Source organism: Methylobacterium ajmalii (assembly GCF_016613415.1).
Lineage (GTDB): Bacteria > Pseudomonadota > Alphaproteobacteria > Rhizobiales > Beijerinckiaceae > Methylobacterium > Methylobacterium ajmalii.
This window is the reverse complement of record NZ_JACWCT010000143.1, coordinates 1-43,873: the sequence shown is the minus strand read 5'-3', so window position 1 is coordinate 43,873 and position 43,873 is coordinate 1. Positions and strand designations below refer to the sequence as shown.

Annotated in this window: 35 protein-coding genes and 1 riboswitch; of the genes, 23 read left to right on the top strand and 12 right to left on the bottom strand. The window is 71.5% G+C overall.

Annotation, left to right across the window (positions count from 1 at the left end):
- Positions 1 to 512 (bottom strand): PepSY domain-containing protein (locus tag HPY23_RS26420; RefSeq protein WP_478219421.1); only part of this gene is annotated, 512 nt, incomplete at its 3' end.
- A 186-nt stretch (positions 513 to 698) separates the two neighbouring features.
- Between HPY23_RS26420 and HPY23_RS26415 the strand changes: the two genes are divergently transcribed.
- Positions 699 to 1,328, top strand: a complete 630-nt coding sequence (locus HPY23_RS26415; protein WP_091887286.1) for a carboxymuconolactone decarboxylase family protein — start codon at positions 699 to 701, stop codon at positions 1,326 to 1,328.
- A gap of 4 nt (positions 1,329 to 1,332) precedes the next feature.
- Here HPY23_RS26415 and HPY23_RS26410 read toward each other — a convergent pair whose 3' ends face one another.
- Positions 1,333 to 2,394, bottom strand: a complete 1,062-nt coding sequence (locus tag HPY23_RS26410; protein WP_091887095.1) for a threonine aldolase family protein — start codon at positions 2,392 to 2,394, stop codon at positions 1,333 to 1,335.
- Between the two features lie 718 nt (positions 2,395 to 3,112).
- On the opposite strand from HPY23_RS26410, the gene gltB reads away from it, so the two are divergent.
- From gltB to HPY23_RS26385, 5 genes are all read left to right on the top strand, one after another.
- Positions 3,113 to 7,822: a glutamate synthase large subunit gene (gene gltB, locus HPY23_RS26405; protein ID WP_091887097.1), complete on the top strand. Its 4,710-nt coding sequence runs from the start codon at positions 3,113 to 3,115 to the stop codon at positions 7,820 to 7,822.
- Between the two features lie 245 nt (positions 7,823 to 8,067).
- Positions 8,068 to 8,670, top strand: coding sequence for a glutathione S-transferase family protein (locus HPY23_RS26400; RefSeq protein WP_091887099.1), 603 nt, complete (start codon positions 8,068 to 8,070; stop codon positions 8,668 to 8,670).
- A 45-nt stretch (positions 8,671 to 8,715) separates the two neighbouring features.
- The gene (locus tag HPY23_RS26395; RefSeq protein WP_060848458.1) at positions 8,716 to 10,143 is read left to right on the top strand and encodes a glutamate synthase subunit beta; all 1,428 of its coding nucleotides are present in this window, start codon (positions 8,716 to 8,718) and stop codon (positions 10,141 to 10,143) included.
- Positions 10,144 to 10,529: 386 nt separating this feature from the next.
- Positions 10,530 to 12,689 (top strand): TonB-dependent siderophore receptor, encoded by a 2,160-nt coding sequence (locus HPY23_RS26390; protein WP_091887101.1) that lies wholly within the window; start codon positions 10,530 to 10,532, stop codon positions 12,687 to 12,689.
- A 291-nt stretch (positions 12,690 to 12,980) separates the two neighbouring features.
- On the top strand, positions 12,981 to 13,514 hold the full coding sequence (locus tag HPY23_RS26385; RefSeq protein WP_139234968.1) for a hypothetical protein: 534 nt from the start codon (positions 12,981 to 12,983) through the stop codon (positions 13,512 to 13,514).
- Positions 13,515 to 13,799: 285 nt separating this feature from the next.
- On the opposite strand, the gene HPY23_RS26380 is transcribed toward HPY23_RS26385, so the two are convergent.
- Entirely contained in the window at positions 13,800 to 15,182 is a 1,383-nt protein-coding gene (locus HPY23_RS26380) for a DUF459 domain-containing protein (protein ID WP_091887288.1), read from the bottom strand.
- Between the two features lie 290 nt (positions 15,183 to 15,472).
- Here HPY23_RS26380 and HPY23_RS26375 point away from each other — a divergent pair, with 290 nt between their 5' ends.
- A complete protein-coding gene (locus HPY23_RS26375; RefSeq protein WP_091887103.1) occupies positions 15,473 to 15,736 on the top strand; it encodes a hypothetical protein in 264 nt (87 codons plus the stop codon).
- Positions 15,737 to 15,738: 2 nt separating this feature from the next.
- Here HPY23_RS26375 and HPY23_RS26370 read toward each other — a convergent pair whose 3' ends face one another.
- Both HPY23_RS26370 and HPY23_RS26365 read right to left on the bottom strand, forming a co-directional pair.
- On the bottom strand, positions 15,739 to 16,377 hold the full coding sequence (locus HPY23_RS26370; protein WP_091753469.1) for a transglutaminase-like cysteine peptidase: 639 nt from the start codon (positions 16,375 to 16,377) through the stop codon (positions 15,739 to 15,741).
- Between the two features lie 122 nt (positions 16,378 to 16,499).
- Complete coding sequence (locus HPY23_RS26365) at positions 16,500 to 17,675, bottom strand: multidrug effflux MFS transporter (protein ID WP_091887105.1); 1,176 nt, start codon at positions 17,673 to 17,675, stop codon at positions 16,500 to 16,502.
- 254 nt (positions 17,676 to 17,929) lie between these two features.
- On the opposite strand from HPY23_RS26365, the gene HPY23_RS26360 reads away from it, so the two are divergent.
- Positions 17,930 to 18,277 (top strand): hypothetical protein, encoded by a 348-nt coding sequence (locus HPY23_RS26360; protein WP_091887107.1) that lies wholly within the window; start codon positions 17,930 to 17,932, stop codon positions 18,275 to 18,277.
- Positions 18,278 to 18,292: 15 nt separating this feature from the next.
- Here HPY23_RS26360 and HPY23_RS26355 read toward each other — a convergent pair whose 3' ends face one another.
- Both HPY23_RS26355 and HPY23_RS26350 read right to left on the bottom strand, forming a co-directional pair.
- Entirely contained in the window at positions 18,293 to 19,336 is a 1,044-nt protein-coding gene (locus HPY23_RS26355; protein ID WP_091887109.1) for a helix-turn-helix domain-containing protein, read from the bottom strand.
- A gap of 103 nt (positions 19,337 to 19,439) precedes the next feature.
- Positions 19,440 to 20,147 carry a spermidine synthase gene (locus HPY23_RS26350; RefSeq protein WP_413231142.1) on the bottom strand — a complete coding sequence of 236 codons (708 nt, stop codon included), beginning with the start codon at positions 20,145 to 20,147 and terminating at the stop codon, positions 19,440 to 19,442.
- A gap of 1,466 nt (positions 20,148 to 21,613) precedes the next feature.
- Between HPY23_RS26350 and HPY23_RS26345 the strand changes: the two genes are divergently transcribed.
- The 3 genes from HPY23_RS26345 to HPY23_RS26335 all read left to right on the top strand — a co-directional run bounded on the left by HPY23_RS26345 (position 21,614) and on the right by HPY23_RS26335 (position 22,786).
- Positions 21,614 to 21,856, top strand: coding sequence for a hypothetical protein (locus tag HPY23_RS26345; protein WP_060848466.1), 243 nt, complete (start codon positions 21,614 to 21,616; stop codon positions 21,854 to 21,856).
- A gap of 88 nt (positions 21,857 to 21,944) precedes the next feature.
- Positions 21,945 to 22,136 carry a hypothetical protein gene (locus HPY23_RS26340; RefSeq protein ID WP_060848467.1) on the top strand — a complete coding sequence of 64 codons (192 nt, stop codon included), beginning with the start codon at positions 21,945 to 21,947 and terminating at the stop codon, positions 22,134 to 22,136.
- Positions 22,137 to 22,411: 275 nt separating this feature from the next.
- Entirely contained in the window at positions 22,412 to 22,786 is a 375-nt protein-coding gene (locus tag HPY23_RS26335; RefSeq protein WP_407942763.1) for a hypothetical protein, read from the top strand.
- Between the two features lie 97 nt (positions 22,787 to 22,883).
- On the opposite strand, the gene HPY23_RS26330 is transcribed toward HPY23_RS26335, so the two are convergent.
- The 3 genes from HPY23_RS26330 to HPY23_RS26320 all read right to left on the bottom strand — a co-directional run bounded on the left by HPY23_RS26330 (position 22,884) and on the right by HPY23_RS26320 (position 26,487).
- Positions 22,884 to 24,227, bottom strand: coding sequence for a PLP-dependent transferase (locus tag HPY23_RS26330; protein ID WP_091887111.1), 1,344 nt, complete (start codon positions 24,225 to 24,227; stop codon positions 22,884 to 22,886).
- Positions 24,228 to 24,301: 74 nt separating this feature from the next.
- The gene (locus HPY23_RS26325) at positions 24,302 to 25,504 is read right to left on the bottom strand and encodes a YeeE/YedE thiosulfate transporter family protein (protein ID WP_091887113.1); all 1,203 of its coding nucleotides are present in this window, start codon (positions 25,502 to 25,504) and stop codon (positions 24,302 to 24,304) included.
- Positions 25,501 to 26,487, bottom strand: coding sequence for a sulfurtransferase (locus tag HPY23_RS26320; RefSeq protein WP_091887290.1), 987 nt, complete (start codon positions 26,485 to 26,487; stop codon positions 25,501 to 25,503). Before HPY23_RS26320 ends, HPY23_RS26325 begins: the two co-directional genes overlap by 4 nt.
- Before the next feature lie 303 nt (positions 26,488 to 26,790).
- Between HPY23_RS26320 and HPY23_RS26315 the strand changes: the two genes are divergently transcribed.
- The 3 genes from HPY23_RS26315 (at position 26,791) to HPY23_RS26305 (ending at position 31,467) form a co-directional block, all read left to right on the top strand.
- On the top strand, positions 26,791 to 26,985 hold the full coding sequence (locus HPY23_RS26315) for an Rmf/CrpP family protein (RefSeq protein ID WP_060848469.1): 195 nt from the start codon (positions 26,791 to 26,793) through the stop codon (positions 26,983 to 26,985).
- Between the two features lie 8 nt (positions 26,986 to 26,993).
- Entirely contained in the window at positions 26,994 to 28,298 is a 1,305-nt protein-coding gene (locus HPY23_RS26310) for an MFS transporter (protein ID WP_091887115.1), read from the top strand.
- 139 nt (positions 28,299 to 28,437) lie between these two features.
- The gene (locus HPY23_RS26305; RefSeq protein WP_418888669.1) at positions 28,438 to 31,467 is read left to right on the top strand and encodes a response regulator; all 3,030 of its coding nucleotides are present in this window, start codon (positions 28,438 to 28,440) and stop codon (positions 31,465 to 31,467) included.
- 451 nt (positions 31,468 to 31,918) lie between these two features.
- On the opposite strand, the gene HPY23_RS26300 is transcribed toward HPY23_RS26305, so the two are convergent.
- Positions 31,919 to 33,814 carry a sigma-54-dependent Fis family transcriptional regulator gene (locus tag HPY23_RS26300; RefSeq protein WP_091887117.1) on the bottom strand — a complete coding sequence of 632 codons (1,896 nt, stop codon included), beginning with the start codon at positions 33,812 to 33,814 and terminating at the stop codon, positions 31,919 to 31,921.
- Positions 33,815 to 34,084: 270 nt separating this feature from the next.
- Between HPY23_RS26300 and adh the strand changes: the two genes are divergently transcribed.
- From adh to HPY23_RS26280, 4 genes are all read left to right on the top strand, one after another.
- Positions 34,085 to 35,608 carry an aldehyde dehydrogenase gene (gene adh, locus HPY23_RS26295; RefSeq protein WP_060848473.1) on the top strand — a complete coding sequence of 508 codons (1,524 nt, stop codon included), beginning with the start codon at positions 34,085 to 34,087 and terminating at the stop codon, positions 35,606 to 35,608.
- Positions 35,609 to 35,731: 123 nt separating this feature from the next.
- The gene (locus HPY23_RS26290; RefSeq protein ID WP_175539969.1) at positions 35,732 to 36,109 is read left to right on the top strand and encodes a DUF779 domain-containing protein; all 378 of its coding nucleotides are present in this window, start codon (positions 35,732 to 35,734) and stop codon (positions 36,107 to 36,109) included.
- A gap of 76 nt (positions 36,110 to 36,185) precedes the next feature.
- A complete protein-coding gene (gene moaC / locus HPY23_RS26285; RefSeq protein ID WP_091887119.1) occupies positions 36,186 to 36,683 on the top strand; it encodes a cyclic pyranopterin monophosphate synthase MoaC in 498 nt (165 codons plus the stop codon).
- Positions 36,680 to 37,915 (top strand): molybdopterin molybdotransferase MoeA, encoded by a 1,236-nt coding sequence (locus HPY23_RS26280; RefSeq protein WP_091887121.1) that lies wholly within the window; start codon positions 36,680 to 36,682, stop codon positions 37,913 to 37,915. The genes moaC and HPY23_RS26280 overlap by 4 nt, the downstream gene beginning before the upstream one ends.
- A gap of 59 nt (positions 37,916 to 37,974) precedes the next feature.
- Here HPY23_RS26280 and HPY23_RS26275 read toward each other — a convergent pair whose 3' ends face one another.
- Positions 37,975 to 38,238 carry a hypothetical protein gene (locus tag HPY23_RS26275; RefSeq protein WP_407942761.1) on the bottom strand — a complete coding sequence of 88 codons (264 nt, stop codon included), beginning with the start codon at positions 38,236 to 38,238 and terminating at the stop codon, positions 37,975 to 37,977.
- 419 nt (positions 38,239 to 38,657) lie between these two features.
- On the opposite strand from HPY23_RS26275, the gene HPY23_RS26270 reads away from it, so the two are divergent.
- The 5 genes from HPY23_RS26270 (at position 38,658) to HPY23_RS26250 (ending at position 43,718) form a co-directional block, all read left to right on the top strand.
- Positions 38,658 to 38,924 carry a NepR family anti-sigma factor gene (locus HPY23_RS26270; protein ID WP_091887126.1) on the top strand — a complete coding sequence of 89 codons (267 nt, stop codon included), beginning with the start codon at positions 38,658 to 38,660 and terminating at the stop codon, positions 38,922 to 38,924.
- 8 nt (positions 38,925 to 38,932) lie between these two features.
- Positions 38,933 to 39,478, top strand: a complete 546-nt coding sequence (locus HPY23_RS26265; RefSeq protein ID WP_060849540.1) for a sigma-70 family RNA polymerase sigma factor — start codon at positions 38,933 to 38,935, stop codon at positions 39,476 to 39,478.
- Positions 39,479 to 39,614: 136 nt separating this feature from the next.
- Positions 39,615 to 39,851 carry a hypothetical protein gene (locus tag HPY23_RS26260; RefSeq protein ID WP_091887128.1) on the top strand — a complete coding sequence of 79 codons (237 nt, stop codon included), beginning with the start codon at positions 39,615 to 39,617 and terminating at the stop codon, positions 39,849 to 39,851.
- A 228-nt stretch (positions 39,852 to 40,079) separates the two neighbouring features.
- A complete protein-coding gene (locus HPY23_RS26255; RefSeq protein ID WP_236012875.1) occupies positions 40,080 to 41,075 on the top strand; it encodes a TAXI family TRAP transporter solute-binding subunit in 996 nt (331 codons plus the stop codon).
- A 99-nt stretch (positions 41,076 to 41,174) separates the two neighbouring features.
- Positions 41,175 to 41,394, top strand: a riboswitch (cobalamin riboswitch).
- A 188-nt stretch (positions 41,395 to 41,582) separates the two neighbouring features.
- Positions 41,583 to 43,718, top strand: coding sequence for a TonB-dependent siderophore receptor (locus tag HPY23_RS26250; protein WP_210344601.1), 2,136 nt, complete (start codon positions 41,583 to 41,585; stop codon positions 43,716 to 43,718).
- Positions 43,719 to 43,873 lie beyond the last annotated feature (155 nt).

Sequence of the window (43,873 nt, the reverse complement as noted above, 5' to 3'; positions counted from 1 at the left end):
GCGCGGGGCAGCGGCACGGGGGCGTAGCGGCCCTCCTCGCGCCAGCCGTCGCCGCCGCGCGGGGCGCGATCGCGGAAGGCCTCGTCGCGCGGCCAGGGCGGGCGGCTGTCGGCCTCGGTCCAGCCGTAGCCGGGGCGGCGGCCGCCGGGCACGGTGCCGGGGGGAATCAGCGGCGCCTCCAGGCGCTCGCGGTCGAGGATGCGGCCGGTGCGGGCATCGACGACGAGCTGCACCCGGTTGCCCCACGGGCTGTCGGCCTCGACCCGGTAGGTCTCGCCGTCAAAGCGCGGATGGGTCATGCCGGTGAAACCGGCCCGGCCGAGGCGGAAGATCACCGCGCGCGGCGGCAGGATCGCGTCGTCCTCGTCCTCGATGGCGACGGGGTAGCCCGGGCGATAGCCCTGGGCCTGAGCGGGCAGGATCGTGCCCGTCATCAGCGTGGCGGCGAGCGCAGCAAGAAGTGCCGCGCCCGTCACGGACCGCGAACCCGTCTTGGACGGCAGTGCAGTCATCGTCCCGCATTCCCTTGTTTCCGGGGTCGTGCCGGGCGGGTGAGGCCCCGCATTCCCCTCGTGCTCGGACAATAACCTGTTAACCGCGGGAATGAGGCGGGATTGCGGGAGCGCGGCCGGCATGGGACCGGCCTTTCGGCTAAGGGACGACAACCACGCCCCCAAATGTCCCGGGAGGACCACGCCATGCCGCGCCTGCTGCCCGCTCTTCTTCTCGCGCTCATGCCCGCTGCCACCTGGGCCGGTGCGGCCCTCGCCGAGAACCGGCTGCCGACGATCCCGCCCGCGCAGTACAGCCCGGAGCAGAAGCAGGCCGCCGAGGCGTTCGAGGCCGCCCGCAAGGTGCCGGTCTTCGGCCCGTTCGAGCCGCTGATTCATTCGCCCGAGGTGATGACGCTTGCCCGCTCGATGGGCGACTACCTGCGCTACAAGCCGAAGATCGGCACCACGCTGTCCGAGCTCGTGATCCTGGTGAATGCCCGCCACTGGACGCAGGACTACGAGTGGTACGTCCATGCGCCGATCGCCAGGAAGGTCGGCATCGCCCCCGAGGCGATCGCGGCGATCCGCGACGGCCGCCGCCCGACCGGCCTGCCCGAGGACCAGGAGACGGCGTACGACTTCACCGTCGAGCTCCTGCAGAACAAGCGCGTCTCCGACGCGACCTTCGCGCGGGCCGAAAAGCTCTTCGGCAAGCCGGGCGTCGTCGATCTCACGGCGGTCAGCGGCTACTACACCTTCCTGGCGATGGAGCTGAACGTCGCCCGCTACCCGCTGCCGAAGGACGGCACGCCGCTGCCGCGTCTGCCGGAGTAGCGGTTCAACCCGAGCGCCGCGCCAGGTCGAGGAACGCCTCCACCTCCGCCTCGGCGGTGGAGAAGGCGGTGATCAGGCGGATCATCCGCTCGTCCTCGCGCACCGCCTCGCCCGCGGGCAGGCTGCGGCTCGCCCAGTCGTAGTAGAGCGCGCCGCCCTCCCGCAGGGCGGCGTCGAGGCGGGCGGGCAGGATCGGGAAGAGCTCGTTGCCCTGGACCGGCCAGGCGAGGCGCACGCCGGGGAGCCCGGACAGGCCGGCGGCGAGGCGGGCCGCCATCCGGTTGGCGTGGCGGGCATTGGCGATCCAGTGGTCGTCGCCGAGATAGGCGTCGAGCTGGGCGGCGATGAAGCGGCCCTTCGACAGGATGTGGCCGGCGCGCTTGCGGCGGAAGTCCAGCGTCTCGGAAAGATCGGGGCGGAAGACCAGGATCGCTTCCGCGGCGAGCGCGCCGTTCTTGCTCGCCCCGAAGGACAGGATGTCGATACCCGCCCGCCAGGTCATCTCGGCCGGCGTGCACCCGAGCGCCGCCAGCGCGTTGGCGAAGCGCGCGCCGTCCATGTGGACGGTGAGGCCGTGCGCATGGGCGATGCGCGAGAGCGCCGCGATCTCGTCGACCGTGTAGACCTGCCCGCTCTCGGTGAGCTGCGACAGGGTGAGGGCGCGGGGCGGCATCTGCTTCACGTGCCGGGTCAGCCCGCCGAGGAACCGGTCGAGGGTCTCGGGCGCGATCTTGCCGCCGGCACCGGGCAGGCCCTGCAGCTTGGCGCCGTGGGTGTAGAATTCGGGCGCGCCGCACTCGTCCTCCATGACGTGCGCCTCCTCGTGGCAGAGGCACAGGCCGAAGGGCGGCACCATCACGGAGAGCGCCAGCGCGTTCGCCGCGGTGCCGGTCGCGACCGGGAACACCGCGAGGTCGGGATGCTCGAACAGCGCCCGGAAGCGCGGGGTCAGGCCGAGCGTCAGCGGGTCGGCGCCGTAGGCCGGCATCGCGCCGCCGTTGTGGCGCACGATCGCCTCCAGGATCGGCGCGCTCGCGCCCACCACGTTGTCGCTGGCGAAGTTCATCGGCCTGAAGGCTCCCCCGGTCGCGAGCCGGGCCCGCGGGCGGCCATCATGGCCGGTGCCGAGGGTCCGCACGAGTCGTCCCGGCTCATGCCGGTCATGCTTTGCCGGGCGGGCTGTGCGGCATTCGACAGGGGAAAGATGCGCGGTTCCGGGCGAATTCGGCGTTTCGTTGCGACCCGGGATCGCGAAACGCAAGAAAAGCACAAGCCCGGACGGAATGGGCTCTTGCTGGACCGATTGAAATCTGGCAGGTTCCCCGAGTTAGGACAGTACCGCTGTCCCATTTTCCCGGCCGGGCTCCGTGCCCCCGGGTCGCAAGGGCGCTGGCTTGTGGCTTGCACGACGGCCAAACGAGATACCAAACGCGCCGCCATTCGGGCGGTGCGGGCGCACGCGGGCTGACACCAGCCTGCCGGGCGCTCGCGAGGTGCGGGCGCTCCCTTCGCGAGACGCGACCGACCCTCCCGCGGACTGAAACAACACGAGGCGGCGGCCGCGCCCTCGGCCCGCACGCCCCTGCGGCGACCCTGCGTCGGCCGCGCCACTTCGCCCGCTCGGGAAGCGGGTATAACTCGCCCCGGACCGGGCCTGCCTCGTCGGCAGGCGCGTCGGTCCGTGCGGCGGGCAGTCCCTTCACGGCCGGCGCGCGACGTGGCGCACCTGCCGCCTTCGACATGAATGAGCGCGCTCGCCCGCGAGCCTAATGGGAGATGAGACCATGAGCGGCACGGATCAGTCGCGGTCCCGGACCGGGACCCAGCACCCCTCCCGCGGGCAGGCGGTCCCCGCCCTCGTCGTGCGCGATCCGGCCCTGCCGGCGCGCCAGGGCCTCTACAACCCGGGCAACGAGAAGGATGCCTGCGGCGTCGGCTTCATCGCCGACATGCACAACCGCCAGACCCACGCCATCGTGCAGCAGGGCCTGCAGATCCTGGAGAACCTCGACCATCGCGGCGCCGTCGGCGCCGACCCGAAGATGGGCGACGGCTGCGGCATCCTGGTGCAGGTCCCGCACGGCTTTTTCGCGGCGGAGGCCGAGCGCCTCGGCATCAAGCTGCCGGAGGCCGGCCATTACGGCGTCGGCCAGCTCTACATGCCGCGGGACGAGGAGGGCTTCCAGCTCGTCGAGAAGATCGTCGAGAAGGCGATCGCCGACGAGGGGCTGGCGCTGCTCGGCTGGCGCGACGTGCCCGTCGACCCGAGCGACCTCGGCGAGAGCGTCAAGGCGAGCGAGCCGCGCCACCGCCAGGTGTTCATCGGCCGCCCGGCCTCCAGCGCCGACCAGGACGCCTTCGAGCGCCGGCTGTTCCTCGTCCGCAAGGTGATCTCGAACGCCGTCTACACCCTCAAGGACGAGCGGCTGAAGGAGTTCTATCCGGTCTCGCTGTCCTCGCGCACCATCGTCTACAAGGGCATGGTGCTGGTGAACCAGCTCGGCCACTACTACCTCGACCTGAAGGACGAGCGCTTCGTCTCGGCGCTGGCGCTGGTGCATCAGCGCTTCGCCACCAACACCTTCCCGACCTGGCGCCTGTCGCACCCCTACCGGATGGTGGCTCATAACGGCGAGATCAACACGCTGCGCGGCAACGTGAACTGGATGGCGGCGCGCCAGGCCAGCGTCGATTCGGAGCTGTTCGGCAACGACATCTCGAAGCTGTGGCCGATCTCCTACGAGGGCCAGTCCGACACCGCCTGCTTCGACAACGCGCTCGAGTTCCTCGTGCAGGGCGGCTACCCGCTCGCCCACGCGATGATGATGCTGGTACCCGAGGCCTGGGCCGGCAACCCGCTGATGAGCGAGGAGCAGCGCGCCTTCTACGAGTACCACGCCGCCCTGATGGAGCCGTGGGACGGCCCGGCCGCGCTCTGCTTCACCGACGGCCGCCAGATCGGCGCCACCCTCGACCGCAACGGCCTGCGCCCCGCCCGCTACCTCGTCACCGATGACGGGCTCGTCGTGCTCGCCTCCGAGATGGGCGTGCTGCCGATCCCGGACGAGAAGATCGTCTCGTCCTGGCGCCTGCAGCCGGGCCGGATGCTGCTGATCGACCTCGAGAAGGGCCGCATCGTCTCCAACGAGGAGATCAAGGACGAGCTCGCCGCCGCCCACCCCTACAAGGAGTGGCTGAAGCGCACCCAGATCGTGCTCGAGGACCTGCGCCCGGTGCAGCCGCGCGAGTCGCGCACCGACGTGTCGCTGCTCGATCGCCAGCAGGCCTTCGGCTACACCCAGGAAGACCTGAAGCTCCTGATGCAGCCGATGGCCGTGACCGGCCAGGAGGCGGTCGGCTCGATGGGCACGGACACGCCGCTCTCGGCTTTGTCCGACAAGCCGAAGCTGCTCTACACCTACTTCAAGCAGAACTTCGCGCAGGTGACGAACCCGCCGATCGACCCGATCCGCGAGGAGGCCGTGATGAGCCTCGTCTCGTTCATCGGGCCGCGGCCGAACATCCTCGATCTCGAGGGCACCTCGCGCAAGAAGCGCCTCGAGGTGCGCCAGCCGATCCTGACCAACGCGGACCTCGAGAAGATCCGCTGCATCGGCCACTTCGAGGACCGCTTCGACACCAAGACCCTCGACATCACCTATCCGGCCGAGACCGGCGCGCAGGCGATGGAGGGCGCGCTGGACCGTCTGTGCGACCGCGCCGAGGCGGCGGTGCGCGGCGGCTACAACATCATCGTGCTCTCGGACCGCGCCGTCGGCCCGGACCGGATCCCGATTCCGGCCCTGCTCGCCACCGCGGCGGTGCACAACTACCTGATCCGCAAGGGGCTTCGCACCTCGGTCGGGCTCGTGCTCGAATCCGGTGAGCCGCGCGAGGTGCACCACTTCGCGTGCCTCGCCGGCTACGGCGCCGAGGCGATCAACCCCTATCTCGCCTTCGAGACGCTGATCGCGATGAAGGACGAGCTGCCGCCGGAGCTGACCGACGACGAGATTGTCTATCGCTACATCAAGTCGATCGACAAGGGCCTGCTCAAGGTGATGTCCAAGATGGGCATCTCCACCTACCAGTCCTATTGCGGCGCGCAGATCTTCGACGCGATCGGGTTGAACTCTAGCTTCGTCGAGCGCGACTTCTTCGGTACGGCGACCACCATCGAGGGCATCGGCATGGCCGAGGTCGCCGAGGAGACGGCACGCCGTCATCGCGACGCCTTCGGCGATTCGCCGGTCTACCGCACCGCCCTCGATGTCGGCGGCGAATACGCCTACCGCCTGCGCGGCGAGGCCCATACCTGGACGCCCGACACCGTCGCGACGCTCCAGCACGCCGTGCGGCTCAACCTGCCCGACCGCTATCGCGCCTACGCCAAGATGGTGAACGAGCAGGAGAACCACCTCAAGACGATCCGCGGCCTGTTCCGGATCAAGAGCGCGGCGGAGCTCGGCCGGACCTCGGTCGAGATCGACGCGGTCGAGCCGGCGGTCGAGATCGTCAAGCGCTTCGCCACCGGCGCGATGTCGTACGGCTCGATCTCCAAGGAAGCGCACGAGACGCTGGCGATCGCCGTCAACTCGTTCGGCGGCCGCTCGAACTCGGGCGAGGGCGGCGAGGAGCGCGAGCGCTTCCGCCCGCTGCCGGACGGCCGCTCGCGCCGCTCGGCGATCAAGCAGGTCGCGTCGGGCCGCTTCGGCGTCACGACGGAATACCTCGTCAACGCCGACATGATGCAGATCAAGGTGGCGCAGGGAGCCAAGCCCGGCGAGGGCGGCCAGCTGCCCGGCCACAAGGTCGACGCCAAGATCGCCAAGGTCCGCCACTCGACCCCGGGCGTCGGCCTGATCTCGCCGCCGCCGCACCACGACATCTACTCGATCGAGGACCTGGCCCAGCTGATCTTCGACCTCAAGAACGTCAACCCGGCGGCCGACGTGTCGGTCAAGCTGGTGGCGGAGGTCGGCGTCGGCACGGTGGCGGCCGGCGTCGCCAAGGCGCGCGCCGACCACATCACCATCTCGGGCTTCGACGGCGGTACGGGTGCGGCGCCGCTCACCTCGATCAAGCACGCCGGCGGTCCCTGGGAGATCGGGCTCGCCGAGACCCAGCAGACGCTGGTGCTCAACCACCTGCGCGGCCGGGTGGCGCTCCAGGCCGATGGCGGCATCCGCACCGGCCGGGACGTGCTGATCGCGGCCCTGCTCGGCGCCGACCAGTTCGGCTTCTCGACCGCGCCGCTCATCGCGGCGGGCTGCATCATGATGCGCAAGTGCCACCTCAACACCTGCCCGGTCGGCGTCGCGACCCAGGACCCGGTGCTGCGCAAGCGCTTCAAGGGCACGCCCGAGCACGTCATCAACTACTTCTTCTTCGTCGCCGAAGAGGTCCGCGAGCTGATGGCGTCCCTCGGCGTGACGAAGCTCGACGAGCTGATCGGCAGGTCGGAATACCTCGACAAGCTCGCGGCGATCTCGCACTGGAAGGCCAAGGGCCTCGACTTCACCCGGCTGTTCCACAAGCCGGACGTGCCGGAGACGGTGGCGCTGCGTCACGTCGAGACCCAGAAGCACCCGATCGACCAAGTCCTCGACCGTCGCCTCATCGCGGCGATCGGCGACGCGATCGAGACCGGTGTCGCGGTGACCGTCGAGGACACGATCCGCAACTCCGACCGGGCCGCGGGCGCGATGCTCTCGGGTGCGGTCGCCAAGGCGCACGGCCACGAGGGCCTGCCGGACGACACCCTGACGGTGAAGCTCACCGGCACCGCCGGCCAGAGCTTCGGCGCCTGGCTCGCCGCCGGCGTGACGCTGAGCCTGACCGGCCACGCCAACGACTATGTCGGCAAGGGCCTGTCGGGCGGCAAGCTGATCATCCGGCCGACGGATGCGCTGGGCTCGCCGTCGGACCGCACCATCATGGTCGGCAACACCGTGCTGTACGGCGCGATTGCCGGCGAGGCCTATATCCGGGGCGCGGCGGGCGAGCGCTTCGCGGTTCGCAACTCGGGCGCCATCGCGGTGGTCGAGGGCATGGGCGACCACGGCTGCGAGTACATGACCGGCGGCGTCGTCGTGTCGATCGGCGAGACCGGGCGCAACTTCGCGGCCGGCATGTCGGGCGGCATCGCCTACGTGCTCGACGAGGACGGCTCCTTCGCCAAGCGCTGCAACCTGTCGATGGTCGATCTCGAGCCGGTCGAGGAGGAGGACGAGTTCATGCGCCGCTTCCACCAGGACGGCGACCTGGAGACCAAGGGGCGCATCGACATCCTCGAAAACATGTCGGGCCACGACGAGGAGCGCCTCGTCGGGCTCATCAACAACCACCTGAAGTATACCGGTTCGGTGCGCGCCAAGGCGATCATCGACAACTGGGAGACCTACCGCACCAAGTTCGTGAAGGTGATGCCGGTCGAGTACCGGCGGGCGCTTCGCGAGATGGAGCGAGCCCGGATGCCGGTGGCGGCGGAGTAAACCGCCTGTACCGAAGGCCGCGGCGCGGCGAAACCCTCCCCCCTCTGCGGGGGAGGGTGCCCCGCGGAGCGGGGCGGGAGAGGGGACGACGCTTCCGGAGAGGTCGCGCGCTCGATGAAGGGCGCCACCTCAATCAGCGTCGCGCTGCCCCTCTCCCGGCCTACTCCGTAGGCCACCCTCCCCCGCAGAAGGGGGGAGGGTTGAGGGCGAGCCTGATCTACGATCGGAGACAGGAGAACATCGCGGTGAAGGTCTACGGCGACATGATGTCGGGCAACTGCCTGAAGGTGCGGTACGTCGCCGATCACCTCGGGCTCGCCTATGACTGGATCCCGGTCGACATCATGAAAGGTGAGAGCCGCACGCCCGACTACCTCGCCCGCTTCCCCGCCGGCCAGGTCCCGGGCGTCGCGTTCGACGACGGGCGGACGCTCGCGCAATCGAACGCGATCATCCGCTATCTCGCCCGCGGCTCCACCCTGCTGCCGGACGATGCCTGGACGCAAGCCAAGATCGACGAGTGGCTGTTCTGGGAACAGTACAACCACGAGCCGACGATCGCGGTCTGCCGGTTCCACATGCGCTACCGGGGCGAGCCCGCCGAGACCCGCGACCCGAAGAAGGTGGCCGGCGGCGAGGCCGCCCTCGACCGGATGGAGCGACACTTGACCACCGCCGCGTGGTTCGTCGGCGATGCCGTCAGCATCGCGGATGTCGCCCTCTTCGCCTATACGCAATTCGCCGACGAGGGCGGATTCGACCTCTCGGGCCGGCCCGCGATCCGGGCCTGGCTCACCCGCTGCGGGGACGCGTTCCCCACATCCGCCACCGTCGCCGGGGTCGCTTAAGACCCGCCGCCGGCCCGATCACTTCACGAACTGAGCACTCACCCGATGGGCAAGGTCACAGGCTTCCTCGAGTTCGACCGGCAGGAGCAGAAGTATCAGCTCGCGGCCGACCGCGTGCGCCACTTCCTCGAATTCACCCTGCCGCTCGACGAGCACGACCTGAAGAAGCAGGCGGCGCGCTGCATGGATTGCGGCATCCCGTTCTGCCACGGCCCGACGGGCTGCCCGGTCCACAACCAGATCCCCGACTGGAACGACCTCGTCTTCAACGCGGACTGGGAGGAGGCGGCGCGCAACCTGCACTCCACCAACAACTTTCCGGAGTTCACCGGCCGCATCTGCCCCGCGCCCTGCGAGGAGGCCTGCACCCTCAACCTCGAGAACCAGCCGGTCGCGATCAAGACCATCGAACAGGCGATCGCCGACAAGGCCTGGAGCATGGGCTGGGTGGTGCCTGAGCCCGCCGCGGTGAAGACCGGCAAGAAGGTGGCGGTGATCGGCTCGGGGCCTGCGGGTCTCGCGGCGGCCCAGCAGCTCGCCCGCGTCGGCCACGACGTCCACGTCTTCGAGCGCGAGCCGAAGGCCGGCGGCCTGCTGCGCTACGGCATCCCCGACTTCAAGATGGAGAAGCGCCACATCGACCGCCGCGTGCGGCAGATGGAGGCCGAGGGCGTGCAGTTCCATTACGGCGTCAATGTCGGCGTCACCCGCTCCTTCGCTAGCCTGCACGGCGAGTTCGACGCCGTGCTGTTCGCCGGCGGCGCCGAGGCCCCGCGCGATCCCGGCCTGCCCGGCCAGGAGCTCGAGGGCGTGCACTTCGCCATGCCCTACCTCGTCCAGTCGAACCGCCGCGTCGGCCAGGAGGCCGCCACGGCCGAGGAGCCGATCCTCGCCGCCGGCAAGAACGTGGTGGTGATCGGCGGCGGCGACACCGCGTCGGACTGCGTCGGCACCGCCTTCCGCCAGGGCGCCCTGTCGGTCACCCAGCTCGACATCCGCCCGCGCCCGCCGGAGCGCGAGGACAAGCTGACCGTGTGGCCCTACTGGGCGACCAAGATGCGCACCTCGTCGAGCCAGGCTGAAGGAGCCGAGCGCGAGTTCCAGGCCGCGACGCTGCGCATCGAGGGCAACAAGAAGGGCAAGGTGAAGGGCGTGGTCTGCGCCCGGGTCGACGAGTCCCGCAAGCCCATCGCCGGCTCCGAGTTCCTGCTGCCCGCTGACCTCGTCTTCATGGCGATCGGCTTCGCCGGTCCGGTCGCCCAGGGCCTCGTCGAGGAATCGGGCGTGGCCCGCGACAAGCGCGGCAACGTCCAGGCCGACGACGTCCAGTACCGCACCTCGACCGACAAGGTCTGGGTGGCGGGCGACATGCGCCGCGGCCAGTCCCTGGTGGTCTGGGCGATCCGCGAGGGCCGTCAGGCCGCCCGCTCGATCGACGAGGCGCTGATGGGGACGACGACCCTGCCGCTCTGAAGCGGGATTTCCTGCTCGGGATTTCTCGGCGGGGCCCCGCCCCGTCGGCCCGATGCGCTGCTGCCGATCGCGGGATCCGCTCCCATTTGGGGCGGGTCCCGTCGTCGTTTCGGAACCCCGCGAGCCGAGGGTGGTCGACCTCGCCGAGCCGGATGCCGCAGGAATCGGTACGCGGTGCCATCCTTCTTATATCTATTCTAATTCACGCAGTGGAAGGCGAGTTATCCACTGGTACGAACACTATCTAAGATGCCTCGATGCCACACCGATGGCGATTGCGACCGGGGCTGGAATCGTTCCAGATCTTGCCTCTACATGGCGATTGATTGCCGACGGGCGAGCGCCTAACGCCGCCAGGAGATCATCGTCTTCCCTGGTAGGTTCCCGTGCGCCCAACCCCTCGTCCCGCCGGCCGGCACCGGTCGTCGCTCGTCCTCGCACTGCTCGCGGGCGCGGCGCCGGTCCTGGCCGGCAGCAGGGCGACGGCTCAGGAGGCGGGCGAGGCCATCGCCCTCGATGCGATCACGGTCGCCGGCGCCCCGGCCTTCCGGGAGACGGCCATCGGCCCGGTCCAGGGCTACCGCGCCACCCGCAGCGCCACCGCGACGAAGACCGACACGCCCCTGCGCGACGTCCCCCAGACCGTCAACGTCGTGCCGCGCGAGGTTCTGGTCGACCGGGCCGAGACGCGGCTCGCCGATGCCTTGTTCAACGTCAGCAACGTGCAGCCGGGCGGCACCATCCAGGGCCGCAGCGACACCTTCATCATCCGCGGCTTCCGGACCCAGACCTACGCCATCGACGGCGTGTTCATGAACCAGGCCAACACCTTCTACCCGGTCCAGCGCGACCTCGCCGACGTGGAACGGATCGAGGTGCTGAAGGGCCCGGCCTCGGTGCTCTACGGGCGGGGCGATCCGGGCGGCGTCATCAACATCGTCACCCGCCAGCCGAGCCTGGCGCCGACGGCGGATGCCAGCATCCAGGCCGGCAGCTTCGGCTTCCGGCGGGTCCAGGCCTCGGCCTCCGGGGCCGTGCCGGGCACCGACGGGCTCGCCGCCCGCCTCAGCTTCGGGACGCAGGTCGACCCGACGTTTCGCGATCTCGCCGGGCGCGACAATTCCCGGTTCTTCATCGCGCCGGCCTTCAGCTGGAACCCGAGCCCGGACACGCGGGTCACGTTCATCGGCGAGTTCACCCGCCAGGACACGGTCTACGACGAGGGGCTGGTCGCCCGGAACGGCCGCGTACCGCTCGACAACATCTCGCGCTACTACGGCGAGCCGTTCTCGCGCTACAACGCCAATGCGAATTTCGGCACGTTGAAGGTCGAGCACGACTTCAACGAGCACCTGATGCTGCGTCAGGTGATCAACGCGCAGGGCGGCAGCTTCGACGCGATCGCGGCCCGGGCCAACGGCGTCTCGGCCAATGGGCTCACGCTCACCCGCCGCACCACGGCCACCACCTCGACCTACGCCGCGGTCGACAGCCAGACCGAACTGGTGGCGAAGTTCGACTGGCTCGGCCTGCGCCACACCGCGCTCCTCGGCGTCGAGTACGTCAACGGCTACCGGCGGGCGATCACCACGCAAGGTCCGCTCGCCTCGGTGAGCTTCCTCAATCCCGTTCCCGGCCTCGCGCTGCCGGGCACGCTGTCGCTGCAGAGCGATCTCAAGCAGAAGACCGAATTGACCGGGCTCTACGCCCAGGACCAGATCGACCTCGGCTACGGGCTGCAACTGCTGCTCGGCATCCGCTACGACACCGGCTCGCAGTTCTATTTCAGCCGCACGCCGGCCTCGACGGCGATCCCGCCCGAGCAGCAATTGTCCGGCGTGTCGCCGCGGGTCGGGCTGATCTACCGGGTCGTCGAGCCGCTGGCGCTCTACGCGAGCTACACCACCTCGTTCAAGCCGCAGACCGCCAACGTCTTCGGTGCCGCCAGTCCGCCGCCGGAGACCGGCGAGCAGGTCGAGGTCGGCACCCGGTTCGAGTTCTCGCCGGACCTGAGCCTGACCGCCTCGGTGTTCGACATCACCCGCAACAACGTCGCGGCGAACGATCCGGTCAATACCGGCTTCTCGATCATCACCGGCCAGCAGCGCTCGAAGGGCGTCGAGGCCGATCTCGCCGGCACGATCCTGCCGGGCTGGAAGGTCATCGGCGGCGTCGGCTACACCGATGCCCGAGTGACACGCGATACCGCGATTCCGGTCGGCAACCGCCTCGACGGCGCCCCCCAATTCAGCGGCAGCGTCTGGACCACCTACCAGTTCGACGAGGGGTTCTGGCGCGGCCTCGGGCTCGGCGCCGGCGTGACCCATGTCGGCTCGCGCTTCGGCGACATCACCAACACCTACAAGGTCGGCGCCTATACCCGTGTCGATGCGGCGGTCTTCTACGACCTCAACGAGCACGCCCGGTTCTCGCTGAACCTCAAGAACCTGACCAACGCGCGCTACATCGAGGCGCCGTTCAACCAGTTCAACAACATCCCGGGCGCACCGTTCTCGGTGCTGGCAACGCTCACGGCGCGGCTGTAGCGGCCGAGCCCGATAAATCGATGATATGGTAGCAGGCTCCGCTCCATATGAGTTTTTTAAATCCACTCCGGGTCATTTTCAAATATGATGCTAAGTGTCTCCTTTTTGGACAGAGTCCACTCCGAACATTGTTGATTGTCGTAGGAAATTTATGACGATTCATCTATGGCGCAGGGCGTTCGACTGGTGTCCGACGCGACGTTCGCCCCCCGGACCCCGTCAGCCTGCCGCCTGTCACAAGCGCAACGTTCCGGGAGTTTCAACTCGGATCGAGATCCTGCCGGAGTTGTTATGACCCAAGATTTTTCAGAAGCCTTCGACGAATTCAACGTGACATTGGTTGCCGGTCGGTTCGGATGGAGCGACCTGACGATCTACACACGGGGAAGTACCGTGGAATGCCGTGTGTCCGCCGTATTTTCCTGTGTGTATGATTGCCTGATCGAGTTCGGCGAAGCGTTGATCGACGCGCGGCCTTGCAATGTCCGATTCTTTGACGAGCCCGGTGGTCACACTTGGCGGCTGACGCCGATAGCCAGCCGGCTGCATATGATGCGCTTTCAAGTCTACGAGTTAGATGGTCATTATGTCGACGGCGACGCGCAGCGGACCGACCTGCGCCTGAAGATCGATTTCGTCGTCAAGCGTCAGCAACTGGCTACGATGTTGGTTGGTGAGCTTTGGAAATCAGCCATGCTTTTTCACGAGCCATCGTACCAGCAATCTCGGGAACGGTTTCCATACGAAGACTATCAGCGGCTTTTGCGCCGATGGAACGATTGGATGTCTATTCGAGGACGACTGCCGGATTCCAGTAAATTATAGAGTAAGGTAAAAAATTTCTGATTAAATTAACATTATAATTTGTATTGATTTATTTGTGTGATCTTATCGATAATTACAATCAGCGTATAACAATACAAAATTATTTAATATATTTCGCATCGTATTTTAAGTGCGCAGTTGCATTGATTTGTGGTTCGACGTTAGCGCTGCCGCATCGTTCGATTCCGGGGATGAGAAGAGGAGCTCTCTATTAGAGCGGAGATTCTCCTGATCTGGCTCAAGGGGCTCGCTTCGTATATTTCCCCTTGAGCAGCGAGTCCTTCCTCACCCCCGCGGCCAGCGGAAATCGTCGGCCCGGCCCGGCTGGGGCGGGGGGGCGACGCCGCGGGTCAGGCTGCGCTCCAGGGTGTAGCCGGTGTCGCGGTCGATCCGCGGCCGGCCGGTGACGAGCTGGCCGTTGGGCGCGACCTCGGTGCGGGTCAGCGGCACCACCGGGCCGGCGGCCGGCTTGACCGGGAGCGTCGGGATGCCGGGCGGCTCGGGCAGGCTCGGCAGCATCGAGGTGATCAGCCGGTCGATCGCCGCGTCGTTGTCTAGCTTCGCGGTGCCGGCGGCCGGCGGCGGCGCCTCGGGGCTCACGGCCGCTACCGCCTCGGGCGGGGTCGGGGTGCCACCCTTGGCCTCGATCAGCCGCTTGATCTCGACATCCGCGAAATGCGCCGCCTTGCGGGCACCAGCCTGGGTGAAATGCACGCCGTCGGCGGTGCGCAGCTTCGCCTGCTGGCCCTCGAGATCCGGCCCGGTCGCGGCGTAGCGGTTGTTCTCGTCGACGAAGGCCGGCCAGATGTCGACGTAGACGCCACCCGCCCGCTGCACCCGATCGCGAAAGATCTCGTTGAGCGAGGTGATGTCGGCCGAGAGGGTGTCGCTCTTCATCGGCGGCTCGCCGACCCACACCACCGGCACCTTGCGGTCGGAAAACACCTTGAGGAGCGCGTCGACCCGGTCGCGGTAGAGGGTGCGCCAGCGCTCGCTCAGCGGCTCGACGGACTGGTCGCCGTCGCGCAGGGGCTGGCGGTCGTTGGCGCCCACCATCACCACGGCGTAGGAGACCTTCGGGTTGGTCTTGAGATAGTCCTCCGCCGCCTTCGGCCAGTCGACCACGTCCTTGCGCACGAGGCCGCTGTCGCCCTTGGCGCGGCGGATCACCGCGACGTCGGGCGAGGAATCGTAGACGGTGTCGAGGCCCTGGCCCAGCAGCTCGGCGAGGGAGTCGCCGAACACCGCGATCTGGGTCGCCGGGTCGGTCTTCGGCTTCGGGGCGGCGGGACGGGCCACGACCGGGGCCGGGCGGGGCTTGGGCCGCTGCACCGAGCGGCCCTCGCGGCTGTGGACGACCTCGCGCTCGCGCTCGCGCCGCGGGCGGGGAGTGCGGTAGGCGCCGCGCGGGGCGGGCTGCCCGTAATCCTGGGCCTGGGGTGCCGCTGCCGGGCGATCCTCCCACGGCCAGTAGAACTGGCGCTGCGGCTCGGGCGCGGGGCGATAGCCGGAATCGCGCCGGCGATAGCCGTAGCCGCCCTCGACGGGGCGGCGCGGGGCGTAACCCTCGTCGTAATATTGCGCCTGGGCCGGGCCCGGCGCGGCGAGGCCCGCCAGCAGGCCCCATAGGACGAGCCGTGACAGCGTGCGTCCCGCCGGCCAACCCATCCGCATCGTCCTCGACCGCATCGTCATGGGTTCGAATATAGCGCGGGCGGCCGCTCCGGCCCATCCCGCGGCGCGACGCGGGCCCCGGGCCTTCGCGCGACCGTTCCGTCAAGGTTACCGAGGCGGGAAGACCAGTGTAAAACCTCCGTTCAGCATCGCGGCAAGTCGTCGTCATGCGAAGGCGGAGTCGGGCGCGCCGACGACCGGCCGTTAAGCGGCCCGGGCCGAAGGTCTCTTCGAACGAGCGACCGATCCCGAACATCGTCGCCGCAGGACAGGCGAGTGCTCACATGGTGCGGACCCTACGCCGGCTGGGATTCCAGGCTGCGCTCGTCGCCGCGATCGGCTCGGTCGCGCTGCTGGCCCGGGGCGGCCGGGAGGCTGCGGCGCTCACGCTGCGGCCCGGCCTCGATCCGGTGCCGATCGCCGCGCCGCTCGCCCGGCCGGTCGTCCCGGAACCGCCGCCCGGCATGCGGGTGATCCTGCCGCTGCCCTGGGCCAACGGCAGCGCCATCCTGGCGAGCGAGGCCCTGGCGGCCCGGTTCGAGCGGTAAGATCAGCGGTTCGCGGTCACGACCGGCGACACCGCCCGGCCGAGGGAGACCCAGCGCATCGACTCGTCGGCCTCGCGCTTGATGTAGGTGTAGCCGGTCTTGTGCCAGGGCAGCACGGCGCTGGTCTTGTTGTCGAGGACGAGATCGCCGCGGTCGGTGCGCAGCATCAGCACGGCGTGGCCCTCGCCCTTGTCGTCGATGACGACGGTCATGCGCATCGCCCGGCGGGGCAGGCCGGCCTGGGCCAGCAGCTTGCGCTTGAGGAGCTGGAAGTCCTCGCAATCGCCCGAGCCGTCCTCGGCGAGGTCCCAGCGGTCCGGCACGCCCCAGTGCTCCTGGTCGGTGACGGCGCGCAAGCTGGTGTTGACCTGGCGGTTGATCGTCGTGACCGTCTGCCACAGCCGCGGGGTCAGCGTGACCTGCGCCGGCTCGTTCGGGTTCACCGCGCATTCCGAGGCGTAGCGGGCGCAGAACTCGGTCCAGGCCGGGACCGGCCGCGCCTCGCCGACGGGGGCCGCCGGGATGGTGACGGCGGGCAGAGCCGCCAGGGTCTGGCTGCCGGCCCCGGTCACCGAGGCCAGGAGGGCGACGGCCGCCAGGGCGGCCCGTCCGATTTCGTTCTTGCGACCCGCGATACGCATCCGACCCGCACCCGCACCCGTTAAGCTCTCGTTAACGAGTTGGTCGCACGCCGGGTCCGTCAGGGCAACGGTCGAGTTAAGGAAAGGTTAACGTCTGTTCACAGGCCCGCCCGGCCCCGGCGCTACACCCGCCGCAGCGCCAGGGCGGCGATCGTCGAGGCGGCGAGAAGCGTGACCGCCACCGGCATCGCCGAGCCGTCGTGCCAGGTGGCGACCGCGAGGGTGAACAGGGCGCCGAGCGCCATCTGCATGAAGCCGTAGAGGCTCGAGGCCGAGCCGGCGGAATGGGGGTCGACGTTCATCAGCCCCGCCACCGCGTTCGGCCCGAGGAGGCCGATGCCGACGGCATAGAGCACCAGCGGCGCCAGCAGGGTCGTCACCGTGAGCGCGCCGCTCCGGTCGATCGCGAGCAGCGCCAGGGCGGCGGCCAGGCAGATGCCGTTGCCGATCCGGGCCGCGCGGCGGATCGGCATCCGGCCGGCGAGGTGCCCGGCGATGCCCGAGCCCGCCACCATCCCGGCCACCACGATCAGGCAGTCGAGCCCGACCTCCTGCGACGAGCGGCCGAGCCGGTCGACGAGGAGGAACGGCGCCACCGCCAGGAAGGCGTAGAGGCTGGTGCCGGCGCAGGCTCCGGCCAGCATGTAGGCCCGGTAGGCGGGGTTGCGCAGGAGCCGCAGGTAGCCCCCCGCCACGGCGCCGATGCCGGGCAGAGCCACCGGATGCCGGTTCGTCTCCGGCAGCGTCCGCACCACCAGGGCGGCGAGGCCGGCCACCACCGTGGCGAGCACCACGAACACCGCCCGCCAGCCGAACGCACCGGCCACGAGACCGCCGATCGCCGGGGCGAGCGCCGGCGTCAGCGTCATCGCCATAGTGAGGATCGCGATCTTGCGGGCGGCGTCGGTGGGGGTCGAGACGTCGCGCACCATCGCCCGGCCGAGCACCAGCGAGCCGCAAGCCCCGAGCGACTGGAGCACCCGGGCGACGATCAGCACCTCGATCGAGGTGGCGGGAATCGCGAGGAGCAGCCCCGCGAGGTAGAGCGACAGCCCGGCGATCAGCACCGGGCGGCGGCCGAACCGGTCCGAGACCGGGCCGTAGACGAGCTGACCGCAGGCGAGCCCGACGAGGTAGAGGGTGATGGTGAGCTGCGCGGCGACCGGCGTGGTGCCGAGATCGGCCGCGGCGGCGGCCAGCGCCGGCACGAAGATGTGCAGGGCGACCGTCCCGGTCATCGTCACGGCGACGAGGAGCGGCAGCGATGCCTGGGCGGACGGCCTCGGGGAATGCGTCATCCTGCTCTCAGTCCGCTCAAAGCTCTCGAAGGACGGGAAGGCTCACCTGTAAGACGGGGGCGGCCGGGAGAGGCATGCCGGACCGGAATGGCAGGGTGCCGGCGAGCGCCAGATCCGGCGCCGGGCGCGGATCGCGCCGCCGGCGGCGGGCCTGCGACATCGCCGCCGCGGGAGCGCGCCCGAACCGCGGCGCCCGTCCGCCGTTGCAACTCGGCGCCGCCCGAGGGGGTGGACCCGCACGAGGAGCGTCACCGATGAATCGCGCAATCCTGATCGGGGCGGCCGCCCTGGTGCCGCTTCTCGCCACCGCCGCGTCCGCGACGCCGTGCGCCGAGCAGATCGCCACGATCGAGCGCCGGCTCGAGAGCCCCGGCGCCGCCCGGGTGACCGGTGAGGTGCCGACGACGACCGGCTCGCCGAAGGCCCTGCCGGCCCCGCCGCCCGGCCAGCCGAGCGACCCGGCGACGAAACCCGAAGCCGGCCACATCGCCGAAGCCCGGACCCTGATCGCCAAGGCCCGCGAGCAGGACCGCGCCGGCCAGGCGGATGCCTGCAACGACACCATGACCCGCGCCAAGGAGAAAATCGGCGCACTGCCGTAAGCCGTTGAACGACGTTCAGAACGTCTCGCGCAGGCGCCGCATCGTGCCGATCCAGTCGTTCGGCCCGAGGCCCGCGACCACCCGGGCCGGGGCCAGCCCCTCGCGGGCGCGGCGGCGGGCCTCCCGGGGCGCCATCGCGAAGCGGCTCCGGAACGAGCGGCTGAAATGCGCCTCGCTGGTGAACCCGCTGCGATAGGCGACCTCGGCGATGCTGGTGCGCTCGGCCTCGGGCCGGCACAGGGCCGTGAAGGCGCGGTCGAGCCGGCGCCCGGCGATGTAGGCCATCACGCCGCCCTCGAAGCCGAACAGCCGGTAGAGCGTCGCCCGCGACACCCGGCAGGCCGCCGCGATGCCGGCGGGGGTCAGGTCCGGGTCGTCGAGGTGGCGGTCGATATGGGCGCAGATCCGCTCGTGGGCGCTGGCGGAGGCCGCCGCTCGCACCAGCGGGTCGGCCTCCCGCAGGTCGCTGCCGGCGAGCAGCAGGCAGAGCGCGTCGAGGGCGCTGCCGGCCTCCCGCGGCGTGAGCGCGCCGGCATGGGCCGAAAGGCTGCGCAGGTGGCTGCCGATCACCGCCGCGATCGCGTCGCCGCCCCTGAGCGCCCGGCCGTGCAGGTCGTGCGTGCCGGCAATCGCCAGCCGGTCGCGCGGCAGGATCAGGGTCAGGTTCGAGAAGTCGGTCGCCCGGGTGCGCAGGGTGCGGTTGAGGTCGAGGACGTTGACGTCGCCGGCCGTCACCGCGACCGTCCGGTCGCCGCACGCGCCCTCGAAGCCGCCCGCGACGTAGTGCTGGATCACGACGTGGTCCCAGCCGGAGCTGCGGACGTCGCCATGATCGCGCTCGAAGGTCTGCGCCCGGGCGGTGCAGGTCGTCAGCAGGGCGTCGGCGATCGGGGCGGCCTGCACGTTGGCCTGGAACGACCCCGCGGCCTCCGCATCCTCGAGGCTGACCCGGAACAGCGGCCGCACGAGGTCGTGCCAGAGCGCGAATTGCTGCTCGGCCGCGAGCCGCCCGAGCGCGAAATCCGTGGTCTCCTGCTCCGCCATCGCGCCGGCACCCATCCGCTCCGGCGCGGCGGGTCGCCGTGACGGGAGGCGACGAACCCGCGCGGCGCCCCGTCACCGAGGGTTGCGGGAGCGCCGGGTCGCCGTCAATCGGCGATCGTCACTCGGTCGGGGCGGCCGGTCTCCCGATGGTTTCCCCCGCGGGCTTCTCGGCGATCCAGACCACGTGCGGCGTCCGGCCCGGCCGCTCGGAGCGGATGCGGTGTTCCGTCACGGCAAAGCCGGTGCGCTGCAGCCGCGCCTTGAACTGGCGGTCCGGGCAGCCGGACCACACGCCGAGCAGCCCTCCGGGCCGCAGGCTCCAGCGCGCCCGCTTCAGGCCCCAGGAATCGTAGAGCCGGTCGTTCGCCCGGCTGACCAGGCTGTGCGGGCCGTTGTCGACATCGAGCAGGATGGCGTCCCAGGTCTCGGGCCCGGACTGGATCACCCGGTTGACGTCGGCCTCCCGGATCTCGACCCGCGGGTCGTCGAGGCAGCCGGCGAAGACGTGCGCCAGTGGCCCGCGGGCCCAGGCCACCACTGCCGGCACCAGCTCCGCCACCACCACCCGGGCCTGCGGCCCGAGCACCGCGAGCGCCGCCCGCAGGGTGAAGCCCATGCCGAGCCCGCCGATGAGGACCCGCGGCGCCGGATGGTCGCGCAAGGCACCGCAGGCGAGGTCCGCGAGCTCCCGCTCCGAGCCGCTGCGATGGCTGCCCATCAGCTCCATCCCGTCGACGGCGATCAGGAACTCCTCGTCGCGCCGCACCAGCCGCAGGGCGCCGCCTCCGGGGATCGGGCCGGTGTCGATCTCGGTCCAGGACGCCAGGCCTGCGCCAGGCACGCGGGAACGCCTCATCGCTCAATGCTCTCCGCCGCAGGGGCGAGGCGCGGTTGCCTCGCGCGGATCGTCGCCGTCGGTCGCGCCAACGGAAAAAGCGGAGCCCGGACGTGCGAATACCGCCGACCGATCCTCGACCCGGCCGATCGGCGCGATCTCGATTGTGTGGAAGTGACGTCGCTTACAAGTGAAACGTGAACCCTCGGTCTCTTCATCGTGGGTTCTCGTAGCATGGAATTCGATGTATCTTATCGGGCATCGCGACAGCTCAAGATATTTCGAATGCCCCAGGGCTTGTGATGCAATCCAGGCAATTTTTCGGTTGAATGAATTCGGGAGGTTATGGGCTGATGCTTGCCAAATGATTACCGGGATCGCGTCTCGAGGCGCATCGGGCAGCCGGTCCCGGGCTTCGAGGCACCGGACGCTGTGCTGAGGAGTGAGATCCTGTTTGCCTTGCGGCGACGCAATCGCGAGGGGATTTTCTATCCTGCCCTCCACCTCATCCAGTAGTGCGGGCGATCGAAGATCGCTGAGCCTCGAAGGAGGGATCCAGTGAACTTTGAGATTTCTGGATCCCTCCTTCGAGGTTATCCGATCTTTGTTCGCGTGCGATCTCCGATCGCCAAGACCTCAGGATGAGGTTGCCGGTGGGATAGAGTATGTCGATCGGCCGAAACGGCTCTGAAGGTCGACGATAATTCGCGCCGATGGCCCGGCCATGATAGTGACAGTTACAGCGACAGCGCCGGTTCGGGCCGGCGAACCACCCCCGGGCGTATCGAGGTGGTGCCGCTGCCGAAGGCCCACGCCGCCGCCCGCGACCTGCTCGCCCGTGCGCGGCCCAAGCGGGCGTCGCTTGCGGGGCGGTCCAGGTTGCGGGCGATGCCTGCCTGACGGCAGGCCGGTCATCCGTGCAAGGGCTTCCCGATCGACGTTCGGTCTGAGGAGCGTTCCTCGCGGGGAGCTCCGCCTTGCCCGCAACCAGACCCTTGCGGATGCGGGTGTGCGGGGATACGCCGGCTGCCGAGGCTCGAAGCCGTGTCACCGGCCCGAGCGGCGGAGCCGCGGCCGCCCCACGCTCGTGCGAAACCGGTTTCCGCATCGCGAAGCGATCGCCGAACGATCAAACGGAAGCCGTATGAAACGCGACGTCGGGCGGAAAGCGGGCTTGGTCGTTCCCCTCGGAGGTGCGAGACTGGTGGCGGATGCCCGTTCCACGTCCCTCCGTCGAGGCGCGCCGTTCTTCTCGGGAATCTAGCGGCTTCGGCATCGCCGTCCGGCGGGACGGTGTCACGGATGTGCCGACCGGGGGCGAGGCCGTTCCTCGGCCGGGCGGCCGCTGTCCCTCGAACGGCATGGTACGACTCGCCGAGCCTCTTCCCGCAGCAACCGCCGACGTGACGGAGCCGGCCGCGCTGCCTCTCACCCCCTCGAGATCACGGACCCGAACGATGCCGATCAAGGCGCTCAACGATCGCAAGAAGCTCTCGTCGGACTTCAACGAGGCCAACGACGCGTTCATCGACGCGGTGCTGGGCGCGCTGCAGGCCGGCGAGATCCCCCTCGACCTCGCCCGCGCCTACCTTGCCCACCCGGTCGCCATGATGCATGCGAACGGCGCGCAGGCGGTGGCCGATTACTTCGAGCGCATCCTGTCGCAGAAGCCCACGATCGACTGGACGCCGGGAGCCTGAGGGTCGGCCCCGCCGGGCAGGCGACACGCGACGGACGAGCGGGCACATCCGGGCTGCCCCAGGCTCGCCGTCGAACAGGGAACCGAGCGTGTACAAGGTGACAGGAACCGACCCGACCGGCCGTGCGCTGACCTTCGCCTGCGGCACCGACCTGCAGGCGCTCGACAAGGTCCGGGAGCTGATGGGACGCGGTTTTCGCGATATCTCGGTTTCGGATCCCAAAGGGAAAAAAATCAGCGGCACGGCGTTCGAGCACTCCGTCGGGCTGGATTACGACTGACGGCCGCCCGGCATCGGCGGGCGCGGCCAGCGGCGGCGGTCGCTTTTCGCAACCCCCGACCGCAAGCCCGGACTGGTGCCGTTGCGCTGCCTCGTTCTCGGAAGCGTCGAGGAAGCGGCTGGCCCTCCCACCGGTACAGCGGTGCGGGGATGCCCTCGCGCGGCCTTGCCCGACGGGTGCGGGCGATGCGCCGGCCTCCCGCAACCGCCGCGTCCCACCGCGGATACACCCCCGCGATTGACCACCCCGGCCGCGCTTGCCACAAGCTCGGCCGCATGAGCGCAATCTCCCAGCGCCCTCAAGGTGGAGCCTCACCCGTGTCGCAGCTGAAGCCCGGGTTCGCCCTCGCGGCCCTTCTCGCCCTCGCCGCCTGCCAGTCGAAGACGGCCGCCCCGCCGGTGGCCGCGGTCGCCCCGGTCGCGGCCCTGCCGGCCGCCGGCCTGCCCGCCGGCTCCGGCTGCGGTCCGGCCATCGCCCGGACCCAGACCATCGTCGACAGCGACGTCGCCACCGGCAACCTCAACGCCCCGGTCGGCAAGCGCTTCTCGGCCGACCTCGCCAACGCCGCCGCGGCCTGCGCCGCCGGCCGCGACGGCGAGGCGCTGCACCTCCTCGCCGCCGCCCGCGCCCGCTACGGCTACCCGGGCTAGAGCGCTTCACGATCGCGTTGCAATCGCGAAGCGCTCTAAGTCTTTGTTTTGTCGCACTTTCTGCAACGAACCGGTTTCCACTTCGTCGGAAAATGCTTTAGAACGCCGCGCGCGCCGCCTGTGCGAGGTCGGCGACGAGGTCGTCGGCCTCCTCGAGGCCGGCATGGAAGCGGAACATCGCGCCCTTCGGCAGCAGCGCCGGGTCGCGGCGCGGATGGACCGGCAGCACCAGCGAGACGTGGCCGCCCCAGCTCTCGGCCACGCGAAACAGCAGCAGCGCGTCGACGAAGGCGTGGACCCGCTCGGCGGGCAGCGCCTCGTCGAACACCACCGTGAACAGCCCGTTGCCGGCGCCGAAATACTGCGTGAAGCGGGCGTGCCACGGGCTCGCCGGCCGCGCCGGGCTCAGGATGTCGGTGGCGAAGGCCTGGCCCTCGAACCATTGCATCAGCGTCGCGGCGCTCGCCGCATGCCGGTCGAGCCGGGCCTGCGTGCCGTCGACCCGGTGAAACAGGCGGGTGCAGGTCTGGGGCGAGACCGCCCCGTGGCCGCTGATCCGCAACTGCCGGCGCAGGCGCGCGAGGTCGGGCTCGTGACGGGCCACCGCGATGCCGCTCGGCGTGTCGCCGTAGCCGCCCTCGTGCTTGGTCGTGGCCTGGATCGCGATCGCGATGCCGTGGTCGAGGGGCCGGAAGCGGACGTGGCTCGCCCAGGTGTTGTCCATCACGGTGCGCAGGCCCGCCCGTGCCGCAGCCTCGACGATCCCAGCGATGTCGGGAATTTCGAACGTGCCGCTGCCCGGCGCCTCGAGGTAGAGCATCGTGTCGGCGGGCGCGGCGCGCCGGCCGGCCTCGCGGATCAGGGCGCCGACCTCGGCGCCCGAGGCGCCCGCCGGGTAGGTCAGGAGCTCCGCCCGGCCGGTCTCGCTCATGTAGCGCCAGGCCGGGAAGTAGATCCCGTCCGGGATCAGGACGAGCTTGGGCGCGAAGGCGTCGAGCACCGTCGCGATGGCGGCGAGCCCCGAGGCGCAGACGACCGCGCCGGCCCCGCCATGCAGGGCCGCGAACTTGCGGCCGACCGCGTCGGCCTCCGGCGACTGGACGATGCCGTATTCGGCGCCGCCATAGGGCGCCCGGCCGGCCTCGTCGGCGGCCGCGTAGTCGGCCAGCGTCTCGAACCCGACGCTGCTCTGCCCGAGCGAGCCGAGATCCGAGAAGGCCCGGGCCCGGCCGAGGCCGCGCGGGTTGAGGTGGCCGCGCGAGTCGGCGAGGTCGAGGATCGGCGCGTGGATGCGGCGGGTGGCGGGCCGGCACCCGGCCAGGAAGCCGGCGCGGCGCCCGGGCTTGCCGCCGGCCTCGGGGAGAGGCGTCTCGGGGGTCGAACTCTCGGAGGTGGAGGTCTCGGAGGCGGAGGTCTCGGAGACAGGCGGGGAGGGCGGCACGGGGCGGCTCCGTCTCGGGCGGGGATCGTTTCGCCGTATAGGGCCGTCCCGCACCGCCCGCCACGCCGGGCCGGTCAGGCGAGCCAGCCGAGCCGGCGGCTGAGGCCGAGCGTTCCAGTGATGCCGGCGAGCATCGCGATCCCGAACACCCAGCCCGACAGGGCGCCCGCCATGATGCCGGAGACGAGCGTGCCGATGCTGCAGCCGAGCCCGGTCATCGCTCCCCAGCCGAGCAGCACCCCGCCCAGGAGGCCGCGCAGGACGTGGCCCCGCCCGGGCCGGGCCGGCCGGAACTGGCCGGCGGCGAGCGCCGCCGCGAAGGAGGCGACCACGAGCCCGCCGACGAACAGTCCGTTCGGGGTGAGGAGCGCGTCGCCGAGCGCCGTGGCGCAGCCGCGGAAGGCGTCGAGTCCCTCCAGCCGCTCCGGCAGCAGCCCGAGGGCGGCAGCTCCCTGCCGGCTGCGCCCGCCGATCTCCGCCGTGACCCCGAGGGGGCCGAGCCGCAGGTAGGACAGCGTCCCGATCGCCCCGACGGCGAGCCCCCCGAGCCAGGTCGGCCAGCGCGCCACGAACACCGCCCGCCACGGATCGGCGACGGCCGGCGGTGGGGCGGCGGGGAGCGGCCGCCGCAGCAGCCACAGGGCGGCGCCCCCCAGCACCGCGAGCCCGGCGATGAGGCTGCCGGCATAGCCGAGGTGGCGCGGCAGCCAGGTCACCGGCGCCTCGGCGATGCCCGCGAGGTAGAGCGGGTTCCAGGTCAGGAAGCCGAGGACGAAGCCGAGGGCGGAGCCCAGGAGCGCGAACGGCGCCGTCGCCGAGCCCTCGCCGAGGCGGTAGAGATGCGCGCTCAGGCACGAGCCCGACACCGCCATGCCGGCCCCGAAGGCGAGGCCGGCGAGCGCCAGCACCGGCCCGACCGGCCCGATATGCGCGCCGGGCGGCAGCCGCGTCCCCGACGGGTCCGGCAGCCAGGCCCCGAACACCACGGCGTAGCCCGCCATGCCCAAGGCCAGCGCGGCGAGGATGCCCAGCACCCCGCGCGGGTCGCCCCGGTCGAGGAGATCCCGCCAGACGCAGAGGAAGCAGAAACGCGAGCGCTGGAGCACGAACCCGAACAGCGCCCCGAAGACCAGCGACAGGGCCAGCCGCCCGCCGCCCGCCTCGCCCGAGAGGTGCCAGGCGCTCCCCACGAGCAGGCCGGCGAGGCTCAAGGAGACGCCGACGCGGAATCCTGCGCCGGCGGGGACGGCCGCGGCGACCGCCGCGCTCGCCGTCATTTGCCGCCCCAGACCGTGCCGGCGAGGTTGACGACCGGCACGCCGACGGCGTTGCCGTACTCGGTCCACGAGCCGTCGTAGTTGCGGGCCGGATAGCCGAGCACCCGGCTCAGCACGAACCAGGAATGGCTCGACCGCTCGCCGATCCGGCAGGAGGTGATGACCGGCTTCGAGCCGTCGATCCCGGCCTCGGCGTAGAGCTTACGCAACTCCTCGACGGGCTTCAGGGTCCCGTCCGGGTTCACCGCCTTGCCCCAGGGCACGTTGACCGAGCCCGGGATGTGGCCGGCGCGCACCGCCAGTTCCGGCACCCCGGCCGGCGCGATGATCTTGCCGGAGAACTCGTCGGGCGAGCGGATGTCGAGGATCTTTTCGTTGCGCTCCTTGCGCGCCACCGCCAGCACGTCGGTGAAGCGGGCTCGGAGCGCCGTCGAGGCCGGGGTGACGGCGAACGCGGAGGCCGCGACCTCCGGCGTGCGGGTGTCGAGCGGTCGCTTCTCCGCCTCCCACTTCTTGCGCCCGCCGTCGAGCAGCTTGACGGTGTCGACGAGGCCGTACTGCGCGAACACCCAGGCGCCCCAGGCGGCGAACCAATTGTTGTTGTCGCCGTAGAGCACCACGGTGGTGTCGCGGTCGATCCCGAGGCGTCGGGCGAGGGCGGCGAACTTGTCCGGCCCGGCGATGTCGCGGCTCACCGTCTCGACGAGATCGGTGTGCCAGGCGACGTTGTGGGCGCCCGGGATGTGGCCGCGCTCGTAGACGCCCGGATCGACGCTGACCTCGACGACGCGCAGCTTACCCGAATCGAGGTTCTTCTCCAGCCACTCGGTCGAGACCAGCGGGCTCGCCTCGGCGTCCCGGACCGGTGACGCCGCCGTCGTGCCGGCTTTCGCGCCGGCCGCCGCGCCGGCTGCCGCCGGGGTGGGGCCGGCGGGCAGCAGCAGGGCCGCGAGCGCAGCACCGGCGAGGCTCGAGCGGAACATGATCGTCTTGCGCATGGTCGTCCCCTGGGGGCGCCCGGGCGTGCCGGTACGCTCCCTCTCGTCTTGTGAAGATGTGCCGAATGCTTCGATAGATCGACCTTGCCGAGATTTTGCAGAAATCATCTCGCCGATCAACTGAAGAGATATTCTTAATTGAGGCGAGTCGAGAGAAGACCGAAGCGCCTTCGCGGCAGCCGGCGACGAGGATTATCCGGGCCCGGTCGTGCGTGGGACCGCTCGCGGCGGTTCGGCTTTCGTCCGGGCGCCCTAGATCGCCTGCACGGACACGACCGGAGACCCCCGATGCAGACCCCGCCCGACGACCTCGACGCCCGCGCCCTCGGCGAAGCCGCCCCCGGCAAGGGGCTCGCCCGCGAGGCCTGCCCGTACGCCGAGGGGACGCAGGCCCGCACCCTGTGGCTGTCCGGCTACGACGCCGCCGTGGCGGCGGGCGCCGCGCCGGTGACGGGCGGGATCAAGCGCGAGCCCGGCCGCTGAGCCCCGGCATGGACGCGATCGCTCCCGCCCATCCGCCGGCCCCGCGCCTCGACCGCAAGGCGGTCGGCGCCGTCGTGCTCGGCAACGCCCTCGAATTCTACGACTTCACCGTCTACGCCTTCTTCGCCAAGGCGATCGGCGAGGCGTTCTTCCCGGCCTCCGACGCGAGCCACAGCCTGCTCGCCTCGCTCGCGCTGTTCGGCGTCGGCTACGTCATGCGGCCGATCGGCGGGGCGATGATCGGGGCGCTCGCCGACAGGGCCGGGCGCAAGCCCGCGATGCTGGTCACCATCGCCCTGATGGCGCTCGGCATGCTGATGCTCGCGGCCTGCCCCGGCTACGCGCAGATCGGCGGCTGGGCGCAGGCCATCGTCATCGCCGGCCGGCTGATCCAGGGGCTGGCGCTCGGCGGCGAGGTCGGTCCCTCCACCGCCTACCTGCTCGAGGCCGCGCCGCCCCGGCACCGCGGCTTCGTCACGAGCTGGCAGATCGCCAGCCAGGGCTGCGCGGCCTTGTTCGCCGGGCTGCTCGCCACCGGGCTGGCGCTGACGGTCGGCGACGCCGCCATGGCGCAGTGGGGCTGGCGGGTGATGTTCCTCGTCGGCCTCGCCGTCGTGCCGGTCGGCCTGATCATCCGCAGCCACCTGCCGGAGACCGGCGGCGCCGAGGCCGATCCGCGGGCCGCCGCCTCGACGGGCGCGGTGATCCGCCGGCTCCTGCGCGACCACGGCCGCCTGCTCGCCCTGACCTTCCTGGTCGTCGCCGCCTCGACGGTCTCGAACGCCGTCGGCACCAACATGCCGGTCTATGCCGGGGCGACGCTCGGCCTCTCGGAAACCGCCGCGACGGCGGTGCCGATCGCGCTCGGCCTCGCCTCGGTGGCGTTTCCGCTCCTCGGCGGGTACCTCGCCGACCGGGTCGGACGGCGCCCGGTGATGATCTGGCCCCGGATGCTGATCCTGCTGCTCGCGGTGCCGGCCTTCGCCTGGCTCCTGCGGGCGCCGGGGCCGTTCGCGGTCTACGCGGTGACCTTCCTGCTCTCGGCCCTGTCCTCGATCAACGCGGCGGCGATCATCGTCGGCATCCCGGAATCGCTGCCGCGCTCGGTGCGCAGCTCCGGCCTCGCCATCGTGTACGCGCTCGCCGTCTCGGTGTTCGGCGGCAGCACCAACTACGTGATCAACTGGCTGATCGCCGCGACGGGGGACCGGATGGCGCCGGCCTACTACCTCGCCGCCTTCAGCCTCATCGGCACGGTGGCGGCCTGGTTGCTGCCCGAGACCCGCGGGCGCGACCTCGACGACACCGCATGATCGTCCCGCCCCGCCCTTCGGGGCGGGGTGGTTTCGGGGCGGGGCGCTTTTCGGGAGGGCCCGCACGGCAAACCGTGCCACAAGCCGCAGGACCCGGCTTCCGCCCCGGCCGCGCCCTCGAACGGAAAACCTCCCCGTCATGAGCCTTGAGACCGAGACGATGCAAGCGAAGACGACGCAGAGGTGGCGCTTCCTCGCCCCCGGCCGGCGCGTCCCGGGATCGCCGCTCGCCTTCCTGCTCTTCGCCATCGCGGTGGCGACCGGGGGCTGGAACTACGTCGAGGCCGCCCGCAACCGCGAGGAGACCGAGCGGGTCGGCCGGGTCCTGGCGCAGAGCGAGCGCGTGCTCTCCAGCATGAAGGACCTCGAGACCGGCCAGCGCGGCTTCGTGCTCACCGGCCGCGAGGACTACCTCGACCCCTATACCGCGGCCCTCGGCCGGATCGGCGGCGAACTCGACCGGCTCGACGCGGACACGCCCGACCGGGCCCTGCGCGCGCGCCGCCGCGCCGTGATCGACGCCGAGACGGACTATGCCGGCCGCGTCGTCGCCGCGCGCCGGGCCGGCGGCGAGGGGGCCGACGGACGCGACGCCGCCCTGGCGCTGATCCAGACCGGGGAGGGCAAGCGCGCCATGGACGCGGTGCGCGCGCTCACCCGGGAGGTCCAGGACGACGCCGCGGCCGGGATGCGCCGGCTGGCCGAGGCGAATGCCCTGCGCACGCCGATCCTCGCCCTCGTCACCCTCCTGTCGGCCCTCGCGGCGGCGGGCCTGCTCGCCCGCCTCGCCCTGGTGCGACGCCGCGAGAGCCAGCGCATGGCCGACCTCCTCGAGAGCGTCCTGGAGAACGCGCCCGTCGGTCTCGGCTTCCTCGACCGCGACCTGAACCTGCGCCACATGAACCGGGCGCTCGGCAACATGAGCGAGCGTGGCTTCGGTGCGGATGTCGGCGCGCCGATCTGGGCGCTGCTGCCGTCCCTGCGCGACGCCCTGGCGCCCAAGCTCGCGGCGGCCCGCGACAGCGGCCTCGTCACCGCCAACATCGAGGTCGGGGTGCCGGCGCCGAGCGCGCCGGGCGGGGTGCGCCACTTCGAGGTCAGCTTCTTCCCGCTGCGCCGCCGCGGCCGCGGCCCCGAGACCGAGCGGGCCGACGGCGTCGGCATCGTCATGGACGACGTGACGCTCGCCAAGCTCGCCGAGCGCCGCCGCGCCGACAGCGAGGAGCGCTTCCGCTCGCTCACCGAGGCCACCTCGGCCATCGTCTGGACCACCACGCCGGACGGGGCGTTCCGCGAGATCACCTCGGAATGGACCCGCTTCACCGGCCAGTCCCCCGCCGAGGCGGCCGGCCAGGGCTTCCTGGCGGCGGTCCATCCCGACGACCGCGAGGCGACTCGGGAGGCCTGGGAGAGGGCGGTGACGGGCCGCACGCTCTACGCCATCGAGCACCGCCTGCGCCGGCACGACGGGGCGTGGCGCCACATGGAAGGCCGTTCCGTCCCGATCCTGGAGGAGGACGGGCGGGTGCGCGAATGGGTCGGCGCGCATGCCGACGTCACCGCCCGCAAGGAGGCCGAGCTGGCGCTCGAAGCCGCCAAGGAGGCGGCCGAGGAGGCCAACCGCGCCAAGAGCCAGTTCCTCGCCAACATGAGCCACGAGCTGCGCACGCCGCTCTCGGCGGTGATCGGCTACGCCGAGATGCTGCAGGAGGAGATGGAGGATCTCGGCGAGGAGAGCCTGCTCGCCGACATGCGCAAGATCGAGGCGAATGCCCGCCACCTGCTCGGCCTCATCAACGACGTGCTCGACCTCTCGAAGATCGAGGCCGAGCGGATGGAGGTCTACGCCGAGGACCTCGACGTGGCCGAGACCCTGCGCGACGTCGCCACCACGGTCGACGCCCTGGTGCTCAAGAAGGGCAACACCCTCGACCTGCGGCTCGGCGACGGGCTCGGACAGGCGCATACCGACGCGACCAAGCTCCGGCAGTGCCTGATCAACCTGTTGAGCAACGCCGCGAAATTCACCGAGGACGGCCGGATCACGCTGTCGGCCGTGCGCGAGCACCGGCCGGGCGGCGACGTCCTGCGCTTCACCGTGACCGATACCGGCATCGGCATGACCGAGGAGCAGCAGGCGCGGCTCTTCCAGCGCTTCACCCAGGCCGACGCCTCGACCACCCGCCGCTTCGGCGGCACCGGCCTCGGGCTCGCCATCACCCGGGCCTTCGCCCGGATGCTCGGCGGCGAAATCGCGGTGGCGAGCCGGCCCGGGGAGGGCACCACCTTCACCCTGGACCTGCCGGCGCTCTACGAGGCGCGCGACCAGGCCGAGGCTGCCCCGGCGGGACCTGACGCGCCGGAGCCCGCCGCCGCGCCCCGGCCCGAGGCCGGCTCGAACCTCGTCCTCGTCGTCGACGACGACCCGGCGTCCCGCGACCTGCTCGTCCGCTTCCTGAAGCGCGACGGTTTCCAGGTCGCCACCGCCCCGGACGGCCGCGCCGGGCTGGAGCAGGCGCGGGCCTTGCGCCCCCGCGTCGTCCTCCTCGACGTGACGATGCCTCGGATGGACGGCTGGGCGGTGCTGCGGGCCCTGCGGGCCGACCCCGACTTCGGCGCGACACCGGTAATCATGGTCACCGTGCTCGACGAGCAGAACCTCGCCTTCTCGCTCGGTGCCACCGACTACCTGCACAAGCCGGTGGAGTGGGGGGCGCTCAAGGATGCGATGGAGCGCTTCCGCCCCGCGATCCACGAGGGTCCGGTCCTCGTGGTCGACGACGATCCCGACGTGCGCGAGCGCATGACCACGATGCTGACCCGCGAGGGCTGGCGGGTGGCGACCGCCGAGAACGGGCTCGCCGGCCTCGAGGCCGTCGGGGTGCGAAAGCCCGGCCTCGTCCTCCTCGACCTGATGATGCCGGAGATGGACGGCTTCGGCTTCCTGCGGGCGTTGCGCGACAAGCCCGAGTGGCGCGACATCCCGGTCGTCGTCCTGACCGCCAAGGACGTCACTGCCGAGGACCGCCGCCGCCTCGCCGGCCGGGCCGACCGCATCCTGCCCAAGGCCGGCCTCGGGATGGCCGACCTCGCCGCGACCCTGCGCGGGTTGATGGGACCGTCCGCGGGAGGCGAGACGCAGGCGCCGGATCGAGCGGTGTCGCCCTGACGGCGCGGGCGCAGCGGCCGGCCGGCCTTGCGCAGCGAGACCGATCGACCGGACGGCCGGTTTCGCGGCGCCCGGTCCTGCCGCGCACCTGCCGTCCCGGGCACCGGCCGTGACGGCGACCGTCCCGCCCTCTGCCTGGGCCGGCTCCTGTTGCGGGCTTTTCGTCGGCGACGGTGCGCTCGACAGCCGGAGCCGGCCTGCCCGCAGCGGTGCCGACGGTCGAGCGGGGGGGGCTCGGACGGCCCGGTTCGGGCCCCGTTGTCCGGTACGATGCGGTTTCCGGAGCTGGCGGAGCCGGCTCGCTTCGCCACGCAGAGCCAAGGCGCCTTCCCCCAGAACTGCGTGTGGTTTCGGCGATCCGGAATTCGGCCTTCGAGCGCCTGTCTCAACCGCCATCTCCCATGCGGTCTCAATCGCTTGGCGGGCGCTGAAACGGGTTCTGCCAGGGCTCTCAGGCCCGGGCGGCCTGCTCCGTCAGGCACCGCCGATAGAGCGTGCTGCGGCTGATCCCGAGGCTGCGCGCCGCCCGGCTGACATTGCCGCCATGGGCCGCCAGCGCCGCCCGCATCGCGTCCTGCGCGATGGTATCGAGACGGCCGGCCTCGGGCTCCGGCCGGCGCATCGGGGGAGGCGCGGGCGCGACGGCGCCGGCGGCCACGCCCTCGGGCAGGGCGTCGAGGTCCAGCACCTCGCCCGGCTCGGCCAAGGCCGCCAGCGCCTTCAGGCAGGCCGCGAGCTGGCGCAGGTTGCCGGGCCAGGGGGCCCCGGCCAGCGCCGCCTCGCAGGACGGCGACAGGCTCACGGCGCGGGCCGGGCCGTCGGTGCGGGCCCAGAGCTCGCGCACCAGGGCGGGGCGGTCGGGCCGGTCGCGCAACGGGGCGAGGCGCACCCGGTAGGGGGCGATGCGGTAGTAGAGGTCGGCCCGGAAGGCACCCTCCTCGACCATGCGGGACAGGTCGCGGTGGGTGGCGCAGATCAGCGCGAAATCGACCGGCACCGGTCGCGTGCCGCCGACGGGCAGCACCTCGCGCTCCTGCAGCGCCCGCAGCAGGCGCGATTGGAGCGACAACGGCATGTCGCCGATCTCGTCGAGGAAGAGCAGGCCGCCCTCGGCCTGGCGCAGGAGGCCCTTGGCGCCGTGGCGCGCCGCGCCCGTGAAGGCGCCGGGCTCGTAGCCGAACAATTCGGCCTCGATCAGCGTCTCGGGGAGCGCCGCGCAGTTCACAGCGACGAAGGGCTTCTGCGACCGCGCGCAGGCCGCGTGGGCGGCGCGGGCGAACACCTCCTTGCCGGTCCCGGTCTCGCCCTCGACCACCACCGGGATGCCGGCCTCGATCAGCCGCACGGCGCGGGCGAGGAGCTTTTGCGTGGCGGGGTCGAGGATCGGCGCCTCGGGGCCGGGTGCCGAAAGGCCCGGCGCCAGAAAGCCTGGGCGCGCCGATTCGGGCGCCGGCCGGCGCCGGGGCGGGGCGGGCGGGCCCTGGAGGCGGCCGTAGAGCGGATCGCCCTGCGCGTCGCGCAGCGCCAGCGGGCCGGGTGCGAGGTCGGCGCCGTGGCGGCCGACCGCCTCGGCGCCGATGGCGTCCCAGCCGAGGCCGAGCAGCGCGAGCCCGTGCCGGTTGGCGCCGATGATCCGGCGGCCCTCGAAGACCAGCACCCCCTCGCGCGGAGTGCCGAGCAGCGCCGGGTCGCGGTGCAGGCGCAGCACCTCGCACCCCGCCGGCACCGCGTCGAGCACGCGGTGCTCGATCGCGTCGACCGCGAGGCCGACGAGGCCGAGCGCATGGCCCTGGTGGATGCCCGCCGGGCCGGTGAGGTCGAGGATGCCGAGCACCGCCCCGTCCGGGCCGAGGATCGGCATCGCGGCGCAGCTCAGGATGCGGTGCGGCTCGAAGTAATGCTCGGCCCCCCGCACCTCGACGGCGCGGCGCTCGATGAGCGCGGTGCCGATGGCGTTGGTGCCGGTCAGGCTCTCGCTCCACGGCACGCCGGGGCGGAGCGCCACCTGGGCGGCGCGACCGGCGAAACTGTCGTTGCCCAGCGTGTCGAGGATGAGACCCCCGGCATCGGTCAGGATCACCAGCCCGCCGGTCGCCCGCGCATCCGCGTGCAGGGCCTCGATCTCCGGCCGGCAGCGCCGGCGCAGGGCCTCGTTGCGGTCGAAGGCGGCGCGCATCTCGACGGAGCTGAGTGGCTCGATCCGGGGCCGGGTCCCGAAATCGAGGCCGAGGGCGGCGCAGCGCTCCCAGGAGCGCAGGATCGGCGGCGGCGGCTCCGCCACCCCGGGCCCGAAGGCCTGGCGGCGGGCGGCCAGCAGGGTGCGGGGGGTGCTCACGCGGCTCTGCATGCCCGGCCTCCTCCCGGTTCCCCCCGTCCTGCGCGGGGTGTCGCTGTTTGCGACAGGTGTCGCAGGTGTCGCGTGCCCGGTCCAGGCCGGCGGGGGTGAGGCGGGGGTGGATTTTGGTCGAAGGCTATGCCGGCCGGCGATGAAAACTTATTTTTTTCAAGGGTTTGCCGGAGCGCGACGGTGCCGCTCGAGCCGCCCGCCGCCGGCTGGCACGAGGTCTGCCCAAGAGTGTCCGCTGCACCTCGTCGCCGGGGTGACTGGGAGGAACAGATGAACAAGCCGGAATTCTTCGCCGACGCCAAGACGAAGTCCCCGTTCTCGGCCCGCTACGACAACTTCATCGGCGGCCAGTGGGTGGCCCCGGTGGCGGGCCGCTACTTCGAGAACACCTCGCCGATCACCGGCGGCGTGATCTGCGAGGTCGCCCGCTCCGACGCGCAGGACATCGAGCGCGCGCTCGACGCCGCCCACGCTGCCAAGGAGGCCTGGGGCCGCGCCGCGCCGGCCGAGCGGGCCCTGATCCTCACCCGGATCGCCGACCGGATGCAGGAGAATCTCGACCTCATCGCGCTGGCCGAGACCTGGGACAACGGCAAGCCGATCCGCGAGACCACCCACGCCGACATCCCGCTCGCCATCGACCATTTCCGCTACTTCGCCGGCTGCGTCCGGGCGCAGGAGGGCTCGCTCTCCGAGATCGACCACGACACCGTCGCCTACCACTTCCACGAGCCACTCGGCGTCGTCGGCCAGATCATCCCGTGGAACTTCCCGATCCTGATGGCGGTCTGGAAGCTCGCGCCCGCGCTGGCCGCCGGCAACTGCGTGGTGCTCAAGCCCGCCGAGCAGACCCCGGCCTCGGTGCTGCTGCTCGCCGAGCTGATCGGCGACCTCCTGCCCCCGGGCGTGCTCAACATCGTCAACGGCTTCGGGCTCGAGGCCGGCAAGCCGCTCGCCTCCTCGCCCCGCATCGCCAAGATCGCCTTCACCGGCGAGACCACGACCGGGCGGCTGATCATGCAGTACGCCTCGCAGAACCTGATCCCGGTGACCCTGGAGCTTGGCGGCAAGTCGCCCAACATCTTCTTCGCCGACGTGATGGCGCAGGACGACGACTTCCTCGACAAGGCGCTCGAGGGCTTCGCGATGTTCGCCCTCAACCAGGGCGAGGTCTGCACCTGCCCGAGCCGCGCGCTCGTGCACGAGTCGATCTACGACCGCTTCATCGAGAAGGCGGTCGCCCGGGTGAAGGCGATCAAGCAGGGCTCGCCCCTCGATCCCTCGACCATGATCGGCGCCCAGGCCTCGAGCGAGCAGCTGGAAAAGATCCTGTCCTACATCGACATCGGCCGGCAGGAGGGCGCCGAGGTGCTCACCGGCGGCGGCCGCTCGATGCGCGACGGCGAGATGTCCGGCGGCTTCTACGTCGAGCCCACGGTCCTGCGCGGCCACAACAAGATGCGGATCTTCCAGGAGGAAATCTTCGGGCCCGTCCTGTCGGTCACGACCTTCAAGGACGACGAGGAGGCGCTCGCCATCGCCAACGACACCCTCTACGGCCTCGGCGCCGGCGTCTGGACCCGCGACGGCACCCGCGCCTACCGCTTCGGCCGCGCGATCCAGGCCGGCCGCGTCTGGACCAACTGCTATCACGCCTACCCGGCCCACGCGGCCTTCGGCGGCTACAAGCAGTCCGGCATCGGCCGCGAGACCCACAAGATGATGCTCGACCACTACCAGCAGACCAAGAACCTGCTGGTCAGCTACTCGCCGAAGAAGCTCGGCTTCTTCTGATCGGCCCTCTTCGGCCATAGAGCGGGGGCGGCACCCGGCCGGGCGCCGCCCCCGGTCCACCAATCCGCCCGGGACGAAGGCGGTATGGGGTCGTGCCGGCCCTGCTCGAGGAGGATGCGTTCCATGACCGACCCCGTGACCGACCTGCCGCTCCGCGTCGTCGCCACCCCGGCGGCCCTCGACCTGATCGAGACCCTGCGCCGGGAGCACGGGCCGATCCTGTTTCACCAGTCCGGCGGCTGCTGCGACGGCTCGGCGCCGATGTGCTACGCCGTCGGCGATTTCCTCACCGGCGACAGCGACGTGCATCTCGGCGAGATCGGCGGCGCCGAGTTCTTCATCAGCGCTCCCCAGTTCGCCTACTGGAAGCACACCCAGCTCATCATCGACGTGGTGCCGGGCCGCGGCGGCATGTTCTCGCTCGAGAACGGCACCGGCCGGCGCTTCCTCCTGCGCTCGCGCCTGTTCGACGATGCCGAGAGCGCGGCCCTGAACGGCTGACGGCCGGGCCGCCGCGCAAGTGGCGGGGCCGGCTTCGGCCGTGCTAAGCGCGGACACGTTCTCGCGGAGCCAGGCCATGCCGACCCTGACCCATCTCGACGCCGCCGGCGCCGCCAACATGGTCGATGTCACCGACAAGCCGGCGACCGACCGCGCCGCCCGTGCCGAGGGCCTGGTGGTGATGAACCCCGAGACCCTGCGGCTGATCCGCGAGGGCGATGCCAAGAAGGGCGACGTGCTCGGCACCGCCCGGCTCGCCGGCATCATGGCGGCCAAGCGCACCCACGAGCTGATCCCGCTCTGCCACCCGTTGCTGCTGACGAAGGTCCGGGTCGAGTGCGAGCCCGACGAGAGCCTGCCGGGCATCCGCATCACCGCGGAGGTGCGGGTGCAGGGGCCGACCGGGGTCGAGATGGAGGCGCTGACCGCCGTGTCGGTCGCCTGCCTCACGGTCTACGACATGGTGAAGGCCGCCGACCGGGGCATGCGGGTCGAGGGCGTGCGCCTCCTGCACAAGAGCGGCGGCAGGTCCGGCGTCTGGGAGGCCGCCTCCGGCCGTGAGGCCGGCGAATGAGCGCGCTCCTTCCCGTCGCCGAAGCCCTGGCGCGCATCCTCGCGGGCGCCCGTCCGGTCGAGGCCGAGACCGTTCCGATCACCCAGGCCGCCGGCCGCACCCTCGCCGAGGACGTCCGGGCGCTGCGCACCCAGCCGCCGTTCTCGACCTCCGCCATGGACGGCTACGCCGTGCGCGCCGCCGACGTGGCGGGCGCCTCGCCCGAGGCGCCGGTGCGCCTGCGGGTGACCGCCACCAGCGCCGCCGGCCACGGCGCCCGCGGTCCGGTGGGGGAGGGCGAGGCGATCCGCATCTTCACCGGCGCGCCTCTGCCGGCCGGCGCCGACACGGTGGTGATTCAGGAGGACACGGAGACGCAGGGCGACGCCGTGCTGGCCCGGGCCGGCAACCCTCCGGGGCGCCACATCCGCGGCAGCGGGCTCGACTTTCGCGAGGGCGACCGGCTGCTGGCCGCCGGCGAACGCCTCGACGGCTGGCGCGTCGCGCTCGCCGCCGCCGGCGGCCATCCGAGCCTGCGCGTGCGCCGCCGCCCCCGGGTCGCGGTGCTCGCCACCGGCGACGAGCTGGTGCGGCCGGGCGAGCCGGCGGAATGGGACCAGATCGTCGCCTCGAACGGGCTGGCGCTCGCCGCGATGGCCGAATCCGCCGGCGCCGAGGCGATCGATCTCGGCATCGCCGGCGACAGCTTCGCCGCCCTCGAGGCCGCGATCGGCCGCGCCCGCGACGAGAAGGCCGACCTGCTGGTGACGCTGGGCGGCGCCTCGGTCGGCGACCACGACCTCGTCCAGTCGGCGCTCACCCGCCAGGGTCTCGATCTCGGCTTCTGGCGCATCGCGCTTCGCCCCGGCAAGCCGCTGATGCACGGGCGCCTCGGCGCGATGGCGGTGCTCGGGCTTCCCGGCAACCCGGTCTCGTCGGTGGTGTGCGGACTGCTCTTCGTCCACCCGCTGATCCGGGCGCTCCTCGGCGACCCCGAGGCGGGGACCGACCGCAGCGAGCCGGCCCTCCTCGGGCGCGACCTGCCGGCCAATGACGGCCGCCAGGACTACATGCGCGCGGCGCTGGACACCGCGCCGGACCGGCTGCCGGTGGTCCACCCGGCCGAGCGCCAGGATTCCTCGATGCTCTCGGTGCTCGCGCGCTCCGAGGCGCTGCTGATCCGTGCGCCCCACGCGCCGGCGGCCCGGGCGGGCGAGCCCTGCCGCATCCTGCGTCTCGACCGGCCGCTGTAGCGGACGGTTCCGTTTCCGGCAGGCGGGGGACCGTGCGGTCCCCCGCAGCTCCGATCTCCTTATTGCTCGTCGCCCTTGCTGCCGGTCTTGCGGTCGTAGGCGGTGATCGCGGCGCGGCACTGGGCCGAGAGCTTGGCACGGTTGCGGGCGAAGCAGCGCTCGACCTCGGGACTGTCCGGGTCGGCGCCGGCGCAGAGTTTGAAGTAGTCCCCGGCGCAGTTCATCTGCAGGCCCTGGTCGTCCCGTTGGGCGAGGGCCGGGGTGACGGCCAGGAGCGTGAGGAGGGCCGCGGCGGCGGGCAAACGAAGCGACGTCGGGGTCAAGGTGTCATTCCCGATGGAGGTCATGGCCCCTAGGGTAGATGCCTCGGGCCGCCCGGCAAGCTCTGTCAGGTCACACCCTCGTGCGGCGTCGCTCCCCGGTGCGGATCTGCAACGCGCCCGGCCGGTGCCGTGCCGCCCGGTTCGCTCGGCCCGACGTCGCCGCTGTCGTTCCATCGTCGAGGCGGGATGTCGCCCAGCAGAGCTTCCGGTCGAGCTTGTCGCGCGGGACAGACGATCCGGCGCTCTACAGCCAAGCCTTGATTAAGATTGGCTGAATACCATTTTCAGATCGCATTAAAATCCACGGCTTTATTGCGGCGCCAACGAAGCGAGAGGCGGCCCCGACCGGCGCGCCGGCCTTCGGTGGACAAGCCCGTCCGCCGCGGTCCGGCCATCGGCAGCCGCGAGGCGATGCGGCGATGCGCGACGACGAGACCGACACCGACGCTCCGGCCGGACCGGAGCCGCGATCCCGTGGCTGCCCGGAGGGACGGGGCGAGCTCGACACCGAGACGCAGCGCCGGCTCGGGCGGGCGCTGCGGGCCCACTACGCCGACCTCCTCAGCGCACCCGTGCCGGATCGGTTCGCCGCCCTGCTCGCCGGGCTCGAGGCCGCCACCGCGGGACACGCGGCCCCGCCGGACGCGCCCGCCGCCGACCCCGCCGGGCAGGAGGATGCGCGATGACGTCCGTGATGACACAGGTCGATCCCGAGATGCGGGCGCTGCTGCTCGGTGCGATTCCCGCCCTGCGCGCCTTCGCGTTCTCGCTGACCCGCGACCTCGACCGCAGCGACGACCTCGTCCAGGACACCCTGGTGCGCGCCTGGACTAAGGCCGACAGCTTCACCCCCGGCACCAACCTCTATGCCTGGCTGTTCACGATCCTGCGCAACCTGTTCTACTCCGAGCAGCGCAAGCGCCGGCGCGAGGTCGAGGATGCCGACGGGGTGATGGCGGGCCGCCTCACGGCCTTGCCGGACCAGGAGGCGCGGGTCGAGCTGTCCGCCTTCCAGGCGGCGCTGAGCACCCTGCCGGCGAGCCAGCGCGAGGCGCTGGTGCTGGTGGGGGCCCAGAACTTCACCTACGAGGAGGCGGCCGAGATCTGCGGCGTCGCCGTCGGCACGATCAAGAGCCGGGTCAGCCGGGCACGCGGGCGGCTCATCGAGCTGCTCGGCATGACCGGCCCGGACGACATCGGCAGCGACGGCCGGACGCTGGCGGCGATGGGGCATCCGTGATCCCGCTCGGATCCGAAGGCCTTGCGGGGTGCGGCGTCCCGGCCTGCCGCACCCCGGAACACTTTCCTGCGCCTCGGGGTTTCGATGACCCGACGGCAGCCGTGCGGCGCTGCCGTCCACCCCGTGGAGTTGGCCGATGCCCCGCCCCTACGAAGCCGTCGCGGACGCGATCCGCACCGCCCGCTCGATCGTGCTGCAGGAAGGCTCCGCGCTCGCCGTGGCGGCGCGGGCCGGCGACGATGCCGCGCTCGATGCCGCGAGCTGCGACCTCGTGAGCCGCATCGCCCAGGCGATCCTGGATGCCGAGCAGGAAGCGATGGCCCGCCATCTCGTGGCCGCCGACCCGTTCACGACGCGCCGGCTCAGCGCCTGAGGACAGCCGTCGCGCCGGGTGCCGAATCGGTTGGTCGCCGGGCGCGGGAGATCTAAGACACGTCGACGACTTCGATCTTCGGAGCGTGGGACGAGGTCGCGGATGAACGAGCATCGCCATGACGGCCTGAGCAGACTTGCGTTGGCAGGCCAACGCTTCGCCCGTTCAGGTTCTTGTCTGGTCGCAGATTTTCGGCGCCGGACCGGTCACCGCTTCGGCGAGATCTGCTTGAGGCCGAGTCATCCGCCGAGTGCTCCGTCGCGCCGCCGCCTCCTCGCGATCCTGGCCCTGATCGGCCTCGCCCTTTCGCCCGCCCGCGCCGGGGAGGGGGGGCAGGAGGCGCCGAAGGAACCCCTCCACCTCGTTCTCGCCACCGCCACGCCCGGCGGCGGATTCCCGGCCTACGGCGAGGCACTGGCAGCGGCGATCCGGGAGGCGAGCCCGGACATCACCCTGGAGTTGCGGGCGAGCAAGGGCTCGACCGAGAACCTCGACCTCCTGCGCGGGGGCCGCGTCGATCTCGGCCTCGTCCAGGGCGAATACGCGTACGAGGCCCTGGCGGGGCAGGGCACCGCGCCGGCCGTCACCGTGGTCGCTCCGGTCTATTCGGCGCCGGGCGTGTTCGTGGTCCCGGCGGACGGGCCGGTCGCGGCCTTCGACGACCTGCGCGGTCGGCCGGTGGCGCTCGGCACCCGCAGCTCCGGCCTCACCGCCATGGGCCGCACGGTCCTGCGCGGCGCGGGCCTCGACCCCGACCACGATATCCGTCCGATCCTCCTCGACCATGCCGGCGACGGCCCGGCGATGCTGCGCGACGGGCGCGCGGCGGCCCTGTGGGGCGGCGGCACCGGCTGGCCGGGCTTTCGCGCCGCGGCCGCGGCACCGGGCGGGGCCCGCTTCCTCGGCCCCCCGGCAGCGGCGATTCCCGCGATCCTCGCCGCGAGCCCGTCCCTGCGCCGCATGACCGTGCCGGCCGGCACCTTTCCGGGTCAGAGAGGGGCGATCGACACGGTGGGGTCGTGGAGCTTCATCCTCGGCCGGCCCGGGCTCGACCCGGGGGCGGTCGCCCGCCTCGTGGCGGCGATCGACGCGGCGCGGCCGGCCTTGGCGCGGCGTCAGCCGCACGAGCGTCCGAGCGATCCCCGCGACCTCGCCGATGCCGTCCCGGCCGGCTGGCTTCACCCCGCCACGGCCTCGTACCTGCGGCAGGCCGGCACGCCCTGAGCCCTGACAGCTCGAGATCCGGTGTGTTCCTGTGGACACAGGGTACGCAACGTTATTACAATGCGTTTCTGGTCTATTGCTGCAGCGCGGTGACCGTGGCACCTTCGCGGCAGCCAAGGTTCCCCGGGCGTCGCGCCCGGGGCTAAGAGGGAACCCGGTGCGCTCGGTCGGCAAGACCGTTCGGGCAAGACCGGGGCTGCCCCCGCAACTGTGAGCGGAGAGATCCCGCCGCCGACGGTCACTGGTGCGCCGCACCGGGAAGGCCAGGCGGGAGCGACGATCCGCGAGCCAGGAGACCTGCCTTCGGCGCGCGCCATGTCGGCGCGGTCACGTCCTGCGGGCGGTGCGGCCCGGGGGAGCGCTCGGGTCCGGCTGCCGCGTTCAGGAGCGCGGGATGCCGCCTGCCGCTCGTCCGTCCGCCCCGCGCGGCAACATCGAGTGTGCTTCGTGAGAACCCGTCCGCCGCTTCGCCATCCTGCGCCCTCCCGCCGTCGCCGCGGCGCCGCCCTGGCGGGCGCCGTCGCCGTCGGCCTCGCCGCTCCCGCGGCCCGCGCCCAGGAGAGCATCGCCCTCGACGAGGTCGTGGTGGAGGGCAGCGCCCCGGCGGGCGGTCCGCAGGCCCGGCCGACCGCCGCGTCCGGCACGATCGGACTCATCGGCCCGACCCCGGGCTTCCGGGCCGACCGCGCGGTGAGCAGCACCAAGACCGACACGCCCCAGCGCGACGTGCCGCAGGTCGTCACGGTGGCGCCGCGCGAGGTCATCACCGATCTCGCCGCCACCCGGGTCGACCGCGTCCTCACCTACACGCCGGGCGTCGCCCTGCAGAACAATTTCGGCGGGCTGACCATCTTCAGCTACGCCATCCGGGGCGTGACCACCTCGGAACTGTACAAGAACGGTTTTCCGCTCAACCGCGGCTTCCCGCCGCCGCCCGACACCCAGAACGTCGAGCGGATCGAGGTGCTGAAGGGCCCCGGCGGCGGCCTGTTCGGGCGCAGCGACCCTGGCGGCCTCGTCAACCTCATCACCAAGCAGCCGACCGCCGAGCGCTTCGTCGAGATGGGCGGGCTGTGGGGCTCGTTCGAGGAGGTCCGCGGCACGGTGGATTCCGGCGGCGCGCTGAACGAGGACGGCACGCTCCTCTACCGCTTCAACCTCGCGGCCGGGCGCCAGAACAGCTTCCGCGATTTCGTCGACGGCGACCGGCTCTTCGTCGCTCCCGTCGTGAGCTGGCAGGTCACGCCCGACACCAAGGTGACGGTCGAGACCGAGTTCCTGCGCAACCGCACGGTGTTCGACCGCGGCATCATCGCGATCAACAACCGGCTCGGGTTCCTGCCGATCTCGCGCTTCCTCGGCGAGCCGGGCCAGAGCATCTACCAGACCAACGACTCGATGCAGATCCGGGTCGACCACCGCTTCGACGCCGACTGGCAGATGCGGCTTGCCACCTACCTCAACTCCAACTCGCTCACCGGCGAGGCGGTCGAGGTGCGGGGCATCGCCGCCGACAACCGCACCGTCCTGCGCGACCGCAACTACCGCAACTACCGCGCCGACATCGCGCTCGGCCAGGCCGAGCTGGTCGGGCGCTTCGACACCGCCGGGATCGGCCACACCGTGCTGCTCGGCTTCGAGCGCGAGAGCACCGACGGCACCTACCAGCAGATCCGCTCCAACACCCGCCAGAACCCGTATTCGCTCGACATCTACGCCCCGGCCTACGGCCAGCCGCTTCCGAACTACACGCGCCAGACCAACGGCTTCGAGCAGGTGACGAACACCGCGCTCTACGCCCAGGACCAGATCGCACTGTCGCCCGAGTGGAAGGCGATGGTCGGCGTGCGGTTCGACTTCTTCGAGCAGGCATTCCGCGAGCGCAGCACCGGCGTCCGCAGCGACCAGACCTACTTCGCCGCCACGCCCCGGGCCGGCCTCGTCTACCAGCCGCTGCCGGAGCTGTCGCTCTACGCCAATGTCGGCACGAGCTTCCGGCCGAATATCGGGCCGGACGCCGCGGCCTCGTCGTTCAACGGCCCGTTCGCGCCGGAGACCGGCCTCGGCTACGAGGTCGGCACCAAGCTCGACCTCTATGGCGGGCTCTTGAGCCTCACCGGCGCCGCCTTCCGGGTCGAGCGCCAGAACGTGCTCACCGCCGATCCCAACAACATCGGCTTCTCGATCGCTGCCGGCGCGGTCCGCAGCCAGGGCTTCGAGTTCACGGCGGCCGGCCAGCTCTCGCCGTCGGTCAAGGTCCTGACCGGCTACGTCTTCGCCGATGCCGTCGTCACCAAGGACAACGTGCTGCCGGTCGGCGCGCCCCTCATCAACGTGCCGCGCCACTCGGGCAGCCTGCTGGCGGTCTACGAGGCGCAGGAGGGCCCCTGGAAGGGGTTCGGCATCGGTGGCGGCGCGCGGGCGGTCGGCGAGCGGGCCGGCGACGCGAATGGCGGCGCCTTCCGGCTTCCGGGCTACATCGCGGTCGACGCGCTGGCCTATTACAAGTGGGAGAACTTCCGGTTCGGACTGAACGTCGAGAACGTCTTCGACACCACCTATTACGCGAGCTCGCTCAACGTCTTCCGGGTGTTTCCGGGCACGCCGCGCCGCTTCACCGGCACCCTGTCGGTGCGGTTCTGATGGCCGCCCCCGCCCGTCGAGGCGATGCGGGCGCGCCCGCGCGCAGGGGCGATGCCGGCCGGGACGCGGCCGCCACCCGCGCCCGGGGCTACCGCCAGCGCCTCGCGCCGGTGCTCGCCGCCATCACGGCGGAGGCCGGGGCGACGCCCGAGGGC

Coding starts and splice junctions, on each gene's coding strand:
- HPY23_RS26415 (WP_091887286.1), top strand. CDS start 699: ATGCCGCGCCTGCTGCCCGCTCTTCTTCTCGCGCTCATGCCCGCTGCC.
- HPY23_RS26410 (WP_091887095.1), bottom strand. CDS start 2,394: ATGAACTTCGCCAGCGACAACGTGGTGGGCGCGAGCGCGCCGATCCTG.
- gltB (WP_091887097.1), top strand. CDS start 3,113: ATGAGCGGCACGGATCAGTCGCGGTCCCGGACCGGGACCCAGCACCCC.
- HPY23_RS26395 (WP_060848458.1), top strand. CDS start 8,716: ATGGGCAAGGTCACAGGCTTCCTCGAGTTCGACCGGCAGGAGCAGAAG.
- HPY23_RS26385 (WP_139234968.1), top strand. CDS start 12,981: ATGACCCAAGATTTTTCAGAAGCCTTCGACGAATTCAACGTGACATTG.
- HPY23_RS26380 (WP_091887288.1), bottom strand. CDS start 15,182: ATGGGTTGGCCGGCGGGACGCACGCTGTCACGGCTCGTCCTATGGGGC.
- HPY23_RS26375 (WP_091887103.1), top strand. CDS start 15,473: ATGGTGCGGACCCTACGCCGGCTGGGATTCCAGGCTGCGCTCGTCGCC.
- HPY23_RS26370 (WP_091753469.1), bottom strand. CDS start 16,377: ATGCGTATCGCGGGTCGCAAGAACGAAATCGGACGGGCCGCCCTGGCG.
- HPY23_RS26365 (WP_091887105.1), bottom strand. CDS start 17,675: ATGACGCATTCCCCGAGGCCGTCCGCCCAGGCATCGCTGCCGCTCCTC.
- HPY23_RS26360 (WP_091887107.1), top strand. CDS start 17,930: ATGAATCGCGCAATCCTGATCGGGGCGGCCGCCCTGGTGCCGCTTCTC.
- HPY23_RS26355 (WP_091887109.1), bottom strand. CDS start 19,336: ATGGGTGCCGGCGCGATGGCGGAGCAGGAGACCACGGATTTCGCGCTC.
- HPY23_RS26345 (WP_060848466.1), top strand. CDS start 21,614: ATGCCGATCAAGGCGCTCAACGATCGCAAGAAGCTCTCGTCGGACTTC.
- HPY23_RS26335 (WP_407942763.1), top strand. CDS start 22,412: ATGAGCGCAATCTCCCAGCGCCCTCAAGGTGGAGCCTCACCCGTGTCG.
- HPY23_RS26325 (WP_091887113.1), bottom strand. CDS start 25,504: ATGACGGCGAGCGCGGCGGTCGCCGCGGCCGTCCCCGCCGGCGCAGGA.
- HPY23_RS26320 (WP_091887290.1), bottom strand. CDS start 26,487: ATGTTCCGCTCGAGCCTCGCCGGTGCTGCGCTCGCGGCCCTGCTGCTG.
- HPY23_RS26315 (WP_060848469.1), top strand. CDS start 26,791: ATGCAGACCCCGCCCGACGACCTCGACGCCCGCGCCCTCGGCGAAGCC.
- HPY23_RS26310 (WP_091887115.1), top strand. CDS start 26,994: ATGGACGCGATCGCTCCCGCCCATCCGCCGGCCCCGCGCCTCGACCGC.
- HPY23_RS26305 (WP_418888669.1), top strand. CDS start 28,438: ATGAGCCTTGAGACCGAGACGATGCAAGCGAAGACGACGCAGAGGTGG.
- HPY23_RS26300 (WP_091887117.1), bottom strand. CDS start 33,814: ATGCAGAGCCGCGTGAGCACCCCCCGCACCCTGCTGGCCGCCCGCCGC.
- adh (WP_060848473.1), top strand. CDS start 34,085: ATGAACAAGCCGGAATTCTTCGCCGACGCCAAGACGAAGTCCCCGTTC.
- HPY23_RS26290 (WP_175539969.1), top strand. CDS start 35,732: ATGACCGACCCCGTGACCGACCTGCCGCTCCGCGTCGTCGCCACCCCG.
- moaC (WP_091887119.1), top strand. CDS start 36,186: ATGCCGACCCTGACCCATCTCGACGCCGCCGGCGCCGCCAACATGGTC.
- HPY23_RS26280 (WP_091887121.1), top strand. CDS start 36,680: ATGAGCGCGCTCCTTCCCGTCGCCGAAGCCCTGGCGCGCATCCTCGCG.
- HPY23_RS26270 (WP_091887126.1), top strand. CDS start 38,658: ATGCGCGACGACGAGACCGACACCGACGCTCCGGCCGGACCGGAGCCG.
- HPY23_RS26265 (WP_060849540.1), top strand. CDS start 38,933: ATGACACAGGTCGATCCCGAGATGCGGGCGCTGCTGCTCGGTGCGATT.
- HPY23_RS26260 (WP_091887128.1), top strand. CDS start 39,615: ATGCCCCGCCCCTACGAAGCCGTCGCGGACGCGATCCGCACCGCCCGC.